General features: G+C 71.7%; 51 protein-coding genes and 2 pseudogenes (2 of these 53 cut by a window edge). 27 read left to right on the top strand and 26 right to left on the bottom strand.

Annotation, left to right across the window (positions count from 1 at the left end; translation table 11 throughout):
- Together ACFYZA_RS28345 and ACFYZA_RS28340 are read left to right on the top strand one after the other, a co-directional pair.
- Positions 1–459, top strand: partial view of a glycosyl hydrolase family 18 protein gene (locus ACFYZA_RS28345; RefSeq protein WP_388493433.1) — the 3' end only. The gene continues 600 nt to the left of window position 1, outside the view; the window shows 459 of its 1,059 coding nt (coding positions 601–1,059); its start codon lies off the left edge, out of view; it ends in the stop codon at positions 457–459.
- 288 nt (positions 460–747) lie between these two features.
- Positions 748–1,461, top strand: a pseudogene (locus ACFYZA_RS28340) (DUF4157 domain-containing protein); the annotation flags it as partial.
- Between the two features lie 669 nt (positions 1,462–2,130).
- Here the strand turns inward: ACFYZA_RS28340 and ACFYZA_RS28335 are convergent.
- The 3 genes from ACFYZA_RS28335 to ACFYZA_RS28325 form a co-directional block, all read right to left on the bottom strand.
- Positions 2,131–2,916: an ArsR/SmtB family transcription factor gene (locus ACFYZA_RS28335; protein ID WP_388493431.1), complete on the bottom strand. Its 786-nt coding sequence runs from the start codon at positions 2,914–2,916 to the stop codon at positions 2,131–2,133.
- A gap of 86 nt (positions 2,917–3,002) precedes the next feature.
- Positions 3,003–5,750 (bottom strand): exo-beta-D-glucosaminidase, encoded by a 2,748-nt coding sequence (locus tag ACFYZA_RS28330; protein ID WP_388493430.1) that lies wholly within the window; start codon positions 5,748–5,750, stop codon positions 3,003–3,005.
- 128 nt (positions 5,751–5,878) lie between these two features.
- Entirely contained in the window at positions 5,879–7,054 is a 1,176-nt protein-coding gene (locus tag ACFYZA_RS28325) for an ROK family protein (protein WP_382586432.1), read from the bottom strand.
- A gap of 158 nt (positions 7,055–7,212) precedes the next feature.
- Here ACFYZA_RS28325 and ACFYZA_RS28320 point away from each other — a divergent pair, with 158 nt between their 5' ends.
- Positions 7,213–8,661, top strand: coding sequence for an APC family permease (locus tag ACFYZA_RS28320; protein ID WP_388493428.1), 1,449 nt, complete (start codon positions 7,213–7,215; stop codon positions 8,659–8,661).
- 63 nt (positions 8,662–8,724) lie between these two features.
- Here ACFYZA_RS28320 and ACFYZA_RS28315 read toward each other — a convergent pair whose 3' ends face one another.
- Entirely contained in the window at positions 8,725–10,218 is a 1,494-nt protein-coding gene (locus ACFYZA_RS28315; protein WP_382586437.1) for a flotillin family protein, read from the bottom strand.
- A 153-nt stretch (positions 10,219–10,371) separates the two neighbouring features.
- A complete protein-coding gene (locus tag ACFYZA_RS28310; RefSeq protein ID WP_382586440.1) occupies positions 10,372–10,587 on the bottom strand; it encodes a hypothetical protein in 216 nt (71 codons plus the stop codon).
- A 59-nt stretch (positions 10,588–10,646) separates the two neighbouring features.
- Between ACFYZA_RS28310 and ACFYZA_RS28305 the strand changes: the two genes are divergently transcribed.
- The 4 genes from ACFYZA_RS28305 to ACFYZA_RS28290 all read left to right on the top strand — a co-directional run bounded on the left by ACFYZA_RS28305 (position 10,647) and on the right by ACFYZA_RS28290 (position 14,094).
- Positions 10,647–11,228 (top strand): helix-turn-helix domain-containing protein, encoded by a 582-nt coding sequence (locus tag ACFYZA_RS28305; protein WP_388493426.1) that lies wholly within the window; start codon positions 10,647–10,649, stop codon positions 11,226–11,228.
- A gap of 123 nt (positions 11,229–11,351) precedes the next feature.
- The gene (locus tag ACFYZA_RS28300) at positions 11,352–12,251 is read left to right on the top strand and encodes a class I SAM-dependent methyltransferase (protein ID WP_388493424.1); all 900 of its coding nucleotides are present in this window, start codon (positions 11,352–11,354) and stop codon (positions 12,249–12,251) included.
- 80 nt (positions 12,252–12,331) lie between these two features.
- On the top strand, positions 12,332–13,324 hold the full coding sequence (locus ACFYZA_RS28295) for a GlxA family transcriptional regulator (protein WP_382586449.1): 993 nt from the start codon (positions 12,332–12,334) through the stop codon (positions 13,322–13,324).
- Between the two features lie 131 nt (positions 13,325–13,455).
- Positions 13,456–14,094, top strand: a complete 639-nt coding sequence (locus tag ACFYZA_RS28290; RefSeq protein WP_388493423.1) for an isochorismatase family protein — start codon at positions 13,456–13,458, stop codon at positions 14,092–14,094.
- Positions 14,095–14,142: 48 nt separating this feature from the next.
- Here the strand turns inward: ACFYZA_RS28290 and ACFYZA_RS28285 are convergent, their stop codons facing one another.
- Together ACFYZA_RS28285 and ACFYZA_RS28280 are read right to left on the bottom strand one after the other, a co-directional pair.
- The gene (locus tag ACFYZA_RS28285) at positions 14,143–14,838 is read right to left on the bottom strand and encodes an alpha/beta fold hydrolase (RefSeq protein WP_388493421.1); all 696 of its coding nucleotides are present in this window, start codon (positions 14,836–14,838) and stop codon (positions 14,143–14,145) included.
- A 158-nt stretch (positions 14,839–14,996) separates the two neighbouring features.
- Entirely contained in the window at positions 14,997–16,244 is a 1,248-nt protein-coding gene (locus tag ACFYZA_RS28280; protein WP_382586457.1) for an MFS transporter, read from the bottom strand.
- A 238-nt stretch (positions 16,245–16,482) separates the two neighbouring features.
- Here ACFYZA_RS28280 and ACFYZA_RS28275 point away from each other — a divergent pair, with 238 nt between their 5' ends.
- From ACFYZA_RS28275 to ACFYZA_RS28255, 5 genes are all read left to right on the top strand, one after another.
- Positions 16,483–17,505, top strand: a complete 1,023-nt coding sequence (locus ACFYZA_RS28275; protein WP_382586460.1) for a LacI family DNA-binding transcriptional regulator — start codon at positions 16,483–16,485, stop codon at positions 17,503–17,505.
- Between the two features lie 54 nt (positions 17,506–17,559).
- Positions 17,560–17,859: a hypothetical protein gene (locus tag ACFYZA_RS28270; protein ID WP_382586463.1), complete on the top strand. Its 300-nt coding sequence runs from the start codon at positions 17,560–17,562 to the stop codon at positions 17,857–17,859.
- A gap of 141 nt (positions 17,860–18,000) precedes the next feature.
- Positions 18,001–19,182, top strand: coding sequence for a thiolase family protein (locus ACFYZA_RS28265; RefSeq protein WP_388493419.1), 1,182 nt, complete (start codon positions 18,001–18,003; stop codon positions 19,180–19,182).
- Between the two features lie 144 nt (positions 19,183–19,326).
- Entirely contained in the window at positions 19,327–20,763 is a 1,437-nt protein-coding gene (locus ACFYZA_RS28260) for a benzaldehyde dehydrogenase (RefSeq protein ID WP_388493417.1), read from the top strand.
- An 82-nt stretch (positions 20,764–20,845) separates the two neighbouring features.
- Positions 20,846–21,769 (top strand): AEC family transporter, encoded by a 924-nt coding sequence (locus tag ACFYZA_RS28255; RefSeq protein WP_388493416.1) that lies wholly within the window; start codon positions 20,846–20,848, stop codon positions 21,767–21,769.
- Between the two features lie 13 nt (positions 21,770–21,782).
- Here the strand turns inward: ACFYZA_RS28255 and ACFYZA_RS28250 are convergent, their stop codons facing one another.
- The 10 genes from ACFYZA_RS28250 to trxA all read right to left on the bottom strand — a co-directional run bounded on the left by ACFYZA_RS28250 (position 21,783) and on the right by trxA (position 33,092).
- The gene (locus tag ACFYZA_RS28250) at positions 21,783–22,733 is read right to left on the bottom strand and encodes an endo alpha-1,4 polygalactosaminidase (RefSeq protein ID WP_388493415.1); all 951 of its coding nucleotides are present in this window, start codon (positions 22,731–22,733) and stop codon (positions 21,783–21,785) included.
- Positions 22,730–23,392: a spherulation-specific family 4 protein gene (locus ACFYZA_RS28245; RefSeq protein WP_382586527.1), complete on the bottom strand. Its 663-nt coding sequence runs from the start codon at positions 23,390–23,392 to the stop codon at positions 22,730–22,732. The genes ACFYZA_RS28250 and ACFYZA_RS28245 overlap by 4 nt, the downstream gene beginning before the upstream one ends.
- Positions 23,389–24,297 (bottom strand): NAD-dependent epimerase/dehydratase family protein, encoded by a 909-nt coding sequence (locus ACFYZA_RS28240; protein WP_388493414.1) that lies wholly within the window; start codon positions 24,295–24,297, stop codon positions 23,389–23,391. The genes ACFYZA_RS28245 and ACFYZA_RS28240 overlap by 4 nt, the downstream gene beginning before the upstream one ends.
- 7 nt (positions 24,298–24,304) lie before the next feature.
- Entirely contained in the window at positions 24,305–25,018 is a 714-nt protein-coding gene (locus ACFYZA_RS28235; protein ID WP_382586481.1) for a sugar phosphate nucleotidyltransferase, read from the bottom strand.
- Positions 25,019–25,049: 31 nt separating this feature from the next.
- Entirely contained in the window at positions 25,050–26,051 is a 1,002-nt protein-coding gene (locus ACFYZA_RS28230) for a GDP-mannose 4,6-dehydratase (RefSeq protein ID WP_382586484.1), read from the bottom strand.
- Positions 26,052–26,155: 104 nt separating this feature from the next.
- Positions 26,156–27,544 (bottom strand): hypothetical protein, encoded by a 1,389-nt coding sequence (locus ACFYZA_RS28225; RefSeq protein WP_388493413.1) that lies wholly within the window; start codon positions 27,542–27,544, stop codon positions 26,156–26,158.
- Positions 27,541–29,091, bottom strand: a complete 1,551-nt coding sequence (gene pelF, locus ACFYZA_RS28220) for a GT4 family glycosyltransferase PelF (protein WP_382586491.1) — start codon at positions 29,089–29,091, stop codon at positions 27,541–27,543. The genes ACFYZA_RS28225 and pelF overlap by 4 nt, the downstream gene beginning before the upstream one ends.
- 101 nt (positions 29,092–29,192) lie before the next feature.
- Positions 29,193–31,304 (bottom strand): hypothetical protein, encoded by a 2,112-nt coding sequence (locus ACFYZA_RS28215; protein ID WP_388493533.1) that lies wholly within the window; start codon positions 31,302–31,304, stop codon positions 29,193–29,195.
- 564 nt (positions 31,305–31,868) lie between these two features.
- A complete protein-coding gene (locus ACFYZA_RS28210) occupies positions 31,869–32,399 on the bottom strand; it encodes a hypothetical protein (protein ID WP_382586494.1) in 531 nt (176 codons plus the stop codon).
- 300 nt (positions 32,400–32,699) lie between these two features.
- Positions 32,700–33,092 carry a thioredoxin gene (gene trxA / locus ACFYZA_RS28205; RefSeq protein ID WP_388493411.1) on the bottom strand — a complete coding sequence of 131 codons (393 nt, stop codon included), beginning with the start codon at positions 33,090–33,092 and terminating at the stop codon, positions 32,700–32,702.
- Between the two features lie 126 nt (positions 33,093–33,218).
- On the opposite strand from trxA, the gene ACFYZA_RS28200 reads away from it, so the two are divergent.
- Entirely contained in the window at positions 33,219–34,658 is a 1,440-nt protein-coding gene (locus ACFYZA_RS28200) for a dihydrolipoyl dehydrogenase family protein (RefSeq protein ID WP_388493409.1), read from the top strand.
- A gap of 9 nt (positions 34,659–34,667) precedes the next feature.
- Here ACFYZA_RS28200 and ACFYZA_RS28195 read toward each other — a convergent pair whose 3' ends face one another.
- Both ACFYZA_RS28195 and ACFYZA_RS28190 read right to left on the bottom strand, forming a co-directional pair.
- Positions 34,668–35,675: an SDR family NAD(P)-dependent oxidoreductase gene (locus ACFYZA_RS28195; protein ID WP_388493407.1), complete on the bottom strand. Its 1,008-nt coding sequence runs from the start codon at positions 35,673–35,675 to the stop codon at positions 34,668–34,670.
- Positions 35,676–35,756: 81 nt separating this feature from the next.
- Positions 35,757–36,497, bottom strand: a complete 741-nt coding sequence (locus tag ACFYZA_RS28190) for a hypothetical protein (protein WP_388493406.1) — start codon at positions 36,495–36,497, stop codon at positions 35,757–35,759.
- 222 nt (positions 36,498–36,719) lie between these two features.
- Here ACFYZA_RS28190 and ACFYZA_RS28185 point away from each other — a divergent pair, with 222 nt between their 5' ends.
- The 3 genes and pseudogenes from ACFYZA_RS28185 to ACFYZA_RS28175 all read left to right on the top strand — a co-directional run.
- On the top strand, positions 36,720–37,199 hold the full coding sequence (locus ACFYZA_RS28185) for a GNAT family N-acetyltransferase (RefSeq protein WP_382596034.1): 480 nt from the start codon (positions 36,720–36,722) through the stop codon (positions 37,197–37,199).
- Positions 37,200–37,351: 152 nt separating this feature from the next.
- Positions 37,352–38,599 (top strand): phosphodiester glycosidase family protein, encoded by a 1,248-nt coding sequence (locus tag ACFYZA_RS28180; RefSeq protein WP_388493405.1) that lies wholly within the window; start codon positions 37,352–37,354, stop codon positions 38,597–38,599.
- A 240-nt stretch (positions 38,600–38,839) separates the two neighbouring features.
- Positions 38,840–39,337, top strand: a pseudogene (locus ACFYZA_RS28175) (MgtC/SapB family protein); the annotation flags it as partial.
- A 22-nt stretch (positions 39,338–39,359) separates the two neighbouring features.
- Here ACFYZA_RS28175 and ACFYZA_RS28170 read toward each other — a convergent pair.
- The 3 genes from ACFYZA_RS28170 to ACFYZA_RS28160 form a co-directional block, all read right to left on the bottom strand.
- On the bottom strand, positions 39,360–40,409 hold the full coding sequence (locus tag ACFYZA_RS28170; RefSeq protein WP_388493403.1) for a M4 family metallopeptidase: 1,050 nt from the start codon (positions 40,407–40,409) through the stop codon (positions 39,360–39,362).
- A gap of 113 nt (positions 40,410–40,522) precedes the next feature.
- A complete protein-coding gene (locus tag ACFYZA_RS28165; RefSeq protein ID WP_388493401.1) occupies positions 40,523–40,912 on the bottom strand; it encodes a tetratricopeptide repeat protein in 390 nt (129 codons plus the stop codon).
- A 142-nt stretch (positions 40,913–41,054) separates the two neighbouring features.
- On the bottom strand, positions 41,055–41,867 hold the full coding sequence (locus ACFYZA_RS28160) for a hypothetical protein (RefSeq protein ID WP_388493399.1): 813 nt from the start codon (positions 41,865–41,867) through the stop codon (positions 41,055–41,057).
- A 320-nt stretch (positions 41,868–42,187) separates the two neighbouring features.
- On the opposite strand from ACFYZA_RS28160, the gene efeU reads away from it, so the two are divergent.
- From efeU to ACFYZA_RS28140, 4 genes are all read left to right on the top strand, one after another.
- Entirely contained in the window at positions 42,188–44,278 is a 2,091-nt protein-coding gene (gene efeU, locus ACFYZA_RS28155; RefSeq protein WP_388493398.1) for an iron uptake transporter permease EfeU, read from the top strand.
- A gap of 94 nt (positions 44,279–44,372) precedes the next feature.
- Positions 44,373–45,644, top strand: a complete 1,272-nt coding sequence (efeB, locus tag ACFYZA_RS28150) for an iron uptake transporter deferrochelatase/peroxidase subunit (RefSeq protein ID WP_388493397.1) — start codon at positions 44,373–44,375, stop codon at positions 45,642–45,644.
- 163 nt (positions 45,645–45,807) lie between these two features.
- Positions 45,808–46,773 (top strand): pirin family protein, encoded by a 966-nt coding sequence (locus ACFYZA_RS28145; RefSeq protein WP_388493395.1) that lies wholly within the window; start codon positions 45,808–45,810, stop codon positions 46,771–46,773.
- 40 nt (positions 46,774–46,813) lie between these two features.
- Positions 46,814–47,974 carry a DUF6236 family protein gene (locus ACFYZA_RS28140; protein WP_388493394.1) on the top strand — a complete coding sequence of 387 codons (1,161 nt, stop codon included), beginning with the start codon at positions 46,814–46,816 and terminating at the stop codon, positions 47,972–47,974.
- Positions 47,975–48,058: 84 nt separating this feature from the next.
- On the opposite strand, the gene ACFYZA_RS28135 is transcribed toward ACFYZA_RS28140, so the two are convergent.
- The 3 genes from ACFYZA_RS28135 to ACFYZA_RS28125 all read right to left on the bottom strand — a co-directional run bounded on the left by ACFYZA_RS28135 (position 48,059) and on the right by ACFYZA_RS28125 (position 50,348).
- A complete protein-coding gene (locus tag ACFYZA_RS28135; protein WP_382596008.1) occupies positions 48,059–48,448 on the bottom strand; it encodes an ATP-binding protein in 390 nt (129 codons plus the stop codon).
- Positions 48,449–48,644: 196 nt separating this feature from the next.
- The gene (locus tag ACFYZA_RS28130; protein WP_382596006.1) at positions 48,645–49,010 is read right to left on the bottom strand and encodes a VOC family protein; all 366 of its coding nucleotides are present in this window, start codon (positions 49,008–49,010) and stop codon (positions 48,645–48,647) included.
- Positions 49,011–49,175: 165 nt separating this feature from the next.
- Positions 49,176–50,348, bottom strand: coding sequence for a PP2C family protein-serine/threonine phosphatase (locus ACFYZA_RS28125; protein WP_382596003.1), 1,173 nt, complete (start codon positions 50,346–50,348; stop codon positions 49,176–49,178).
- Between the two features lie 90 nt (positions 50,349–50,438).
- Here ACFYZA_RS28125 and ACFYZA_RS28120 point away from each other — a divergent pair, with 90 nt between their 5' ends.
- Positions 50,439–50,942 carry a MarR family winged helix-turn-helix transcriptional regulator gene (locus ACFYZA_RS28120; protein ID WP_382596000.1) on the top strand — a complete coding sequence of 168 codons (504 nt, stop codon included), beginning with the start codon at positions 50,439–50,441 and terminating at the stop codon, positions 50,940–50,942.
- A 305-nt stretch (positions 50,943–51,247) separates the two neighbouring features.
- Here the strand turns inward: ACFYZA_RS28120 and ACFYZA_RS28115 are convergent, their stop codons facing one another.
- Positions 51,248–51,454 carry a hypothetical protein gene (locus tag ACFYZA_RS28115; protein ID WP_167155733.1) on the bottom strand — a complete coding sequence of 69 codons (207 nt, stop codon included), beginning with the start codon at positions 51,452–51,454 and terminating at the stop codon, positions 51,248–51,250.
- Between the two features lie 581 nt (positions 51,455–52,035).
- Here ACFYZA_RS28115 and ACFYZA_RS28110 point away from each other — a divergent pair.
- The 6 genes from ACFYZA_RS28110 to ACFYZA_RS28085 all read left to right on the top strand — a co-directional run.
- On the top strand, positions 52,036–52,908 hold the full coding sequence (locus tag ACFYZA_RS28110) for an STAS domain-containing protein (protein WP_388493393.1): 873 nt from the start codon (positions 52,036–52,038) through the stop codon (positions 52,906–52,908).
- On the top strand, positions 52,905–53,303 hold the full coding sequence (locus ACFYZA_RS28105) for an STAS domain-containing protein (protein WP_388493391.1): 399 nt from the start codon (positions 52,905–52,907) through the stop codon (positions 53,301–53,303). Before ACFYZA_RS28110 ends, ACFYZA_RS28105 begins: the two co-directional genes overlap by 4 nt.
- A complete protein-coding gene (locus ACFYZA_RS28100) occupies positions 53,300–53,761 on the top strand; it encodes an ATP-binding protein (RefSeq protein ID WP_382595991.1) in 462 nt (153 codons plus the stop codon). The genes ACFYZA_RS28105 and ACFYZA_RS28100 overlap by 4 nt, the downstream gene beginning before the upstream one ends.
- Positions 53,746–54,768, top strand: coding sequence for a SpoIIE family protein phosphatase (locus ACFYZA_RS28095; protein ID WP_388493390.1), 1,023 nt, complete (start codon positions 53,746–53,748; stop codon positions 54,766–54,768). The genes ACFYZA_RS28100 and ACFYZA_RS28095 overlap by 16 nt, the downstream gene beginning before the upstream one ends.
- Positions 54,765–56,027 (top strand): PP2C family protein-serine/threonine phosphatase, encoded by a 1,263-nt coding sequence (locus tag ACFYZA_RS28090; protein ID WP_388493388.1) that lies wholly within the window; start codon positions 54,765–54,767, stop codon positions 56,025–56,027. Before ACFYZA_RS28095 ends, ACFYZA_RS28090 begins: the two co-directional genes overlap by 4 nt.
- A 195-nt stretch (positions 56,028–56,222) precedes the next feature.
- Positions 56,223–56,312 carry the 5' end (the start) of a PP2C family protein-serine/threonine phosphatase gene (locus tag ACFYZA_RS28085; RefSeq protein ID WP_388493387.1) on the top strand. It continues 1,110 nt past the right edge of the window, so 90 of the gene's 1,200 nt are visible here — the first part of the coding sequence; its start codon is at positions 56,223–56,225; the stop codon falls past the right edge of the window.

Below are 56,312 nucleotides of genomic sequence, written 5' to 3'. Positions count from 1 at the left end.
TGGGACTACGCGGCGCTGGGCCGGGTCGCCGACCGGGTCCGCATCATGGGGTACGACCTGCACTGGCAGGGCGGCGACGCGGGCCCGCTGGCCAGCCCCCAGTGGTACGAGGACATCCTGCGCCGGGCCACCGCGCTGATCCCCGCCGACCGCCTGGAGATGGGCGTGCCCGCGTACGGGTGGGACTGGGTGGAGGGCGGGAAGACCCGTCACGTGACGTGGAAGGAGGCCGAGGCGCTGCGCGCGGCGAAGGGCGCGCCGTACCGCCTCGACCCCGATTCCGGCACGCCCCACTTCACCTACGAGGAGGACGGCGCCGTCCGGGAGGTCTGGTACCAGGACGCGGCGGGCATCACCGCGGACCTGCCGGTGCTGAGCCGCTACGGCATCCACCACACCGCCCTCTGGGCCCTCAACTTCGAGGACCCGGGGGTGTGGCCGGTCCTGGGACGGGTTTGAACATGGCCGGAGTCCTCGGAGCGGGTCCGAGCATGGCCGGAGTCCTAGGGCGGGTCCGCACATGGCGGGAGTTCTTGGGCAGGTCGGAACATGGCCGGATCGCGCCGGAGCCGGAACACCCGGCCTCCAGACGGGGAATGCCCACTTGACCGGGGGCGCGGTGCGCCGCCACGAAGCCGGGCTGCCCGATGGGCCGCTCCCCGCTGCCCTCGCGTACCTGGCTCGTCGGTCAAACCCCCTGTATCGAGGATGAGTTGGAGTTTTCCCCATGGGAAAGAGAGCCCCGCCATGCCCGACCGAGACGACGCCAGAGCGAACGCCGCCAACTCCGCGCACGCCGCCAAGAAAGAAGGATCCGCGACCGCCCGCAAGTCCGGGGCGGGGGCTGGGACGCCGTCCTCCGCCCTCCTCGCCCTGCAGAGCTCCGCCGGAAACGCGGCCGTCGTGCAGATGCTCCGCAACGCCGGCCATCCCTGGGCGCAGGAGCGGCACCAGCATGGCGCGGGCTGCGGTCATCAGCAGGCGGAACAGCCCGAGGTGCAGCGGTCGGCCGTGCACGACGTACTGCGTTCGGGCGGCCGGCCGATGGATGACGCGACGCGTACGGACATGGAGTCGCGGCTCGGTGCGGACTTCTCGGACGTACGGATCCACAACGACAGCGCGGCGAAGGCCTCGGCGGCGGAGGTCGGCGCCCGGGCGTACACCTCGGGCAGTCATGTCGTCATCGGTGACGGCGGCGGCGACCAGCACACCCTGGCCCATGAGTTGACCCATGTCATCCAGCAGCGCCAGGGCCCGGTAGCGGGTACCGACAACGGCTCGGGCCTCAAGGTCTCCGACCCCTCCGACCGCTTCGAACGCGAAGCCGAGGCCAACGCGGCCCGGGCCATGTCCGGCCCGGCGGTGCGGCGCACCCAGGAGCAGTCGCACGAAGCCGCCGCCGCGTCACCGGCCGAGCAGAACGCGGTGCAGCGCGCTCCCGGCACCGAGAGCGCCGCCACGGCGGCGTCGATCGCCGAGGGCCAGGTGGACGAGGTCGGGCCGGGCGGCACGATCACCTACCCCAGCGTGACCAGCTGTCTCACCATCACGGTGTTGCTGCGGGACGGCGGCAAGGTCGGCGGCCACGCCAGCCTGTTCCGGGCGGAGGGCGGAATGTACTCGGACCAGATCCTCGGCGCCATCAAGTCGCGCGTGGGCAAGCGCAGGGTGGAGTCCGTGACGGTCAGGGGAGCGGTGTCCTCCTGGAACCCCCAGTACCTGGTGAAGGCCATCGAGCGCTCGGAAACACCGCCCCCGCAGACCGACGACCCGGCCGGCGTCGGGGACGTCGTGGCAACCGCCCTGGGCCGCCAGCGCAACAAGGTCTCCGTACACGAGGCCCCGGACGGCACGCTGACGGCGTGAGGTCGGGGGAGGGTGCGATCCGCGTCGGCATGTGCGGAGCCGCACGAGGAGATGGGGGTGGCCAGGACTGCCGGCGTGCGAAGAGGACCGCACCTGGAACACGCCCGTCGGGGCCGATCAGCATCTGGGCCTCGACGGTGAACCCCGCATCGCGCAGCCAGGCCGCCACTTGGTCAGGCTGGCGGTGGTGCACGTGGACGTTCATCGGGTGGCCGCCGTGGCCGTGAGTCCTCGGCGACGCCCTGGGGCGGCAGCCCCGCCTCACCCCGCCGGCAGCGGCTCGCCCGTTTCCAGGAGGGTCTTCAGGCTGGACAGGATCGGGGGCCAGCCCTGGCTGCACATGCCGTGCAGGATGCCCTCGGGGTCGAAGTCCTGGGTCACCGTCAGCTTGACCTGGCTGCCCCGGGGTTCCAGGTCGAACGTCACCGTCGAGCGGCGCTCCACCGCGAGCTCGGCCCGCACGTCTTCCGCGACGCCCATCGCCCGCGCCCACTGCTCGGTGAACGTGTGCCAGGTGTAGGCGAGTTGGCGGTACGGGTCGTGGACGAGGACCACCTGCTCGGGGTCGCTCATCGTGGCGCCGCCCTCCTTCCAGACGAGCGGGGAGCCCTTGGTCCAGTCGCTCTCGAAGGTCACGCCCCAGTACCGCTCCGTGAAGGCGGGCTCGGTGAGGGCCTGCCACAGGCGCTCGGGGGTGGTGGCGATGTAGGTCGTGTACACGAACGTCTTGCTGTCCATCGGGGTCTGCTCCAATGCTCTCTTCAGGTCCGCGAGGGCCTCGACCCGGCCGCGGTCGAAGCGGCTGATCCACCGCTCGGTGATGGCGTTGATCGGGACGGCGTTGAGGTAGTGCAGCTTTTCCCGCCCGCGCCGCACCGTGGTGACAAGACCGGCGTCCTCCAGGACGGCGAGGTGTTTGCTCACCGACTGGCGGGCCATGTCGAGCCCCGCGCACAGCTCCCGCAGGGTCTGCCCGTCGTGGTCCCGCAGCCGGTCGAGCAGCCGCCGTCGGCTCGGGTCCGCCAGGGCTCTGAACACCGCGTCCATCTGCCGTTACCCCCAGTCATGCAGCCGTCCGGCTACCTCTCCATGTTTGGCACCCGAACGGCTGCATGTCAAATGGAAGGACCGGTTCAGTTCCCCGGCACCGTCACCGTCGGCGTGTTCCAGCCGGACACCCGCAAGCGGGGCGCCGAGCCGTGCAGATCCGCCGTGCGGTAGGTCGCGGTCAGGGTCGCCGATTCGCCCGGCCACAGGCTCACCTGGTTGTCCGACCAGCGGACCGGCAGGACCGGCGCGCCCTTCGCGTCCACCAGGTGTACGTCGGTGAGGAGCGCGGGGGCCGGCCCGGAGCCCGCGCTCCGCACGGTCACCGTCGTCGTCGACGTGCCGTCCGCGCCGGTCGTGGTCGCGCCCGTCGTGCGTACCTCCGCCCTCGGCATGGAGGCGAGGCCCTTGAGGTCGGCGTACGACGTGGTCGGGGTGTGGAACCAGTCGGTGTGGGCGTAGTCGAGCGTGTCGGGCTTGGTCGAGAGCCAGTACACGTTGCGGCTCACCTCCTGGCCCGAGCCGTCGGTGAGGACGAGCTTCGCCAGATACGTCGTGGACAGGCCGCTCACCGACGCGGGGACGGTCAGCGCCGTGGTGCTCGCACCCCCGCCGCCGACGCTCACACCCGTCACGGTCCGGTCGTACTTCCGCGCGCCGTCCAGGGAGAAGAGCGAGACGCGCGCGGTCAGTCCGGAGGCCGCGGCCGGACGGCCGTTGACCACGGTCACCGCGCGGTTGTCGTAGGAGTACTGGATGTGCAGCGGCTCGTTCGCCTTCTTCGCGCCGAAGTAGGCGCCCCCCTGGTCCAGGTAACGATCCGTCAACTGCCAGTGTAGGGAAGTCCAGCCGCTGTTGAACATCCAGTACACGACCCCCGTCGCGGGATTCGTGGCGTCCTTGGCGTTACGGCCGTACGCCTCGAACTGGGCCCGTACGTTCTCGTACTGCGCGAGCTGCGCCTTGCGTACGTAGTCGTCGAGGCCGGTCGGGGCGCCGTAGCGGCCGGTCAGGGCGTCGTCGTAGAGCTTGAGCGTGGCGAAGGTGGGGGAGGGGGAGCGGTGGTACTGCTTCGCCGACGGGGATTTCCACAGGGTGTCGAGTTCGGCCGGTGACAGCATGCGGCGCAGGGTGTCCAGGGTGGGGATGTCGGGGCCCGCGCTGGTCTCGGAGTTGAAGCCGGTGGCTCCGCCCTCCTGCTTGTTGTACCAGTAGCTGGGCGGCACCCAGTCGTAGGGACCGGTCATCTTCATGCCCGAACTGCCGCTGATCGGCGCCGAGTTGTCGGACGCGGCCGCGACCACCGGCGTCGCCCAGTCGGCCGCGTTCAGCGCGTCCACGTACATCTTCTCGATCGTCCTGTCCGGCGCGAAGTCGCTGCCGATCAGGAACGAGATCACGCTCGGATGGTCGCGCAGGCGGGCGGCCTCGGCGGCCATGGACGCCTTCGCCACCGGGTAGTCGGCGGGCGTCCACGGGTCGCCCGACTCGTCGCCGTTGACCTGGCCCTCCCACTTGTCGCAGCACTCCCAGCCGGGCAGCGTCAGCATGCCGTAGCGGTCGGCCAGTTCGAAGAACTCGTCCGGCTCGATGTGACCTTCCAGGCGGATCGTGTTGAGCCCGAGGTCGAGGGCGTACCGCAGCCGGTCCTCGACGTAGGCGCGGTCCCAGCGCAGATACTCGTCGGGGGACCAACCGCCGCCCTTGACCAGCAGCGGGCGGCCGTTGATCGCGTACTGGCGGGCGCCGGCGGCGTTCAGCGGGGCCTTCACATCGCGGATGCCGAAGGACTCGTGCGCGGTGTCGGAGGTGCGCGCCGAGACCGACGCGGTGAGGGCGAGGTCGTAGAGGGGCTGGGCCCCCATGCCGGCCGGCCACCACACCCGGGGTGCTTTCAGGCGGAGTTGGGTGTGGGTGGCCGGGGTGAAGGTGATCTGCTTCGTCTCGTGCGCGGCGAGCGTCACGTCCTGGCTGAAGGAGACGTCACCGACCGTGCCGGCGACCGTCGCGGTGACCGGGGCCGCCGAGTCGTTGCGGGCCCGCGCCTTCACGGTCAGGTCCGCCGAGGACAGGGACGGGACCGCGAGGGCCGTCACCACATGCGCGTCCCGCAGCGCGACCGGGCCCCCGCGCCTGACCAGCACATCGCGGACGATGCCCATGTTCTCGTCGGGCGGCGGCTGCAACCAGTCGATCCAGCCCATCGTGAGGTTCTTCTTCGGGTCGTTGGGCTGGATGCGGAAGGCGACCGTGTTCGTGCCGGGCTTCACCAACTCCGTTACGTCCAGCTCGTGTTGGGTGTACGCGCCGGTGACCGTGCCCTTGTCGGCGATCTGCTTGCCGTTGACGTAGACGTCGGCCGCCGAGATCACCCCGCTGAAGTCGAGATAGGTGCGGGACGCGGTGTCGGTGAGGCTGAAGTCCGAGCGGTACCACCACGGGACCGCGAAGTCGGCCGCCGGGATCTTCTGCTGGTTGGCCGAGTAGAAGGGGTCGGCGTACTTGCCGGCCGCGAGCAGCGCGGCGAGGACCGTCGAGCGGGGGCCGGCCGGGTACCAGCCCGCCGTCGGATAGCCGGGGCTCGACACGGCGGCCGGCGAGTCGGCGACCTCGGCGGTCGACCGGATGGCGTACCCGGCGAGCGGGGTCGTGCCGCCGGGCGCCGTGTCGACCGAGGTGGCCGGGGCGGAACCAGGACGGGCGCCGGGCGTCGCCGACGAGGTGCCGGCCGTCAGGGCGAGGAGCAGGCCGAGTACCGCGACGGCGGCGGTCCTTGGGCGCATGGACACGGGGCGGTGGAACACGGTGGTCTCCCAGGGGGCTGGTCGGGACATCCGCGCATCGCTTCGAGTGGTGGCTCGGGTGGCAACTGCAAGTAAAGGAACCTTACTAACTTCCTGAGGAAGCTAGAGGCGGTGATAGGGGCATGTCAATCACAGGCCTGAGGAGTGACGGGGTGTCCTCAGTGCGCCGAGCGCCGCTCGAAGGCCACGTCCCGCGCGGTGCCCAGTGCCGTCGCCACCGCGCCGAGCAGTACCGCGTCCTCCCCGAGCGAGCTCGGTGCCACCTTCGGCCGCAGCGGGGTGAGCGCCCGGAGCGTCTCGCGCACGGGGCGCAGGAGGAGGTCCGCGCTGTGGCCGACGCCGCCGCCGAGCACCACGAGATCGGGGTCGAGGACGGCCGCGACCACCGCGACGGTGTGCGCGATCCGCTCGCCCTCCAGCTGAACCGCCCGGACGGCGGCGGCGGTTCCGGCCCGCGCCGCGTCGAAGACGTCCTTGGCGGTGAGCGGGCCCGCCATGCCGAGCGAGCGGGCGGCGGCGACGACCGCGTCGCCGGAGACCGCGTCCTCCAGGGTGTCCGGCTTCTGGCCGCCGGGCCACGGCAGGAAGCCGATCTCGCCGGCGCCGCCGTGCGCCCCGGTGAAGAGCTGGCCCTCACTGACCACGCCCATGCCGAGGCCGGTGCCGATCATGACGTACACGAAGAGCCTGCTGGCCGAGCCGATCCCGAAGGTGTACTCGCCGAGGGCCGCGAGGTTGGCGTCGTTGTGCACGGCCAGCGGTATGCCGAGCCGCTCCCGCATCTGGTCGAACAGGCCCGGCCTGCCCCAGCCCGGCAGGTGCTGGGCATAGCGGACCCGCCGCTTCTCGGCGTCGTACACGCCGGGCGTGCCGACCACCGCCTGGGCGACCTTGTCCGCGTCCACGCCCGAGCCCTCGACGAGCTGGTGGGCGCTGGTGACGACGAGATCGGCCATGGTGGCCGAGGTGCGCGCGTGGTTGCGCACCTCGGAGCGGGCCACCACCGTGCCGTCGAGGTCGGCCAGGGCGATCCGCAGCCAGGCCCGGCCGATGTCGATGCCGAGCGCGTAACCGGCCGTCGGGTCGGGCGCGTAGAGCACGGCGGCCCGGCCCCGTTCGGGGGTCATCGTGCCGGCTTCGCGGACCAGGCCGGCGGTTTCGAGCGAGGCGAGCGCGCTGGACACGGTGGGCTTGGACAGGCCGGTGTCACGGGCGAGCTGGGCCCGGGAGGCCGGGCCTTCGGAGCGCAGCCGGTCGAGCAGCAGACGCTCGTTGGAACTGCGCTGGCGCTGTGGGTTCCAGGGCAGGTCGCCACCCTCGTCGCTGCTGGTCATCGCATCATTCTCACGCATCGGTCCAAGTGGCTCATTGACGACCCCTTGACGGTGAAAGTAAAGGTCCTTAACTTAAGCACGCCCAACGCCGAGGGGAATCCCTGCGCCGCGTGTCGGCAGTAGCTTCCTTATCCAGACATCAGCCCAGGGAGGACCCCGTGTCCGCAACCCCTCCGCCCTCCGGCGGCTTCGTCCGCCGGATCGGACTCTTCCAGGCCACCGCCATCAACATGAGCCAGATGTGCGGCATCGGCCCCTTCGTGACCATCCCCCTGATGGTCGCCGCCTTCGGTGGCCCCCAGGCCGTCATCGGGTTCGTGGCCGGCGCGGTCCTCGCGCTCGCGGACGGTCTGATCTGGGCCGAACTCGGCGCCTCGCTGCCCGGCTCCGGCGGCAGTTACGTCTATCTGCGCCAGGCCTTCCAGTACCGCACGGGCCGCCTCATGCCGTTCCTGTTCGTCTGGACGGCGATGCTCTTCATTCCGCTCGCCATGTCCACCGGTGTCGTCGGGTTCGTGCAGTACCTCGGCTATCTCGCCCCCGGCCTCGGCAAGACCCCCGGCGACCTGATCGGGCTCGGCATCATCGCGCTCGTGGTCCTGCTGCTCTGGCGGGGGATCGAGAACATCGCCCGGATCACCGCCGTGATGTGGGTCGTGATGATCGCCTCGGTGAGTCTGGTCATCATCGCCGCCGCCACCGACTTCAGCCCCCACCTCGCCTTCCACTACCCTTCCGGCGCCTTCCAGTTGACGAGCAGTCACTTCTGGATCGGCTTCGCGGCCGGGCTCACCATCGGCATCTACGACTACCTCGGCTACAACACCACCGCCTACATGGGTGCCGAGATCAAGGACCCGGGGCGCACCCTGCCGCGCTCCATCATCTACTCCATCTTCGGCATCATGGCGATCTATCTGCTGCTCCAGATCGGCACGCTCGGCGTGATCGACTACCACCGGATGCTGGACCCGGACGACATCGCCTCCTCCTCGGTCGCCTCCGCCGTCCTGGAGAAGGCCTGGGGCAAGGGCGCCGCCGACGTGGTGACCGTCCTCATCCTGATCACCGCGTTCGCCTCGGTGTTCGCGGGACTGCTAGGCGGCTCCCGGGTCCCGTACGACGCCGCGCGCGACAAGGTGTTCTTCCGCCCCTACGCCAAGCTGCACCCCCGGCACCGCTTCCCGATGCTGGGCCTCGCCACCATGGGCGTCATCACCGCCATCGGCTTCATGATCGGCCGCCGCACCGATCTGACCACCCTCATCCAGCTGCTCACCACGGTGATGGTCATCGTCCAGGCGCTCGCCCAGATCCTCGCCGTGACGGTGCTGCGCAAGCGCCAGCCCGCACTGCGCCGCCCCTACCGGATGTGGCTCTACCCGCTGCCGAGCCTGGTCGCCCTGGTCGGCTGGCTCACCATCTACGGCTACTCCGACAAGAACTCGCCGGGCCGCCATCCCATCGAGTGGTCGCTCGCCTGGCTGGCGCTCGGCTGCGTCGCCTTCCTCCTGTGGGCACGCTTCGAGAAGGTCTGGCCGTTCGGGCCGCGCGAGATCCACGAGGAGTACCTCGACGAGCAGCGCGGGGAGTCCCTCCCGGTCTGAGCCGACCAGACGGGCGGCCCCCGCCCGGCAGCCGGACGGGGGCCAACTCCTGTGTGGAAAGCGCTAGTTGTGCGACCCGTTGACCTCCTCCGTGATCGGTATGGGCCTGGACCGGGGCGAAGGAGCGGCCGGGGACTGCCCGGTCGGGGCATCCCCGTTCTGGTTCATCGACGCGAGCAGCTGACGTGCGAGGCCAAGCCCGGTGCCGCCCATCGTCAGCGCCTTCGCGAACATCTCCGACATGCCCTCGGCGCCGTTGAGCAGCACCATGTGCTCCACATTGCCGAAGGCGGAGGCGCCCGCCTCCACGATCTGCGGCCAGTTCTCGGCGAGTTGCTGGGCGACCACGGCCTCCTGGTTCTCCGCGAGGGCCGCCGCGCGCGCCTTGATGGCCTCGGCCTCCGCGAGGCCCTGGGCCTTCGCCGACTCGGCCTGCGCGAGGCCCCTGGCCTGCGTCGCCGCCGCCTCGGCCTCGCCCGTCGCCCGGGTCGCCTTCGCGGCCGCGAGCCCGCGCGCCTCGGTGGCCTGGGCCTCGGCGGCCGCGGCCGCCTTCACCCGGGTCGCCTCGGCCGCCGCGGCCAGCTCGGTCTCCTTCGCCTTGGCCTGAGCCGCCGAGATGCGGGCGTCACGCTCGGCCTCGGCCAGCGTCCGCTTCTCGTACGCCTGGGCGTCGGCCGGCTTGCGCACGTCCGCCTGGAGCTGCTGCTCGCGGCGGTGGGCCTCCAGTTCGGCGACCCGGGTCTCCTGGACCACCACCTCCTGGCGGGCGGCGGCGTCCGCGAGCGGGCCCGCCTGCCGCGAGCTGGCCGCTGCCTTGTCCCGCTCGGCCTGATAGCCGGCCTGGAGGATCTCGCTGTCCCGGGTCGCCTCCGACATCCGCGCGAACGCGGCCTGTTCGGCCTCGGTCGCTCGCAGGTTGGCCTCGGCCTGCGCGATGCGCGCGTCCCGCTGCACCGCGGCGGCGTGCGGCATCGCCAGGTTCTTGATGTAGCCGGTCGGGTCCTCGATCTCGTGGATCTGCAACGAGTCCACGATCAGGCCCAGCTTCTCCATCTCCGTACCGCAGGCCGCCCGGGTCTGCCCGGTGAGCTTGTCGCGGTCCCGGATCATGTCCTCGACCGTCAACCCGCCCACGATGGAACGGAGATGACCGGCGAAGACGTTGTGCACCCGGTCCGACATCATCTTCTGCTGGTCGAGGAAGCGGCGGGCCGCGTTCGCGATCGACACGAAGTCGTCGCCCACCTTGAAGATGACCACGCCGCGCACCCGCAGCGGAATGCCCTGCTGGGTCACGCAGTCCACCGAGAGCTCGGTCTCGTTGAGATCGAGCGACAGCTTCCTGACCGCCTGCACACCGGGCAGCACCAGGGTCCCCCGACCGGTGACGATCCGGAACCCCATGCCCTCGCCTAGCCCCTCGGTCCGGTGCTTGGACCCGGAGATGACGAGTGCCTCGTTCGGTTCGGCCACCCGCCACATGAGCTTGAACAGGCCTACCAGAACGATGATGGCGGCGAGAACGAGTCCCGCCGCGACGCCGATGACCATCGGCATACGCCCCCTTCACGCAGTGCCGCTCGGCACTGACGAGGGGAGTTTGCTCCTGGCCGCCGATGGCGGGAAGACGCTGACGTTTCCTTGTCGCAATCTTGATACGCACCGGTGAACGCGCAGGTGAGGAGCGGGTCAACTTGAGCGTGGGAGTGCTCAGTTGTCGTATGCGGCCATCACGTAGACCGTGCGCGGAGGCAGGTATTCGACCACCGTGACCACCGTCCCCGTCTCCAGCCGGCCGGTGCCCGGCGCGGGGTGGGCCAGGAAGTGCTCGGCCCCGCCCCGGATCCTGACGATGACCTCACCCACGAGCCCGGGCCCGACCGTTCCGCTCACCCTGCCCGGCAGCCCCACCATGTCCTCGCCCATCGGGGGAGCGTACTGGACCGGCCGGGCGCCCGTTGCGGGCACCGCATACGGTGTTGCCCATGACGCAAAGCGACGGCGACCTGGACAGCCTGGTACGCAAACGGATCCGCGCCCTGCGCCTGGCCCAGGGCTGGTCCCTCGAAGAGCTGGCCTCGCGGGCCAAACTCAGCCAGTCCACGCTCAGCCGGATCGAGAACGGGCAGCGCCGCCTCGCCCTGGACAGCCTCGTCATCCTGGCCCGCGCCCTGGACACCACGCTGGACCAGCTCGTGGAGACCGCCGCGGAGGACGTCGTCTCCAGCCCGACGATCGACGCCTCCCGGGGGCAGATGCGCTGGCCCGTCAAGGCGGACCCCGGCATGAGCGTCATCCGGCAGCGCATGACCGAGCCGCCGCCCGACAACCCCTCGCGGATGCGCGCCCACCCCGGCCGCGAATGGCTCGTGGTCCTCTCCGGCACCGCGGTGCTGCTGCTCGGCAACCGCCGCATCCGGGTCGAGACGAACCAGGCCGCCGAGTTCCCCACGATGCTGCCGCACGCCATCGGAGCGGAGGGCGGCCCGTGCGAGATCCTCGGCATCTTCGACCGCGACGCCCGCCGGGGCCATCAGCGCGGCGACGGCGGCGAGAGCCCCGCCTGAGAACCACCGGGCCGCCCCCGGGCAGGGGGGTTTCTTGCGCGTTCGGCAGCCGATCGGGGCATCGTCTTGCGCATTCGCGGTCGCGCCGTGCCGCGCCCGTACGACCGGCTTAGCGTGGGCGGCATGAGTCACGCAAGCCCGCACACGGCACCCGACCACCAGGCCGGCCACGGCCACGCCCCGCACGCCTCGCACTCCCAGCCCTTCCGGCACGACGCCGACGGCGAGGCGGAGATCCTCGATCTGGACGCGGCCGTGCTGGCCGAGCACATCGCCTCCATCACCGCTTCCCTCCCGCTCACCGCCGAGCCACGCCACATCGTGGACCTGGGCTGTGGGACCGGCACCGGCACCTTCGCCCTGCTCGCCCGCTTCCCCGAGGCCCAGGTGACCGCCGTCGACACCTCGGCCGACCATCTGCGGCGCCTGCGCGAGAAGGCCGAAGCGAAGGGGGTGGCCGACCGGGTCCGTACCGTACAAGCGGATCTGGACGTCGAGTGGCCCGACCTCGGCGCGCCCGAACTGGTCTGGGCCTCCGCCTCGATGCACCACATGGCCGACCCCGACCGCACCCTGCGCGCGGTGCACGACCTGCTCGCGCCCGGCGGCCTCTTCGCCGTCGTCGAGCTGTCCGGCTTCCCGCGCTTCCTGCCCGAGGACGCCCCGAGCGAGCGCCCCGGCCTCGAAGAGCGCTGCCACGCCGCGAGCGAGCGCCACCACGCCGAGCACGTGCCGCACCGCGGCGCCGACTGGGGGCCCATGCTGACCGGCGCCGGGTTCGCCATCGAGGACCACCGCACGATCACCGTGCACCTCGACCGCTCCCACAGCGACGCCGTCGGCCGCTACGCCCTGCACAGCCTCCGCCGCATGCGCGACACCGTCACCCAGAACCTGTCGGCCGAGGACCTCGACGCCTACGACCAACTCCTGGACACCGAGAGCCCGCGGAGCATCCTGCACCGCGACGACCTCGCCGTGCGCACCGAGCGCACGGTCTGGGCCGCCCGGCGCGGCGACTGAGACCGGGGTCAGGACCGCGTGTCCGGATGTGACAGGGAATCGTCATTGCGGCCACCAGGGCGGGCGCGGAGGATGGGTGCATGCCCACTTCGCACCGGGTCGTCATCGCGGTCTTCCCCGATGTCGACCTCCTCGACGTCACCGGACCGGCCGAGGTCTTCGCCCTGGCCAACCGGGAGACCGGCGGTCACGCCGGGTACGAGGTGCGCCTCGCCGGGCCCGCAGCCGGCGAGGTGCGCACCTCGGCGGGCGTGCGGCTGCTCGCCGACCTGGCGTTCGCCGAGGTCGGCCCGCACGTGGACACCCTGCTCGTGCCCGGGGCGGTCGACCTGACCGACGCGGGACCCGTCGCCCGCCTCGATCCGGACGTCGTGTCCTGGGTGCGGGACACCGCACCGCACGCCCGCCGGGTCGCGTCGGTGTGCGTGGGCGCCCACGTCCTCGCGGCGGCCGGGCTCCTGGACGGCAGGACGGCGACCACCCACTGGTCGACCGCCGCCCAGCTCGCCGCCGACCACCCCGCCGTCACGGTCGACCCGGACCCCATCTTCGTCCGCACCGACCGGGGGCGGCTGTGGACCGGCGCCGGGATCAGCGCCTGCCTGGACCTCGCGCTCGCCCTGGTCGCCGAGGACCAGGGCGAGGAGGTCGCCCTCGCGGTGGCCCGGCAACTGGTGATGTATCTCAGACGGCAGGGCGGCCAGAGCCAGTTCTCCGTGCCGCTGAGCCGGCCCGCCACCTCCCGGCGCGACATCGACGAGCTGCGCCTGTGGATCGCCGACCACCTCGACGAGGACCTGTCGGCCCAGGCTCTGGCGGCGCGCATGTGTCTGAGCGAGCGGCACTTCGCCCGGGTCTTCAAACAGGAGACCGGCGCGAGCCCCGCCGCCTATGTGGAGGCCGCCCGGGTCGAGGCGGCCCGGCGCCTGCTAGAGACCACCGACTGCCCGCTCGACGAGGTGGCGGGGGAGGCCGGGCTCGGCTCGGTGGAAACCCTGCACCGGGCGGTCAGGCGACAGCTCGCGACGACCCCGGCCGCCTACCGCCGCCGCTTCCGCACCCAGCCCGCCTGACCCCTTCGAGCCTCCTGCGAACGCGAGGCGGACGGCTTCCCCGAACGCGAGCCCGACGGCTTCGCCCTGCCCGGAACCACGAGCGGGTCTCCCCTCCAGTTTTCCGTCAACTCCCTTACGAAAGGCTCCCGATGAGCACCGTAGAGAACTCCGCCGGCCGGCCCTCCACGACCCTGCGCGAGGTGGTCGGCCTGGACAGCCGGCCGCCGAAGCTCGGCGACTCCGTCCTGATCCTGGTCGACTACCAGAACACCTACCGCACCGGCGTGATGGCCCTGGAAGGGGCCGAGGAAGCCCTCGCGGCCGGGGCCCGTCTGCTGGCGCGGGCCCGCGCCGAGGGCGCGCCGGTCGTGCACATCGTCAACGACGGCGGCGAGGGCGGCCCGTACGACATCCGCGCCCACATCGGCGCCATCAGCGACGAGGTGGCCCCGCGCGACGGGGAGCCCGTCGTGGTCAAGCAGTTCCCCAACTCCTTCCACCTCACCGGTCTGGAGCAGACCCTGACCGAACTCGGCGCGGCCCCGGGCAGCGGCAAGGACCTGGTCATCGCCGGATTCATGACCCACATGTGCGTCAACTACACGGCGCAGGGCGCCTTCAACCTCGGCTACCGGCCCACGGTCGTCGCCGAGACCACGGCGACCCGCCCGCTCACCGCGCCCGACGGCACGGTCCTGCGCGCGCGGGACCTCCAGGCCGCCGCGCTCACCGCGATCACCGACCTGTTCGGTGTCGTGGTGCCCACGGTCGACGCGCTCCCGGCCTGAGCGAGGACGTCCGGGCGGCCGGAACGGGGGTCCGGCCGCCCGTCGACGTCAGATCCAGCCGTCGAGCGAGGCCATGAACCCGTCGAAGTCGTCGCGGTGGATGGTGTGCCCCGCGCCCGCGACGGTACGGACCTCGAAGCCGCGCGCTTCGAGGCGGGCCGCCTCGGCCGCGTCGTACAGGAAACTCGCCTCGGCGAACTGGACGAGCGAAGGGACGACGGCCTTCGCGGGGGCCAGGTCCGAGCCGAACATCCCGGCGAGGCCGAGCGCGGTGTTCTCGTCCCAGAGCTTCAGGGTCGCCAGCTCGATGTCGACGTCCTCCTCCTCCCAGCGCGGGTTGAGGCCCGCGACCATGTCCCGGGTCGCCGACTTGAACTGGGCGAACAGCTCCGGACTGACGCTCTCCTCAGGGGAGTTGACGTTCCAGGCCGGGTCCGAGTAGACCGCCCGGGCCGGCCGCAGCCGCTCGGCGGCGAGCGAGAGGGAGAGTCCGCCCAGCGAATGTCCGATCGCCAACTCGGCGTCGGTGGGCAGGGTTTCGACGAGGTCGTCGGCGAAGAGCTCGGCGCGGTACTCGCCGCGCCCGCTCGCGCCATGGCCGCGCAGGTCCACCGCGATGACGCGATAGCCCCGCTCGGCGAGCGCCGGGCCCACCTTCCGCCAGGTGCGGTGGTCGGCCATGATCCCGTGGATCAGGAGCGCGACCCGGTCGCCCTCTCCCCAGGTGTGGGTGTTGAGCTGCACGGTATTGCCTTTCGGTACGGGTGGTGCTGTCGAACGGGGGGTGTACGGGCCGGGGCGGGCGGTGCGGTCAGGCGCGGGCCCGCCCCGGAACCGTACGGATACGGACCCGTGGCCCGCGCGACTGTCAGGCGCGCGCGGGCCCCGGGCCCGTACGTCTGTCAGCGCACGGACCTGATCGGACGCACGGCGAGGGCGCCCAGGACCGAGAGCACGGCTCCGGCCAGGAACAGCGCGGTGTAGCCGCCGCTGACCGAGACGATCAGGGAGGCCGCGAACGGGGCGACGATCTGCGGGCCCGCGTTGGCGACGTTGAGGACGCCCATGTCACGGGCGGCGTCCTCGGCCTTGGGCAGGACCAGGGTGACGAGCGCGGTGTCGACCGCCATGTAGCAGCCGAAGCCGAGCCCGTTGACGACCGCGAACGCGATCATCGCGGGCCAGCTCGGCGAGACGGCCGGAATGATCAGGGCCGCGGCGGACAGGGCCGCCGAGGCGCCGACGAACAGCTTGCGCCGGTCGTGCCGGTCGGACAGCCAGCCGCCGAGCACGGTCGAGACCACCATGGCGAGGGCGTTGACCGGCGTCAGGATCGCCACCGCGTGCTCGGGTGCGAGGCCCGAGGGCAGATGGGTGTGGTCCTGGAGGATGTAGAGCTGATATCCGGCCACCGAGAAGTACCCGAGCACGAGCAGCGCCCGGCCGATGAACGCCCAGCGGAAGTCGTGATCGCGCAGCGCGCCGGTGAAGGCGGAGAGCTGCTGGGCGAAGGGCAGCGGGGCCTTGGCGGGCCGTCTCTCCTCGCGCGTCCCGGCCGTGAAGACGACCGCGGCGACGGCGATGAGGGCGCCGAAGACCAGGTAGCCGGTGCGGTAGTGGTCGGAGAAGGCCGCGCCGAGCAGCGCGCCGATGGTGGAGCCGAACGGCAGCCCGAGCCCGACGGCGGCCGACGCCCTGCCCCGGGCGGACAGCGGCACCCGGTCGGGGACGACCGAGGTGAGGGCGGCCTGGTAGACGTTGAGGACGGCCTGGCCGAGACACCACACGATGGTCACGAGGAGCAGCGTGTGGACCGTGCCGAGCAGCAGCATCACGGGCAGCGCGAGCAGGCCGCCGCCGAGTATCCAGGGGTTGCGGCGCCCCGAACGGTCGGAGAGCGCGCCCGCCACCGGGTTGAACACGGTCGCGAAGATCGCCGAGACACCGGAGACGAGACCGAAGTCGGCGACCTTGTGCGCCGCGTCGATGTGCTCGATCTGGAGCGCGAGCAGCACGCCGGGCACGCCGATGTAGAGGGCGTACATGGCGGTGTTGCCGAGCAGCAGCAGCGGAAGGAGCCCGCGTGCGGGCCGGGGAGCCGGGGCGGTGACGGCCAGGGGCATGCCGGTACCGGGGGAGGAAAGGGCCACGCTGCCCTCCGAGGAGTGGGAAGAGGCGGACGAGGGGTGCGAGCGCGTGCGGTGCCGGGTCCGATCGGTACGGAACGCGGGTTCCGGACACGGGAGGACACCTGCTGACACCGGTGACCGACGGGGTGACGGCCTCATGGTGACACGTGTAAATGACTCGCGTAAGCACTGTGTAGCATCGAATTCAGGCCATCCGCTAGACCCCGGCCCGGACGCGTCTGGAAAGATGCCGATCGCGATGAGCCAGACACCCAAGCAGCCTGCCGACCGTCCCGTACCGACCAGTGCCGATGTGGCGCGGCTCGCCGGGGTATCCCGGGCGACCGTGAGTTACGTGCTCAACAACACCTCGGCCGTGCGGATCAGCGAGCCCACCCGGATCAAGGTCCGGGCCGCCGCCGAGGAGCTGGGCTATGTGCCGCACGCCGCCGCCCGCAGCCTGCGCGCCGGACACACCCGGATCGTGCTGCTGCCCACGGCGCACATCCCGGTGGGCCCGCTCTACAGCCGGTTCTTCAACGAGCTCCAGTGGGAGCTGCGCCGGCTCGACTACACCGTCGTGCAGTACGGCAGCCTCGGGCTCGGCGCAGACGAGGCGGCCCGTGCGTGGGCCGAGCTGCGGCCGGTCGCGGTGGTCTCGCTCGGCGAGATCGAACTCACCCCGCAGGGCGTCCAGCTCCTCAAGCGCTCCGGCGCCCGGGCGGTCATAACGCTGGGCCCGCAGCGCGTCGAGGGTGCCCACGCGCTGGTGATGGACCAGCGCGAGATCGGCGAGAGCGCCGTCGCCCACCTCATGGAGCGGGGCCGTCGCCGGATCGGGGTGCTCGTCCCCGAGGAGCCCGGCCTCGAACTCTTCTCCCGGCCGCGCCTGGCCGGCGCCCGCAAGGCCGCGCACGGCACGGACGCCGTCGTCGAACCCGTCACGATGGCGTACACGGAGGAGTCCGCGTCCGAACTCGCCTCCCGCTGGCGCGAGTTGGGCCTGGACGCGGTGTTCGCCTACAACGACGAGTACGCGATGCTCCTGATGCGCGCGCTTCAGGACGCCGACATCGATGTCCCCGGCGAGGCCGCCGTGATCGGCGCCGACGACCTCCTGCTCGGCAGGCTGCTGCGCCCCCGCCTCAGCACGGTCCACGTCGACATGGTGACCGGCCGCCACCTGGCCGAACTGGTCGACCGCGTGGTACGGGACCCGGACGGCGCCCCCGAGCGGCACGACCTGATGGGCGCCCGGGCGCTGCCGCGCGAATCGAGCTGAACGGGGTTCGCCGGACGGCGTGCGGTGCGGGCGCGGGGTGTCTAGCGTCGGAGCATGAGCAACCAACCGCAGCACACGAGCCGCCCCCCGCAGCGCTTCGAGATCCTGCTGGTTCCCGAACACGTCGAGTCCCGGGGCGACGCCTCGGTGGTCGACAGCGCCGTACGGTCCGCCGTCGTCGAGGCGACCGGCGAGGAGGGGGTCTCGGGCTACCCCCGCTACGCCGGGCACGGCATCGAGGCGGAGATCGACTCCGCCGGGCGCGTGGTCGAGGCGCTGCTCGTCGACGGGTCCGAACTCGACATCGGCCTGACCGCAGTGGTCAGGGAGGTGCCGCCCCGCCCCGGTGCCTGATCGGGTTCCGGCCGGGGCCCGTTGACAGCGGACGGCGCGGGGCAGAGACTCGGGCGCAGCCATTCATGAACATCACTTCACTGGGCGAACAGACTGCCGTGGCGGCCGCTAAGCGGTGAAGAGATCTGTGGGAGAGACCCGATGAGCATCCGCGACGTGTACATCGTCGACGCCGTCCGCACCCCGATCGGAAAGTTCGGGGGCGCCCTCGCCTCGGTGCGGCCCGACGACCTCGCCGCGCACGTGGTCAGGTCACTGGTGGACCGCAGCCCGGAGCTCGACCCCGCCCGCATCGACGACGTGTACTTCGGGGACGCCAACGGCGCGGGGGAGGACAACCGCGATGTGGCCCGGATGGCCGTGCTGCTCGCGGGGCTGCCCGTCTCGGTGCCCGGCGTCACCGTCAACCGCCTGTGCGGCTCGGGCCTGGAAGCCGTCATCCAGGCCGCCCGCGCGATCGCGGTCGGCGACGCCTCGATCGCCGTCGCGGGCGGCGTCGAGTCGATGTCCCGCGCCCCCTGGGTCGTCCAGAAGCCCGAACGGGCCTTCCCCGCAGGGCATCAGCAGATGTTCTCCACCACCCTCGGCTGGCGCATGACCAACCCGAGGATGCCGGCCGAGTGGACGGTCTCGCTCGGCGAGGGCGCCGAACTCGTCGCCGACCGGCACGGCATCACGCGTGAGCAGCAGGACGCCTTCGCCCTGGAGAGCCACCGCAAGGCCGCCGAGGCCTGGGCCAAGGGCCTCTACGACGGCGAGGTCGTCCCGTACGAGGGTGTCGAGCTCGCCCGCGACGAGTGCATCCGGGAGTCCTCCCTCGAAGCGCTCGCCCGTCTCAAGCCCGCCTTCCGCGCGGACGGTTCGGTCACCGCGGGCAACGCCTCGCCGCTCAACGACGGCGCCGCCGCGCTGCTCCTCGTCGACGAGGACGGACTGCGCGCCACCGGCCGCGAGCCGCTCGCCCGCATCCGTAGCTCCGCCGTCACCGGCATCGAGCCCCAGCTCTTCGGGCTCGGCCCCGTCGAGGCGGTCCGCCGGGCGCTGGCCAAGGCGGGCCGGGACTTCGGCGACCTCACCACCTGCGAGCTGAACGAGGCGTTCGCCGCCCAGTCGCTCGGCTGTCTCGCCGAATGGCCCGGCCTCGACCCCGCCGTGGTCAACCCGCGCGGCGGCGCCATCGCGATCGGCCATCCGCTGGGTGCCTCCGGCGCCCGCCTCGCCGGGGCCGTCGCGCACCAGCTGGCCGCGGCCGGCTCGGGCACGGGCCTTGCGGCCCTGTGCATCGGCGTGGGCCAGGGCCTCGCCCTCGTACTGGAACGCTGACCGGCCCGGACCCGTACGGCACCTCGGCAAGGGTGCCGTCACGCGCGCACGGCGCCCTGTCATGGATGCCGTCAACTGGCGTGTCCGGTAAAGGACTTAGCCTCATTACCTCCCCTCCGACGCGGAAGTGACTGGAGAGCCTCCATGGCCCTGCTCGATCCCAAGACGTGGCAGCCCGCACCGCTCGCCGGGGGTGAGTACGAGGTCGTCGAGCCCGCCACCGGCGAGTCGCTCGGTGCCGTCACCCTCGCCGGCGGCGAGGACGTGGAGGCGGCCGCCACCTCCGCCGTCGCGGCGCAGTCCGCCTGGGCGCGCACCCCGCACCTGGTGCGCGCGGCCGTGCTGCGCAAGGCGGGAGACCTGTTCAGCCACCACGCCGACGAACTGCGGGAATGGATCGTACGAGAGTCCGGATCGGTGCCCGGCAAGGCCGACTTCGAGCTTCACGTCGCCGCCCAGGAGTGCTACGAGGCGGCCGCCCTCGCCTCCCGGCCGCTCGGCGAGATACTCCCGAGCGAGCAGCCCCGGCTCTCCTACACCCGGCGGGTCCCGGTCGGGGTGACCGGGGTGATCGCCCCGTTCAACGCCCCGCTCATCCTGTCCATCCGCTCGGTGGCGCCCGCGCTCGCGCTGGGCAACGCCGTGCTGCTCAAGCCCGATCCGCGCACCTCGGTCTGCGGCGGGCTCGCGCTCGGGGCCGTGTTCGCCGAGGCCGGGCTGCCCGAAGGGCTGCTGCACATCCTGCCCGGCGGCGCCGAGACCGGACAGGCGCTGGTCGCCGACCCCCGGATCCCGGTCATCTCCTTCACCGGCTCGACCGCCGCCGGCCGCCGGGTCGGCGAGGCGGCCGGCCGTCAACTCAAGCGCGCGCACCTGGAGTTGGGCGGAAACTCCGCGCTCGTCGTGCTCGCCGACGCGGACATCGAGGGCGCGATCGCCCAGGCCACCTGGGGGTCCTTCTTTCACCAGGGTCAGATCTGCATGACCACGGGCCGCCACCTCGTGCACGACTCCTTGTACGACGAGTACGTCGAGCGGCTCGCCGCCAAGGCCGAGGCGCTGACCGTGGGCGACCCCTACCGCGAGCGGGTCCACCTCGGGCCCGTCATCGACCGGCGCCAACTCGCCAAGATCCAGGGCCTGGTGGAGTCCAGCACCGCGCGCGGCGCCCGGCTCGCCGCCGGCGGCAGCCACCGCGGCCTCTTCCACCGCCCGACCGTCCTCGCCGACGTCGACGACCACACCCCCGCCTACGCCGAGGAGGTCTTCGGGCCGGTCGCCCCGGTGCGCTCGTTCGCCACCCTGGACGAGGCCGCGGCCTTGGCCGCGAGCGGCCCCTACGGGCTCTCGCTCGGCATCGTCACCCGGGACACCGCGCTCGGCCTGGAGCTCGTGGACCGGATCCCGACCGGGATCGCCCACATCAACGACCAGACGGTCAACGACGAGGCCGTCGCGCCCTTCGGCGGGATCGCGGCCTCCGGCACCGGCGCCCGCTTCGGCGGCTCGGCCAACCTGGACGCCTTCACCGAACTGCGCTGGACCACCGTGCGCCGAGAACCGGCCGGCCACCCCTTCTAGCCGCACCGGTCACCGGTCACCGGTGTTCGGACAGCGCGACCCCGGTCATGAGGACCGGACACCGCTCGTGCATCCTTGCCCGGTGCACTCGGTCTTCTCCGGATTCCTGCCCATCTGGATCATCACCGCGTTCGGCTGGGCCGCCGGGCGGTTCGGCCTGCTCGGCGACCAGGCCCAACAGGTGCTCGGCCGCTTCGCGTTCACCTTCGCCATGCCCTCCCTGCTCTTTCTGACGATGGCGAAGTCACGGCCCGGCGACCTGGCACAGCCCGGCGTCGCGGTCTTCGCCCTCAGCCTGCTCGCCGTGTTCGCGGCGGGCCTGGTGGCCGGCGGGCGGCTCTTCGGGCGCAAGAGGGCCGAGCAGGCGATCGGCGCGATGGCCGCCTCCTATGTGAACTCGGCGAACCTCGGCATCCCGGTCGCCGTACACGTCCTGCACGACACCTCGTTCATCGTGGCCGCGGCCCTCTTCCAGATGCTGTTCATCACGCCCCTGATCCTGGTGCTCATCGAACTGGACGTACGCCGAGACGCGCCCCGACGGTGGCTGCGCATGCTCCAACTGCCCATACGCAACCCGGTCGTTGGCGCATCGGCGGCCGGGGTGGCGGTCGCCGCGCTCGGCCTCCGCCTGCCCGACGAGGTGACCTCGCCGCTCACCATCCTCGGCGGCGGCGCCGTCCCCGCCGCCCTGTTCGCGCTCGGCATGTCGCTCACCGAGCGGACCTCGGCCGCCCGGGGGGAGCGGGCCGAACGCGCCCTGCTCGTCACCCTGAAGACGGCCGTCCAGCCGCTCCTGGCCCATGCGCTGGGGAGGTGGGCCTTCGGGCTCGGCGGGCACGAGCTGTTCGCGGTGGTGCTCTGCGCCGGGCTGCCGACCGCCCAGAACGCCTTCATCTTCGCCTCCGAATACCGCCTCGACACCGCGCTGCCCCGGGACACCGTGCTGCTCTCGACCCTCCTGTCGATGGCGTCCCTGTCCCTGATCGCGGTCCTGCTCGGCTGAGACCGGGGCCTCCTCAGCAGGGCTGGCGCCAGACGTCCAGCTTGAGGTTCTTGCGCATCGAGGAGAGCCCGAGCTTGTCGGACTCGGCACAGAAGTCCTTGGTGGGCAGCTCGTACTCGACGTGGAAGACCGCCTTGTCCGCCTTCACGAACGGCGTGAGCTGCGCACACTCGTCGTACTGCGCGCACTGCTCGTTCACCGCGAACTCGAAGTCGCCCACCAGCTCAGGGATCTGCTGGAGATCGTTCTTGAGACCCACCGCGAGGCCCCGCGCGTGGGCGATCGAGGAGAGCATGCGGTTGTACGCCAGCTGGTCCGCGGCCTTGAGCGGAAAGCCCGTCTTGTTGATGTAGCCGTCCATGAGGTCCGGCTCCACCGCGTCGAAGCCCTTCTCCTTGCACATGTCGAAGCGCCGCTCCATCAGGGGCCGCAGCACGTCGATCCGCCGGATGTCGAGCCAGCGCTCGCCCTCCCAGCCGTTGTTCTCACCCTGCACCGCGCTCGGGAAGTCACCCTTGTCCGGCCGGAAGTTCTCCCAGGCGCCCGCGTTGATGTAGCAGATCGCCTTGCGGCCCCGGCTGTGGAGCTTGGCCACGTCGGCCGCGGTGTTCTCGAAGCCGTCGATGTCGTACACCGGAACGTCCGGGCCGTCCTGCACCCGCCCGTTGAGCTGCCACTGCCAGGAGGTGCCGGGCCTCGGCTGCCAGATCTTGGCCTTCGCCGGGCCGCTCGGTGAAGGCGAAGCGGGCGAGGAGGAGGGGGCGGTCCCGCCGGGCGACGGCCGGCCCGGCTTGCCGGGCGCGGGGGAGTGCGAGGGCGCGGGTGCGCTCGACGTCGGGGTGGGTTCGTCCGGACCGTCCGCGTCGTCGTCCGGGGATCCCGACGAGCAGGCGGTCGCGAGGAGCAGCAGAGCGACGGTGGTGCACAGCAGCGCCGTCGAACGGCGGGGCGGGGTGCGGTTCATGGTGTCTTTCCGGGAAGCACGGGCGGCAGTGCCGCCCACGGATTGGGCAGCTCGCGCTCGACCACGCAGCACACACCCGCGCCGCGGTCCCCCGTCGTGCGCAGAGCGAGCGCGAGGAGCGCGCCGGGCACGCCGTACACCAAGTGGCAGAGCCGCTCGGGCGGTTGGCGGTCGGCCCAGCCGGGCCGGGTGAACGTGGACACATAGGTCGTCCAGTGTCCCTCGAAGGTGACCACCAGATCGGCCAGACGCAGATAGCCGGGCGCGGGATGCACGCCCGGGTTGAGCACCAGGGTGGTGGCGCCCGCCCGCCGCGCGGCCCGGGCCACCTGCCGCACGAACGGCAGGCCGGTCCGGTCGGCCGGCGCCCGGTCGAAGAAGCACCCGTCGGTCCCGTACCAGGCGCGGTGGCGCTCGACGTCCCGCACCACGGCGTCCAGGGGCCGGGCGCCGTAGTCCAGGTCGACATAGCCGAGCACCCGGACGCCGGCCGAGCGCAGCGCCTCGACCGGCCCGGTGAACGCCGGATCCGGGGCGGTGCCCGGCCCGTCGGCCGCGTTCAGCACCACCCCGTACACCTCGTCCGCCGCCTCGGCGAGCCGCCGCCAGGCGAGCGGATCCTCGGCGGGATGGACATAGAGCGGAACCAGCAGCATCAGTGCACCGGTTCCCGGTCCGGTTCGGCGTGCACGGCCGCCCACAGCGCGGTCACCGAATCGGCGAGGTCGTGCCGGGGCGACCAGCCGAGGGTGGTGCGGGCCGCGGCCGGGTCGGAGCACTGCCAGGGCACGTCCGCCGAGCGCGCCGAGCCCTCGGCGCTCTCCTCGATGTGTCCCTCGAACCCGGCCGCGCGGGCCAGCTCGTGCACCAACTCCCTTACGGGCACGGCCTGTCCACGGGAGATGTTGAGGACCGGGGGCAGCGGGCCGCCGGTGGTCGCCGCGAGGACCGCGGCATGGGCGACGTCCCGCGCGTCCACGAAGTCGCGGTGCGCGGAGAGGTCGCCGAGCCGCACCGAGGACCGGGGCCCGAGGTCGCGCAGCTGACGGGCGAGCCGGCCCGGCAGCCCGGCGGCGGGCGCGCCGGGACCGACCGGGTTGGTGATCCGCAGCACCACGGCGTCCAGGCCCGAGGAGGTGACGGCCAGGGCGCCGGCCAGTTTGGTGGCGCCGTACAGCGTGGTGGGCCGGGCCGCGGTCTGCTCGGTGACGCGCTCCCCGATTTCGCTCGGCCCGTACTCGGCGGCCGAGCCGAAGTGGACGAGCCGGGCGGCCGGGGCCGCCTCGCGCAGGGCCGCGCACAGCACGGCGGGGCCCCGCACATTGATCTCGGCGAGCGGCACGGCCTGCGGGCCGACCGCGCCCGCGCAGTTGATGACCGCGTCGGGCGCGAACGAGAAGAGCAGTTCGGCGAGTTGGGCCGGGGCGACGGTGGCGAGGTCCACGGCGAGGTCCGACGCGGGGCCCCGGCCCGCGCCGAAGAACCGCACGCCGGGCAGGGCACGCAGCTCCTGGGCGACATGGCCGCCCAGGTAGCCGCTGTGCCCCAGTACGAGAATGCGCATGGGGCGGTCAGGCCCCCTTCAGTAGGAGCGAACGGTGCGTGGTGAACTCGGCGTTGGCCCGGTCGTAGTCGTCCGGGCGTCCGATGTCCAGCCAGTAACCGTCGAACGCGTAGGCGTGCGGCGGGGTTTCGGCCTTGAGCAGGTCCAGGACCAGCTCGTCGAAGCCCAGCGGCAGGCCGGGGGTGTAGTTGGCGAGCGTGCTGAGGGACAGGCCGTACACCCCCATCGACACGCGGTAGTCCATGCTCGGCTTCTCGGTGAAGCCCACCACCTTGGTGTCGTCGGTGGTCAGCACCCCGAAGTCGATGTGGACCTTGCGGGCGTAGGTGGAGATGGTCAGCGGCGCGCCGCTGGCCCGGTGCTGGGTGAGCACGTCCGCGTAGTCGAGGTCGGTGAGGATGTCCCCGTTCATGACGAGGAAGGATTCCGGCAGCCGGTCCCGCATGGTCAGGAGCGGGCCGATGGTGCCGAGCGGGCTCTCCTCGGTGCTGTAGTCGATGTCCAGGCCCCAGCGTTCGCCGTCGCCCACATAGGCCCGGATGATCTGGCCCAGGTGACCGATGGCGATGGTGCAGCTGGTGAACCCGGAGGCCGCGAGCTGGCGCAGCACGATCTCCAGGATCGCGTGCTGGTCGCCGATCGGAACCAGCGGCTTGGGCAGCGCCGTGGTGTACGGCCGCAGCCGGACGCCCTTGCCTCCGGCGAGTATCACTGCGTGCATGGGAGCCTCCCTGAGAGTGGGGACTGCAGAGTCAGATGTTGTAGATGCCGGTCTTGTAGCGCGCGAGGTTGCCCGGGTCGCGGAAGAACTCCGCGGTCCGCTCAAGGCCCGACTCCAGGCCGAACCCCGGCTGCCAGCCGGTGGCTTCGGTGAGCCGGCTCGCGTCCGCCACCAGACGCATCACTTCGGAGTTGGCGGGTCTGATGCGCTGCTCGTCCTCGCGGACGTCCAGCTCGGCGCCCATCACCTTGCCGATGAGCCGCACCAGGTCGCCGACCGAGATCTCGGTGCCGGTACCGGCGTTGAACGTGCGCCCCACGACGCGCTCGGCGGGGGCGGTGCCGACCGCGAGGAAGGCCCGCGCGGTGTCGGCGGCGAACGTGAAGTCCCGGGTGGGGCGCAGATCGCCGAGCGTGATGGTGCGCTCGCCCGCCGCGACCTGTCCGATGACGGTCGGGATCACGGCCCGCATCGACTGGCGCGGCCCGTAGGTGTTGAACGGCCGCAGCGTCACGACCGGAGTCGCGAAGCTCGCGAAGTAGCTGTCCGCGAGCCGGTCCCCGCCGGCCTTCGAAGCGGCGTACGGGGACTGGGTGTTGATGGGGTGGTCCTCGGTGATCGGCACGGTCTGCGCGGTGCCGTACGTCTCGCTGGTCGAGGTGTGCACCAGGCGCGGCGTGCCGAGGGCGCGGACCGCCTCCAGGACGTTGAGGGTGCCCGTGATGTTGGTGTCCACGTAGCTGTGCGGGGCCTGGTAGGAGTACGGGATCGCGATCAGGGCGGCCAGGTGGTAGACCGCTTCGGCCCCTTCGACCAGACCGCGCACCGAGCCGGGGTCGCGGACGTCGCCGAGGACGATGTCGACCTGGTCCAGGACGTCGGGGGAGAGGGTCTCCAGCCAGCCGTAGGACGAGAACGAGTTGTACTGGGCCATCGCGCGGACCCGGTGCCCCGAGGCGACGAGCGCCTCGGTGAGGTGGGAGCCGATGAAGCCTTCGGCTCCGGTGACGGCGACAAGCGGTGCGGAGGTCAACTGCCGCTCCTCTCAAGGTGGTTCGGTACGTTTGGTGATCGTTCGGGTGCGGTGTGTGAGGCCCGTGGTCCGGCTGGGGCGCCGGGTGGGGCCGTGGTGCGGGATCAGGCGTGTGCGGTGGGCCGCCCGAGCAGGTGCAGGGTGGTGCCCGTCAGGGCCAGGGCGGCGGCCGTACAACAGAGGAGCTCGGCGAGCGGCCCCGGCGGCGGCGCGGTCAGGGCCGCCGAGGCGACGCCGGTCGCGGCGGCGAGGCTCACGGCGGCGGGCACCCAGGCGATGCCGAACGCCTGGAGCAGCAGCGCCGTCCACAGCAGCGCGGCGAGCGCGAGCAGCGGCGCGGGCTCCGCGCCGGTGAGCAGCGCCGCGGGAACCAGCGGGATCAGGTAGACGAGGAGGCAGCCGCCGAGCACGGCGGCCGAGCGCCACCGGAAGGCGGCCGGGGTGGCCGTCGCCCGCAGCGCCGCGACCGACAGGCCCCGGTAGCGGTAGAGCAGCCATTCGGCGGGGCCCATGCTGAGCGTCAGGGCGATCACCGCGAGCGGATGCTGCTGCCCGGCGAAGGCCACGAGCACACCTGCGGCGAGCCCGAACAGGCCGTACGGGAGCGACGCCACGAGCCGCGGGCTCACCGGGGCGGCCGCGGCGGGAAGCTTCAGCGTCTCGCGCAGGCAGTACGCGGCGGCCGCGACCACCAGGACGAGCGTGAACACGCTGATCCCGATCCTCAGGGGGGCGCCCGGCTCCCGGAAGGGCAGGGCCGCCGCCCCCATCATCAGCGGGGTGAGCGCGCTGAGCAGGATCCGCTCGCGGGCGAGGACGAGCAGGATCCCGGCCGCCGCGAGATAGCAGGACTGGCCCGCCACGAAGAAGGCGGCGGAGCTCGGCCCCACGATCGCCAGACCCGTCACGAAGGCGAGGAGCGCGCCGAGCGGCGCCCCCGCCATCAGCGTGCGGGCCGCCTCCGGCCGGCCGGAGGCCATCCGCAGATAGGCCCGGTGGCCGAGCCCCTGCCCCCAGGCCCACGAGATCAGACCCGCCACGACCAGGGCGAGGACCGCCCGGTCGCTCTGCCACAGCCGGGCCGTGAGCGGATAGGCGAGCCCGGGCAGGGCGAACAGGGCGCCGCGCAGCCCGCAGCGCACCGGATCCGGCTTCCAGGGATCGGCGGCCGCGGGCGGCTCCGGGAAGCTGCGCGGCACCCGCCGGTACAGGTCCTCGGCCAGCGCGAACAGATTGCGGTGGCCGTACTCGTCCGCGATCTGCTGGGCCGTCAGGCCCTCGGACTCCAGGACCGCCGCGACCTCGTAGGCGTGGACGGCGGGCCCTATCTGTTCGGCGAGTTCGGCGGCCAGGCGGTCCACCGCCGCGTCCTTGCCCCACCGCGCGGGCCGCCGGCCCGGCAGGCGCAGCGTCATCGTGGACTCGGTGGCGAGCCGCAGGGTCAGGGTGTCGTCGCGGCCGTCGGGCGGCTCCAGACGGATGGGCCCGCTCATCCCGCCACCCGGCTCAGCTCATCGGCCGGGACTCCGGCCCGTACCAGGCGCAGCGCCATGGTGGCGTCCTCGCTGTCGTCCCGCCGTCGCGCCGGGACGAGCGCGCCGCGTGCGGAGAGTTCGAGATAGATGGCCCGGAAGGTGTCGACGGTCTGGCGCAGCGTGAACTGCTCGACGACGCGCAGCCGCGCCGCTTCCCCCATCGCCGCCCGGCGTGCCGGATCGCCCAGGAGTTCCAGGGCGGCCGCCGCCATCGCGGCCGGATCGCGCGGCGGTACCACGAGCCCGGTCTCGCCGACCGCCTCGCGCACCCCGCCCACGTCCGTGGAGACGGTGGCCCGGCCGCAGCTCATCGCCTCGATGAGGGTGAAGGGGAAGCCTTCGCTGATGCTGGACAGCATGACCACGTTGCCCGCCGCGTAGGCGTCCCTGATGTCCTCGACGCGGCCCTCGAAGGTGACCGCCCCGCCCTGGTCGAGGGAGGCGGCGAGCGCCTCGCAGCGCTCCCGGTACGCCTCGCCGCCCCGGGGCGTGCCGCCGAACAGGCGCAGGGTGGCCTCGGGGAGCTCGGCCCGCACCTTGGCGAACGCGCGGATGAGTGTCTCCAGGTCCTTGATGGGGTCGACTCGCCCCGCCCAGCTCAGAGTCGGGGCGGCCGGCTCGGGTCCGGCGGGCGGGAACGCGGCCGGGTCGACGCCGTTGTAGACCGTGCGTATGAGCTGGGGATCGGCCCCGCCCTGCTCCTCCCACAGCCGGTTGTACTGGTTGCCCGGGGTGATCAGCGCGGCCCGGCGGTACGTTTCCTCGGCCAGCAGCCGGAAGAAGCCGAGCAGCACGGCCTTGACCGGCCAGCGGTAGGGGGCGGTGCGGTAGCCCAGGTAGCGCTCGCGCAGATAGACCCCGTGCTCGGTCAACAGCAGCGGTACGCCGTGGAGTTCGGCGCCCACCAGACCCGGCAGGACGGCCACGCCGCCGCTCACCGCGTGCGAGACGCCCTGGGTCGGCGGCGCCGCGGCGAGCGGCCGCAGCGCGTGTTCCAGGAGCGCGGTCGCGGTGACCGCGTCGTGCAGCGTCGGCCGGGCCTCGCGGACCGCGAGCCCCGGGCGGTTCCACACCTCGGTCAGGACCCGTATCGCCCCGTCCCCGCGCAGTGCGGGGCTGAGCTGTCCGTCGCGGGCGGACCGGGCCATCTCGTAGAGGGCCGGCCCGAAACCGTCCTCGGCCGAGGGGTCGAGCAGTGCGGTCAGGAAGCGTTCGTACGCTGCCATCAGGCGCCGTTCCTGTCGGCCGCGCGGGGCCGAACCGCCGGGCGCAGGGCCCCACATGGGGACCGAGACGGCCTCGGAGGCGTGCGGCGGGAGATCCCAGACGGTGGCCTCGCGTCCGGTACCGGTCACCGCGATGATGTCGAAGTCGATGTCGGGCATTCCGGTGACGAGCTGGTCGCACCAGACGCTCACCCCGCCGTGGCTGTGCGGATAGGTGCCCTCGGTGAGCAGGGTGACCCGCGCCGCGCCGGAGCGCGGCGCGCGGTGTGGTACGTGCATGCATGCGCTCCGCGGCTGAAAGAGAGCGGTGGGTGGTGAATGGGGTCCGGCGGCCCGCCGCCGCGGCGGCGGCGGGCCATCGGATCCGAAGCGGACCGCGGTCAGCGCCGCTCGGCGCTGTACGGAACCGGCTTGCCGACACCGGCGGGGACCGGCGTGCGCGGTGCGCTCCCCGGTGTCACGCGCTCGGCGGACGACGCGGGGCGGGAGTGCGGGGCCAGGGCTCTGGCGGGAGCCGGGGCCAGGGACAGGGCGACGGCGCTCTGCCCGGACTGCGGCGACACCCAGCCGGAGACGCTCCCGGCGTAGGCCTGGCCGAACGCGGTGGTGCCACCGCCCAGGACCTGGCTCGTGCCGTTCGGCATGGTCGCGGTGACGGTCACGCCCGAGGGGGCCTGCACGGTCACGCTGTCGCCGATCCGGTACGCGGTGACCTGGCCGGCCTTCACCGCGGTGTTCCAGGCACCCCGGTTGCGCAGCTCGGCGCCGATGTCCTTCATCCGCAGGTTCACCAGCGGCGCACTGGGCGCGTACAGCGCCTTGTACTGGTCGAGCACCCCGTCGAGCACGGGGTAGCCGATCCGGTCCTCGGCGAGGTTGGACTGGTGGATGAAGTGCGGCCTGGGGTCGTTGCCGAGCACATGGCCGAGGGCGACCTGGGTCTCCAGGGGCACGATGTGGCCGGCGTAACCGGTGGCCGGGTCGAGCGGCGCCGGCAGACAGGTGGTGTTCGGCAGGTCGTCGCACAGGCCGCTGCCGCCCTGGGTGCGGCTGGTGTAGATCCAGTTGTACTCGTCGACCTGCTCGGCGACATGACCCGCGTTGTAGAAGATGTTGATCGGGTAGCGGGCGACGGTGAGCGCCGGGCCGACCTGGCGCTGCTCGGGGTCGCGCGACATGTCGGCGCCCAGCCAGCCGATCTTGTTGGCGGTGAGGGCGGGGGCCAAGTAGGGATTGTCCTGCGGCTGTTGGGGCAGGAGCTTCATGCCGGAGTGTTCTCCGGTGACCAACTCGTCGGACTGGACCGGCAGTCCGACGCCCTGCGCCCACTGCTGGTTGTCGGATATCTCCTTGGATATCGCCGACTGGCTCACGTACTTGGTGGAGCCGTCCGGGTTGGTCGCGCACTTCCACGGCACGACCGTGACGTTCTGCTCGCAGCCCAGGAAGGCGTGGTCGTAGGTGTGGTTGACCCAGCGGAAGTCGCCCTTGGACGCGACGAGTTCGTCGGCCAGCTCATCGACGCCGTCGTGGTTCTCGCGGTACTCGACGCTGCCGCCGCCGTTGTAGGCGAGGTCGAGCGTGAAGTTGCGGGACTTCTCCCAGGCGACGGCGTTCTTCACATCCGCCGGGCTCATCCGGATCGAGTCCTCGACGCCCTGCCCGGGCGGGCAGTCGACGTCGCCCGGCGTGCAGTTGAGTGTGGAGTCCCACCGGTCGTCACCGGCGAAGACGTCGTCCACGTGGACCGCGAAGTAGTTCCGGGAGGCGCCGAGCCGCACGTTCTGCGTCATCCAGTCGACGATGCCCCGGGCGAGCAGCTTGAACTGCTGCTGGTACTGGTTGTACGCGAAGGTGACGACCAGCTCCCGGCGTCCGCCGTGGCGGTACTCGCCGACGAGGCTGCCGTTGCCCGTCTTGCCGGGGATCGGCGCCTCGACGTAGCTCGTGAAGTCGGCGCCGGCCGCCGGCTGCGCCAGGAAGGCGTAACTCTCGCTAACCGAGGGCGAGTTGTCCTCGAACGGCACGCTCCCGTTGAGGTAGCCGAACGGCCCGGCGCCGCGGCCCGCGGCGGTCACCTGGGCCTTGAGGCCGTCCACCGAGCCGCTGTAGCCGCTGGTGGCGGCCGGCTGGAGACCCACCTGCGGACGCGCGTAGGTGTAGGCGTCGACCTGGGGTATCGCGTACGTCGTCTCGTACGCGGCGAGCGCGGCCATCTCGGCGGAGCCGGCCGGGAAGGGGTTGTCGTTGGGCAGCACCACGGCCTGGAACTTGGCCCGGGGCGCGCCGTTCACGGTGTCGGCGAGGAACGCCTGGTCGATCACGGGGCGGCCGGACTTCGTCAGGTCGACCTCGGTGTACGGAGTGCCCTCGCCGTCGAGTTCGGCGGTGATGGCGTCGGTGGCCGGCCCGCCGTCCGTCACGACCAGGACCTTGAGGTCGACGCGCGGCGCGGGCGTCGCCGAGTACGCCGGCGCCGCCGGTAAGCCCATGGCGAGCAGAACCGTGCCTGCGGCCAGGCCGGTGATGTGTCTGCTTCGGTGTGTGTTCCGCTTCACGCGGTGAAGTCCCCTCCCCTGGAGGTCCGTTCGGCTCCCCTGCCTGTCCGGACCCCGCCCCCGCGCAACGGTCGCGCCCCGATGAGGAGGACTTGCCGTTCCGCTCTGTCGCGTCACATAGTGCGGGTCTTCGAGGAGTTTTCGAGTGGCTACTGTGAAACATGACGAAAAAATGTGGGCTACGTGATGGGGCGCAGGCCGGTGCATGAACCGGTGTGAGCGGTTCCGGTCGTTCGCGCCGGGCCGCGCCGGGCCCGGAAAATCGGAGCAGTCCGGCGGGGCAAACGCTTTCGGTACAGGGGGCGCACGCGGGCGCAAACCATCAATGGTCCAGACAACCAGGCGTTCCGGGACGTATACGGTTTTCGGCCACACGAGCGAAACATTCGCTCGAATCCCGGCCGCGCACGTTCAATTCCGGACACACGAAACCGGCCGACCCGGGGGGATGGGCCGACCGGCGAACGTGGGCCGCCGATGCGGGCGGCCGGTCTCGTGCTAGCGGGCTGCCACCGGGGCGGGAGTGGCGCAGTTGACCCGCAGCGTCGGGGAGTTGAAGGTGCCGTCCTTGTGGCTCTGGCTGTCGTTGTACTCGTAGTAGACGTACGAGTAGAACGCTATGTTGCCGTTGCAGCCGGAGTCCGCGGCCACCTGGACCGGGATGGTGACCGTACGGCTGGTGCCCGGCGCGACCGGCACGGAGTAGTTGACCCCGATCGTGGTGGTGCCGGTCCCGGTGCAGGTCACGCCGGTCCCGGAACACGAGGCGAGCGAGTACTTGAGGTCGGGGCGCTGGGTGGTCGCCCAGGTCGGCTGGACCGACTGGTAGACGAACCACACGTCGGTGGTCTGGTTGTTCGTGAAGGTCATGCTCAGGTTGACCGTGCTGCCGGGCGTCGCCGCCGTCTGGTCGGCGCTGAAGCTCACATCCGGGGTGACGGCGCTGGCGGACTGGCTCATGCCGAACAGGGCGAGGGAAGAGGCGAGGGCCGCTGCGAGGCTGAAACGCCTCAGGTGTGTGATTCGCATGAGGACGGAGAGTAGGAGGAAGAACACGCAACGTCCGCCGGATCGCCACAATGTGGAGACCCGCTGGCTCGATCCCGGCGGGCATGAACTGGCCGTGGCATGAAGCCGGTTGACCCTCGCCGGAACGTCGACCGCAGCCCGGAGGGGCGCGCCCGACGGTCCCGGGCGAACGTCTGACCGATAACCGACGGTCCCCGGCGCGTCCAGCAATGGCGCATTCCGCCCCCGGACACGGCACGGCCCCCTGCCCCGGAAGGGGAGGGGGCCGTGCCGTGTCCGGGGGACCCTGCGGCCGCCGGGTCAGTCCTGCGGCGGGGCTTCCTGCCGCGCCTGCTGCTGGGCCGCCTCGACCGACTTGCGGACCTCGTCCATGTCCAGGCCGCGGGCCTGGCCGATGACGTCCTCAAGGGCCGCCTCGGGCAGCGCGCCCGGCTGGGCGAAGACCGCCACGTTGTCGCGGACGATCATGAGGGTCGGGATCGACCGGATGTCGAAGGCCTGAGCCAGTTCCTGCTGGGCCTCGGTGTCGACCTTCGCGAAGACCAGGTCGTCATGGCGCTCGGACGCGGCCTCGTACACCGGGGCGAACTGGCGGCACGGGCCGCACCACGACGCCCAGAAGTCGATCAGCACGAACCCGTTGTCGGACACGACCGAGTCGAAGTTCTCTTTGGTCAGCTCGACAGTGGCCATCACTCACACCTCTTCCCGGCCCCAGGGGATGGGACCGCCTCGCACAACCGCGTGCGCCGCCGCGGTATTCCGTCCTTGGCGGGTGCCCCTGTGGCCACCGAGTACACCGGGCACCAGACTGTGCGTATGACGGAAGCCGAGGAATACGACGTGGTGGTGCTGGGTGCGGGGCCGGTCGGCGAGAACGTCGCCGACCGGGTGCGCGCGGCCGGCCTGAGCTGTGCGGTGGTGGAGAGCGAACTGGTCGGGGGCGAGTGCTCGTACTGGGCCTGCATGCCCAGCAAGGCCCTGCTGCGCCCGGTCGTCGCGCGGGCCGAGGCCCGCAGGGTGCCGGGGCTGCGCCAGTCGGTACAGGGGCCGCTGGACGTCCAGGCCGTGCTGGAACACCGCGACGACTACACCTCCCACTGGAAGGACGACGGCCAGGTCGAATGGCTCGACGGCATCGGCGTCCACCTCTACCGCGGCCACGGGCGCCTGTACGGCACCCGCAAGGTCAGCGTCACCAGCCCCGAGGGCGAGCACCACGTCCTCACCGCCCGGCACGCCGTCGCCGTGTGCACCGGCAGCCGCGCCCAGCTCCCCGACCTTCCGGGCCTGGCCGACGTGAACCCCTGGACCAGCCGCGAGGCCACCAGCGCGCAGCAGGCGCCGGGCCGGCTCGTGGTGGTCGGCGGGGGAGTGGTGGCCGTCGAGATGGCCACCGCCTGGCAGGCGCTCGGCTCCCGGGTCACCGTCCTGGTGCGCGGCGAGGGGCTGCTCCCGAAGATGGAGCCGTTCGCCGGGGAACTGGTCGCCGACGCGCTGCGCGAGGCGGGCGCCGAGCTCCGCACCCACACGTCGGTCACGGACGTCGTACGCAACGTCTCGACCGGCGCGGTGACGGTCTCGGTGCGCGGCCCCGAGGGCGACGAGCGCATCGAGGCCGACGAGATCCTCTTCGCCACGGGCCGGGCGCCCCGCACCGACGACATCGGCCTGGAGACCATCGGCCTCGACCCCGGCTCCTGGCTGCCCGTCGACGACTCCTGCCGCGTGGAGGGCAGCGACTGGCTGTACGCGGTCGGCGATGTGAACCACCGGGCGCTCCTCACCCACCAGGGCAAGTACCAGGCCAGGATCTCCGGCGCGGCCATCGCGGCCCGGGCCGCCGGGACCCCGGTCCTGGAGAGCGACCCCTGGGGCGCCCACGCGGCGACCGCCGACCACGCGGCCGTGCCCCAGGTCGTCTTCACCGACCCGGAGGCCGCATCCGCCGGGCTGACCCTCGCCGAGGCACGGGACGCGGGCCACCGGGTGCGGGCGGTCGACTACGACATGAGCGGCGTCGCGGGCGCCGGGCTCTACGCCGACGGCTACACGGGCAAGGCGCGCATGGTCGTCGACGAGGACCGGGGCGTCGTGCTCGGCGTCACCTTCGTCGGGCCCGGCGTCGGCGAGCTGATCCACTCGGCGACGGTCGCCATCGCCGGCGAGGTCCCGCTGGAGCGCCTGTGGCACGCCGTTCCCTCGTACCCGACGATCAGCGAGGTGTGGCTGCGCCTCCTGGAGACCTACCGGGGCTGAGCCGGGCGGCTACGCCGCGAACGCGTCGACGCCGGTCAGTCCGGCCGAGAGCGCCCAGAGGCGGGCGGCCTGCTCGGGGTCGGTGGCGTGCGCGCGCACACCGGCGGTGAGCGCCGCGGCGTCGAGCTCGCCGTCGGTGACCCCGTTCGCCCCGGCCGGCACGAGTTCCGCGACGTCGCAGTCCTCGCAGTAGACACCGCCGAGGCCCGCGAGCCGCGGGGAGGTCGCCGCCCACACCTGGGTGGCGGCTCCCTGCTCGGGGGTCTTGAAGTCGAGCGACCAGTTGCCGTCGGCGTCGACCCAGCCCGCCGCGATCCGCTCCTCGTCGGAGACGTGCCGCACCAGCGGGGTGTTGATCTCGCCGGGGTGCACCGCGAACGCGCGCACGCCCGCGTCCCGGCCCAGCCGGTCGAGGTGCACGGCGAACAGCACGTTGGCGGTCTTGGCCTGCCCGTACGCCTGCCACTTCTCGTAGCCGAGGCGGAAGTGCGGGTCGTCCCAGCGGACGGCGGAGAGCTGGTGGCCCCGGGAGGAGACGGCCACGACCCGGGCACCGCCCTCGGCGAGCGCCGGCCACAGCCGGTTCACCAGGGCGTAGTGCCCGAGGTGGTTGGTGGCGAACTGGGCCTCCCAGCCCGGGCCCACCCGGGTCTCGGGGCAGGCCATCACTCCGGCGCTGTTGACCAGGATGTCGATGGTGCGGCCGGAGGAGAGGAAGCGGTCGGCGAAGGCGCGCACGCTGTCGAGGTCGGCGAGGTCGAGCGTGTCGACCTCCGCGCCCGCGATGTCCGCGACCGCCGCTTCGGCGACGTCGGGGCGGCGGGAGGGAACGACGACGCGGGCGCCCGCCCCGGCGAGCGCGCGGGTCGTCGCCAGGCCGATCCCGGAGTAGCCGCCGGTGACGACCGCGAGCCTCCCGGTGAGGTCGGTCCCGGCGAGTACGTCGGCCGTGGTGCTGCGGGCCCCGAAGCCCGACCCGGTGCTGTGCTGAGGGGTGTGCTGCTCGGAAGTGGTCATGTCGACGAAGCTAGGAGTTGGAGTGCACTCTCAGTCAACTCCCGTTTCCCGTAGGCAGGTTGACCGTCACCAGGCCGACCGTCACCGCCCCTCCAGATCGCCCTCCGGTCCCGGGGCGGCCTCGCCCTCGGACCCGCGTCCGGGGGAGCGGGGCTGGACCGCTTCCGGGTCCGCCGCCACCGGCTGCCACACCCGGGGCCAGCGGCGCTGGATCAGGGCCGCGACCAGGCCCGCTGCGATGCCGGTGATCATGGGCTCGCCGTGGCCGTCGCCGAGCAGCAGCAGGACGACGCCGTCCACGACGATCGCGGTGGCGAGCAGATAGTGGCGCCGACCGGGACGGATGAGCAGGGCGAGTCCGGCGATGCTGGTGGCGAGCCGGAAGGTGAGCCCCGAGTTCCCGCCCCCGGGAGGCCCGTGGACCAGGAACGTGTCCACGCTGAACACGAGCATCAGGGCCGGGACGAACGCCAGCATCATCCGGCCGCCCCACACCCGCTCGGCGGCGTATCCGATGAGGGCCAGGACGAAGAGGTTGAACGCGGTTCCGCCGACTCCGCCGTCCTGCACCATGAAGGAGGTGTACGCCCGCCACCACTGGCCGTGGTCGATGATCTTGTCCGAGTCCCGGTGCAGGACGTCGTAGATCCCCGGGAACGCGAACTGGAGCAGCGAGGGAATCGCGACGATCAGCCACAGACCGATCGCCACCTTCGGCGGCTCGCGAAGGCTGAACGTCCGCTGGGGCAGACCGTCCATGACCTTCATGACCGCGACGATCATCAAGACGTACAGGACGGGCGACAGAAAATGGTCGGTCATGACCTTTGTCTACCCCGAGCCCCTCCCGGCCTGTCCCCACCACGCGGTATCGGCCACGCGCGCCGGGCGCCCCGAACACCCGCTGCAGTGGGCCGCGTACGCCTTCAACTGTCCCCCGGAGTGCGGGAATTCGGCTTGATCCCATCGGCGGGCGCGAGTGCCTGGCGGGGCTGAAGGGCAGCCCGGGGCGGAAGAGCGCCGCCCGTGCGTAATACTCCCTGTATGACTTCACGCATTACGGCGCCTCGGGTGGGAGGCGGGGTGGACATCCGGCGCGCGACCGCCCGGGACGCCAAGCGGCTGACCCGTCTGGTGCGTGCCTCCCGCGCCTACGAGGGCCCGTACGCGCCGATGGTCGACGGGTACCGGGTGGGGCCGGACTACATCGAGACCCATGAGGTGCACGTGGCGGTCGACCGCGACGGCCGGGTGCTCGGCTTCTACGCGCTGGTCCTGACGCCGCCCGAGCTGGATCTGCTGTTCGTCGCGGACGATGCCCAGGGACTCGGTGTCGGCCGTCTCCTGGTCGCCCATCTGCGGGAGAAGGCGCGCGCCGCGGGCCTCGACCGGGTGCGCATCGTCTCGCACCCGCCCGCCGAGGGCTTCTACCTCGGGGTGGGGGCCCGCCGGATCGGCGTCGTGCCGGCCAACCCGCCCGCCGTGATGTGGGACCGGCCGGAGCTCGAACTCCCCATGGATTGAGGGGGTCATCCGGTTGCCCCCGGCCGATATGCCGGACAAGCCCAATTGCGTTATGAATCGGCATGGCAGGCCATCCGCGACTGCCACCGTGGCGGAGCAGGCCCTCCGTGCGATGCGGCCGCGGGGCTCCGACACGGCCGAGAGAGGGCGACATGGCGGACAGGGCGGGAATGCCGGGAGACGACGGCGTGCGGAGCGGACCGGGCGCGGCGGCTCCCAGCGGAGCGACGGCGGTCGGCCGGCGGCGCCGGATGCCGTGGAAACCCCGAAGTGATCTGACGGCGCATCAACTCAAACGGCGCAGGCTCGCCACGCGTGGCGCACTCGCGGTGTGCCTTCTGTGCGTCGGCGCGGTCGGCTACTCGGTGGGCGAGGCGCTGACCTACCCCGGCGACGACGGCACGGCGGCCCGTCTGGCCGGCTGGGCCCGCGAGCACGAGCTGGGCCCGGTCGTCGACAAGCTGGAGAACCTGCAGTACGAACTCGACCCCCCGCAGGTCGGCGGCTCCCTGCCGAGCGCGGCCCTGGCCCGGATGCGGGCGACGGCACCGCCCGTCCCGGTCCACCACCAGAACGTGCCGCTGCGCACCCCGATGCGGCCGCTGGTCAGCCCGGGCCTGCCGGGTGAAGGGGTGTGGCGGGTGCTCAGCGCCGCGCACGGCGACCCCGTCGTCCAGGGCACCTATGTGCGGCCCGACGCCGACCACACCTCCTACCAGGCGGCCGTCGCCTGGATCAGCGGCAAGAAGGCGCGCTTCGAACTGCACCCCGGGGTGCGTGAACCCGGCGGCACCTTCTCCGTGCCGCCGAACGTCCCGAAGGGCAAGCGCACCGGCCTCCTCGCGACCTGGAACGGGGGCTTCAAAATCACCGACGGCGGCTCGCGCGGCGGCTTCTACCTCGACGGCGAGACGGCGGGGGAGCTGCGCGGCGGCGCGGCGTCGGAGGTCTTCTACAAGGACGGGTCGATCGGAATCGGCCAGTGGGGACGCGACCTGCGCATGACCCGCGACGTGGTCGGCGTGCGCCAGTGCCTGGAGCTCATGGTCGACAACGGCAAGGTCGTGCCGGACATCGACGTCGACGCCAAGTGGGGCGCCACCGACCAGAGCCGCATGTTCGTCGAGCGCTCCGGCGTCGGGGTCACCGCGCAGGGGGACGTCATCATGGTCGTCGGCCAGGCCCTCACCGCCCGCACCCTCGCCGAACTCATGCAGCAGGCGGGCGCCGTGCGCGCGATGCCGCTCGACATGAACCGGGCCTGGCCCTCCTTCATGAGCTACGACCCCACGAAGAACCCGGCCGACCCCGAGCCCACCAACATCCTCGACTTCGACAACCCGCCGGAGCGCTACTACAACCAGGCGACCAGGGACTTCGTGGCGGTGTACGCGAAGTGACCGGAGCGGCCCGGCCTCTACTTGCGTGGATGTGCAAATAGAGGTTACGGTCGACAGGTCAGGACGGAGAGACCGGAGCCCGGCGAGGGGGTGAGGACATGGAGCGAAGTCACAGCGGCGCGGACCGGCATCGGACGCGCGACCCCCTGTCCCCACACCCCCGCGGTCTCCGGTAGCGCCCCTCGGCGTGCCGCGAGGCCGGCACGTCCGGCCGCTCGCGGCCGGGTGAGAGGAGCTCCCGTGTCCACCCTCACCACCTTCGACTTCGCCCTGCGGCTCGCCGTCGGCGTCGGCTGCGGCGCCCTGATCGGCGTCGAGCGCCAGTGGCGGGCCCGCACCGCGGGGCTGCGCACCAACGCCCTGGTCGCCGCCGGGGCCACCCTGTTCGTGCTCTACAGCGAGGCGGTCGGCGACGAGACCAGCCCCACCCGGGTCGCCTCCTACGTCGTCTCCGGCATCGGATTCCTCGGCGGCGGCGTCATCCTGCGCGACGGCGCCTCCGTGCACGGCCTCAACACCGCGGCCACGCTGTGGTGTTCGGCCGCGCTCGGGGTCCTCGCCGCCTCCGGCCGGCTCGACCTCGCGCTCATCGGCACCGCCACCGTCCTCGCCGTACATCTGCTGCTGCGCCCCGCCGGCCGGCTGCTCGACCGGGCGCCCGCGCCCCGGTGCGGCCCCGAGACCTCCGAGGCCGAGGACGTACGGGACGAGGCGCGGGTGCCGGTCGGGTGCGAGCGGCCGGTCGTGGACCGGCCGTCCGTCAGGTTGCCGGCACGCCGACCTGGGACCAGGCCTTGAGCACCGCCTGGATCTCGTCGCCCTCGCCGTAGAGGCTGCGCGCGGTCGCCGCGGTGAGCCGCGCGAAGTCGGCGAACTGGGCGTCCTTGCCGAGCTCGCCGCCGGTGAGGGTGGCGTACCAGATCTTCCCGGCCCGCTCCCAGGCGTTGCCGCCGAGCGCGGTGGCCAGCAGGTAGAAGGCGTGGTTGGGGATGCCCGAGTTGATGTGCACCCCGCCGTTGTCGCGGCTCGTGCGCACGTAGTCCTTCATGGCGCCCGGCTGCGGATCCTTGCCGAGCCGGGGGTCGTCGTACGCTGTGCCGGGTGCCTTCATCGAGCGCAGCGCGTCACCGTGGACGCCGGGTCCGAGCAGACCCGCGCCGATGAGCCAGTCGGCCCGGTCGGCGCTCTGGCCGAGGGCGTACTGCTTGATGAGCGAGCCGAACACGTCGGAGACCGACTCGTTGAGCGCGCCCGACTGCCCGAAGTAGTCGAGGTTCGCCGTGTACTGCGTGACGCCGTGGGTCAGCTCGTGCCCGATGACGTCGACCGGCAGCGTGAAGTCGAGGAACAGCTCGCCGTCCCCGTCGCCGAACACCATCTGCTCGCCGTTCCAGAAGGCGTTGTCGTACTGCTCGCCGTAGTGCACGCTCGCGGTCAGCGGCAGCCCGGAGTCGTCGATGGAATGGCGCCCGTACGCCTTCAGATACAACTCGAACGTGGCACCGAGCCCGGCGTGCGCGCGGTTGACGGTGGCGTCCGTCGAGGGCGTGTCGCTCTCGGCGTGCACCTTGCTGCCGGGCAGCGTCTCCTGGTGCCCGGCGTCGTAGATGGTGCGGTCCGGCTTGTCCGACGGGGCGGTGGTGGGGGCGGCGGCGCCCCGGACCGTGGTGATCCGGCGCTGGGTGCGCAGCTGGGCGTCGTGCTCCAGGGTGCGGCGCGCGGGCCCGTACACGGCGGGGTCCTCGTGCTGGGCCAGCCGGTCGAGGACGTGGGGAGGTACGACTGTGCAGAAAACGGCGGGATTGTTCATGCGCAGCAATGTGGCACAGCGTGACCCAACTGTCACCGCCCGCAGTCGAGTTGGCTGGAATGTGACGTCCGGCGAGCGCCCCTGGTCGATGAGGGGCGCCCGTGCTAGCGGCCTCAGGCGAACGCGGGCCCGGACCCCGGCTCGGGGAACTCGCCCGCCATGGCCGCGGCCATCCGCAGATGCGGCGCCGCCTCGGCCGGGCGGCCCTGGCGCTCCAGGGTGCGGCCCAGCATGAGCGTCGCGTACTGCTCGACGGGGTCGCGCGCGAGCACGGCCCGCAGCTCCGCCTCGGCCTTCTTCAGCTGGGCCGAGTGGTAGTAGGCGCGGGCGAGGAGGAGCCGGGGTGCCACCTGCTCGGGCACCTCGGCGACCAGGCCGGTCAGGATGCCGGCGGCCGTCACGTACTCCTTGGCCTCGAAGAACATCAGGGCCCGGCTCCAGCGGTCGGCCGGGGTGCCGAACTCGTAGTAGCGGTCGGTGACTTCATCGCGTGCGGTGGTCATGGGTGCGTCCTGTTCCGGGCCCCGGGGCCGGGGCCTTTCACCCCGCTCAACACCAAGGTGTTGTTGAACATTCCACTACCTACAGGTGCGCGACCGGACGGCCCCGCTCACCGCGCGCCGCCTACCTCGCGCCGCACGTCGCTCAGCGCCCGGCGCCCTTGTGCCGCTTCGCCAGCACGGCGACCAGGGCCGCGATCGGAACGATCAGGGCGAGCGTGACCGGGCCCGTGCCCCAGCCCAGGCCGGCCCTGGTGACGGGGACGCCCATCCAGTCGGCGAAGGACGCGCCGAGCGGCCTGGTGAGGACGTACGCCCACCAGAACGCGGCCACCGCGTTGAGCCCGAGGTGGCGGCCGGCCAGGGCCGGCACGGCGATCAGCGCGGCGAAGAGCACGCCGGACGCGAGGTAGCCGAGGTGCAGCGTGCCGGCCGTGAGATCGCCGACCGCCGTGCCCAGCGCGAAGGTGGCGAGCACGGCGGCCCAGTAGAAGGACTCCCGGCGGCGGGTGCGGATGCTGTGGATCGACAGCGTCCGCTCGCTCAGGTACCAGGCGGCGAACACCGCCGCCAGCGCCACGGTGAAGGCCGCCGTGGAGACCGCGTACGGGACGCCCGCGATCACATGGACGACATCGGCGGCCATGGTGCCGAACACGCTGACCATGACGATCGCCGACCAGTACGTCCAGGGCCGGTACCGGTCGCCGCGGAACTGCACCACGAGCGCGACCACCAGGCCCGTGAGGCCGAGGGCTCCGGCGGGGACCGGGCCGAGGGTGCGGCCGAGGTAGTCCGAGGCCGTCTCGCCCATGCCGGTGGTGAGCACCTTGACGACCCAGAACAGGGCCGTGACCTCGGGCACCTTGCTCAGGGCGGAGCCGCTCGGGCGTGCGGCCCGGCGGGGGCGCCCCTCCGTCAGCGGCCTCGCCAACGCCTCACTGCTGGGCTGCCCCATGGTCGTTCCCACCCTCCCGGCGCACCGCGCCCCGGCCTCAACTGCCTTGATTCCAGGCATGGTTGGGCCCTGTGTCCGGCCGGGCGACGATCACGGCCCGACGAATGTCTACGTGACTGTAGACGATGGAGCTGTGGGGGTGAGCGCCGGGTGCGGTGGTCGTGCCACGCGGCGCACGGTCGGCGCGTAAGGATCCGGGCCGCGATGGCTCCCGCATGGGAGTTCCTTGACTACACCCGTGTAGACGCCAGTGCGAATCCATGACTAAGGTATGCCTTCGCTAACTGAGCGAAGCGCCTTCGTGGGCTGGGGAGAACGGCATGTGGGACGACGCGTTTCCAAGCTTCTTGATCGGATTGAGGGAGGGGCTCGAAGGCGGACTGATCGTCTCGATCCTGATCGCGACGCTCGTCCGTGCCGAGGCCAAGTCACGCCTGCCGCAGGTGTGGACGGGCGTACTCGCGGCGGTCGCCCTCGCGATGAGCTTCGGTGCGGTGCTCACCTTCTCGGCCGCCAACATGTCCGCGACGGCCCAGGAGGCGTTCGGCGGCACCCTCAGCGTCATAGCGGTCGTGTTCGTCACGGCGATGGTGTTCTGGATGCGCCGCTCGGCCCGCAGCCTCGCCGGCGAGATCAAGGAGAAGGTCACCGGGGCGCTCGCCATGGGCGCGGGCATGCTCGTCGTGACCTCGTTCCTCGCGGTCGGACGTGAGGGCCTGGAGACCGCGCTGTTCCTATGGACCACGGCCCGGGCGGCCGGCGAGTCGGCGGGCCCGATGATCGGCGCCGGGATCGGCATCGTCCTGGCCACGGGGCTCTGCTGGGGCCTGTACCGGCGGGTCCTGAAGATCAACCTCACGAAGTTCTTCACCGCCACGGGCGCCGTCCTCATCGTCATCGCTGCGGGGGTCCTCGGGTACGGCCTGCGGGACCTCCAGGAGGGCGGGGTGCTGCCCGGCAAGTCCGCGTACGCCTTCGACCTGAGCCGGAGCATCGACCCGTCCGCCTGGTACAGCACCCTGGTGCAGGGCGTCTTCAACCTGACCCCGGCGATGACGTGGCTTCAGGCCGTGGGCTATGTCGGGTACCTGGGCGTGGTGATGACGCTGTTCGTGCGGGGCGTGCGGGACGTGCGGGGCGCGGCGGCGAAGCCCGCCGGGCCCGTCGAGGCGGCCGCGGCGGTAGCCGGTGCCGGTGGCGAGCCTGGCGCTGCCGCTGCCCGGGGAGCCGAGCCGTCCGGGGCGCGTGCTCGGCGGCGCCCCGTCTGGCTGGTGCCCGTCGCCGTGGTCGCCGCACCGGCCGTCGTCGCGGGAGTCGTGGTGGCCCTGAGCGGGTCCAAGCCGGCCGGCGCCCAGACCGTCGCCGTGTCCGAGCGGGACTGCGGCAAGGGGTTCACCGCGCCGAAGCCCGGACGCCGGACCTTCCAGATGCACAACACCGGGGACAAGGCCTCCGAGGTCTATCTCATCGACCCGGCGAGCAACGCGGTGTACGGCGAGATCGAGGGCCTGGCACCCGGTACCACCCGCGACCTGGTCGCCACCGTCTCGGGCGGCTCCTACGCCTGGCGCTGCGTGCCCACCGGCGGCAAGGCCGTCACCTCCGCGGCCGTACGCGTCAGCGGCGGCGGCGCTGCCAAGGCGGTCGTCCCGGTCGCGGAGGCCGATCTGGTCGCGCCGCTCACCGCGTACAAGCAGTACGTGAACCAGGGTCTGGCTGCCCTCGTCGCGCAGACGAAGAAGCTGGGCGACGACATGGCCGGCGGCGACTTGGACGCCGCCCGGACGGACTGGCTCACCGCACACCGTACGTATGCCTCGCTGGGCGCCGCCTACGGCACCTTCCAGGACTTCGACAAGAAGATCAACGGCCGGACCGCAGGGCTCCCCGACGGAGTGCACGACAAGGACTTCACGGGATTCCACCGCGTCGAGTACGGCCTGTGGCACGGCCAGTCGGCGAGCGATCTGAAAGCGCCGACGGACCAGCTGGTCACGGATGTGACGAGCCTTCAGAAAGCTTTTCCCACGCAGGAGTTCGACCCCGCCGACCTGCCCCTTCGGACCCACGAGATTCTGGAGAACACGCTCCAGTTCGAGCTGACCGGCGAAGCCGACCAGGGCAGCGGAACCACCCTCGCCACCGCCGACGCCAACCTGGCCGGGACGCGTGAACTCCTGGGCGTGCTGCGCCCGTTGCTGGTCGCGCGCGACGCACCGCTGCTCTCCACGGTCGACAGCGACATCGCCCGCGTGCAGAGGCTGCTCGACTCCGCCCACCGGCAGGGCAGTTGGACGCCGGTCGGCCAGCTGGACCCGATCGCGCGAGGCCGGCTGAACGGTGCGACCGGGCAGCTCCTGGAGGACCTGGCCCCGGTGCCGGACCTCCTGGAGATCCGCAAGTCCGCCTGATGCCGAACCTCGACCGCCCTTTCGCGAGCCCCGGGCGAAGCGATGCCCGCCACGTACCGACCCGACCCCCGTACATCCCGAAGGGAACCCCGTCATGCCCGCCGAATACTCCGCCCCTCAAGGCAGTTGCCCCGCCGGACGGCGTTCCTTCGTCAAGACGGCCCTGGGTGCGGGCGCGGCCGGCGCGGTCCTGGCCGGAGGAGGGGTCGCGCTCAGTCAGACCGGCGCCGGGCCGGCTCGCGCGGCCGCTGCCGGCGACTCGGGCGCGGTTCCCTTCCACGGTGCCCACCAGGCGGGCATCCTCACCTCGCAGCCCCCGGCGGCGACCTTCGCCGCGCTCGACGTCATCGCCGACAGCCGGGAGGGCGTCGCTGAGCTGCTGCGGACCATCACCGAACGGGCCCGCTTCCTGACCACGGGCGGCGCACCGGCCGACCTCGGCGTCGGCGCCCCGCCGTCCGACAACGGCATCCTCGGGCCCGTGGTCCCGGCCGACGAGCTGACCGTCACGGTCGGCGTGGGCGCCTCGCTGTTCGACGACCGGTACGGTCTCGCCAAGGCCAAGCCGGTACGCCTCACACCCATGCGAACCTTCCCCAACGACAACCTCGACCCGGCCGAATGCCACGGCGACCTCTCGCTCCAGATCTGCGGAGCCCGTCAGGACGTGGTGCTGCACGCACTGCGCGACATCGCCCGGCACACCCGGGGCGCGATGCAGATCAAGTGGCGCGTCGACGGCTTCCAGAACGCCCCGCGTCCCACCGGCGCCCAGCGCAACCTGCTCGGCTTCAAGGACGGCATCGTCAACCCGGACGTGAGGTCCGCGCGCGAGACCGACCGGCTGATCTGGGTCGGCGACGCGCTGGGCGAGCCGTCCTGGGCGGTCGGCGGCAGCTACCAGGTGATCAGGGTCATCCGCATGCTGGTCGAGTTCTGGGACCGGGTCTCGCTCACCGAGCAGGAGAAGATGTTCGGCCGCCGCAAGGACACGGGTGCGCCGCTGGACGGCGCGGCCGAGACCGATGCCCCCCAGTACTCCAAGGACCCGCAGGGCAACGCGATCCCGCTGGACGCCCACATCCGCCTGGCGAACCCCAGGACCGCCGCGACCGACAACTCCCGCATTCTGCGCCGGGGTTACAACTACGACCGGGGGATCGACAACGTCGGCAACCTCGACATGGGGCTGGTCTTCTGCTGTTACCAGCAGGACGTGAAGCGGCAGTTCGAAGCGACCCAGGAACGCCTGGTCGACGAGCCGCTCGTCGACTACATATCCCCGACGGGCGGGGGCTATTTCTTCGCCCTGCCCGGCGCGAAGGACTCCTCCGACTGGCTGGGGCGGGGTCTGCTGGGAATGTGAGGAGGAGGGGAGGGACCGGACGGCGGGGGAGGCGGAGCGTACGCCGCGCTCGCGGTGCGGCGCGGTCCGCCCGGTGGATCGGGCGCCTGCGGCGGTACCCGATGCCGCGGCCCGCTCCCGCCGAACGCGGCGCGGTGGCCCCGCGAGGGAATAGGTTGGCCGCATGAGCAATCTCGATCGCCAGCCCGCGCTCTCCGTCTGCGGCGGACGCGGCTTCGTCGTGGCCGAGCCGGTGCGCGAGCTCCTCTCGCCCCGGACCGTGAAGCTCGGCGAGTCCACCGAAGTGCGCCGGCTGCTGCCGAACCTGGGCCGCCGGATGGTCGGCGCCTGGGCCTTCGTCGACCACTACGGCCCCGACGACATCGCCGACGAGCCCGGCATGCAGGTGGCCCCGCACCCGCACATGGGCCTGCAGACGGTGAGTTGGCTGCACGAGGGCGAGGTCCTGCACCGCGACAGCCTGGGCAGCCTCCAGACCGTACGCCCCCGGGAGCTGGGCCTGATGACCTCCGGCCGGGCCATCAGCCACTCGGAGGAAACCCCCAAGTCGCACAGCCGGTTCCTGCACGGAGCCCAGCTGTGGGTCGCCCTGCCCGACGCCCACCGCCACGTCGAGCCGCACTTCCAGCACCACGCCGAGCTTCCGCACGTCACCGCGCCGGGCTTCGACGCGACGGTGATCCTCGGCGAACTCGACGGCGCCGTGTCACCGGGCAGCACGTACACCCCCATCGTCGGGGCCGACGTGACCCTGACGGCGGGCGCCGAGCCGAGGCTCCCGCTGAACCCCGACTTCGAATACGCGGTCCTCTCCATGTCGGGCGAGGCCCACGTGGACGAAGTGCCGCTGCTCCCCGGCTCGATGCTCTACCTGGGCTGCGGCCGCACCGAACTCCCCCTCCGCGCCACCTCCGACGCCTCCGTCATGCTGCTCGGCGGTGAACCGTTCGAGGAGGAGATCCTGATGTGGTGGAATTTCGTGGGCCGCTCCAACGAGGAGATCCAGCAGGCCCGTTCGGACTGGATGACGGGTTCGAGGTTCGGCGAGGTGAAGGGCTACGACGGCGCCCCCATCCCCGCCCCGGAACTCCCGCCGGTGCCGTTGAAGCCGCGAGGGCGAGTGCGCTGAACCGGGCCGGGGGAAGGCGCGTCGAGCAGCTGGAGGGGACATGGCATCGATCGCTCTGTACTACCCGTGGATGCATTTCCAGGACACCGACTGGCTCAAGCTCGCGCTGCTGTCGTGGGAGAGGATCGTCAGGCTCCGTCCTCGCACGGTCGATGACCGCGACAGCGAGGTGGTCCGCGCGATCCGAGGGGAGAGCGATCTGCTGCACGAGGTCACTCCGGGCAGGCACGATCTGGAGACAGTGGCCGACGCCTTCTTCGAACTCCTCGGGTACGAGGACCTGGCCTGGGAACTGAACACCCTGCGTCTACGAACGGCGGATCCCGCGCTCGGTGTCGCTGAGCACCTGTTCCCGCCGCCCAGCCAACGGATCACGGAGCCGGAGCACCATCCGGCCCTGCTGTGGATCTACTGCGGCGGAACCGGCACCAAGATGTCGTCCACGCTGCGGCACCAATTGCTCGACGCCGGGCTGGCCGTCCAAGTCGACGGGCGTGATCCATGGGTCGGGCTCCACCCCCGCCTGGGCGCCGTCTACCTCACCGCTCTGGCCGACACCGTCGCCCGTCACAACGCACTGTCGCCCGTGACCGACGACCCCCGGATGCACCACGCGGTGGGCGCCCTCGACCGCCTCGCCGATCTGCTCGACCTGTCCGTGACCCCAGCCCTCCGGGACACCCGGGCCGCCTATGTCCACCTCTCGCTCCGCGCGGTGATCCGGCCCGAGAGAATTGCCGCCGTGCCCGTGTCCCGGCTGGTGGCCTTCCGGCAGAGATACGCACCCGAACTCGCGGCCTTCCACGCGCACATCGACTCCCTCGCGACCGAACTCGCACAGATCGCCGCCGTCGAGAACCCCGAGATGGCCCGGGCCCACCTGCAGGCGCTCTACGAGCGGTCCACCAAACCGCAACTGGACGCACTGCGCCGTGCGTTGCGCGCATTCGGTGTGGAGTCGACGGTGGGCACGCTGGGACTGAAGGTGGACCTCGGGGCCGTCTCCGGCACGGCGCTCGGCGCCCTTGCCGTTTCCGGAGGCCGCCCGGCTCTGGGAGCCGGGGCGGTCGCACTCACGGTCGTTCCGTACATCGCGGGGCGCCTGAAGGCCCGCCGGCAGCAGAGAACGGACTCTCCCGTCGCCTATCTGCTCGCCGCCGAACAGATGTCGAAGCGGACGCGGCTGGGCTTTCCCAGCTGACGGCCACCCCCAACTCGCCACTCCCCGGCTCCTGATGGCGGCACGCCGGGCCGTTCCGGCCCGCTGGTGGGCGCGTCGAAGGTGCTAGCGGGGCAGGAGGGCGCTGACGGTCTTGCCGCCCGCGCTGCTGTGGGTCACGTAGGTGGCGTGGGCGAGGCGGTTCACCATCGGCCAGCCGAACCCGCCGGCGTCACCGTCCAGGTCGGGGACGCGCATCTGGGGAGCCTGCGTGCTGCGGTCGTGCACGGCCACTTCGATGCTGTCCGGGTGCGCGGTCAGGTCCAGGGTGCAGGTGCCGCCGCCGTGGCGCAGGGAGTTGGTGACGAGCTCCGAAACGACCAGGACCACCGTGTCGGCCGCATCGGCAGCGACGGGGCGGGTGAGCCCATCGAGGAAGTCCCACGTGCTGTCGCGTGCGTCGGCGACGGGGGCTGGGGAGCGGACCGCTGTGGTGCTGAGGCTCATCGTGTCCATCGGTTCACCTGGTCTCTGGATCGTCCGTACCCGGGTTCCTGCTTGGCAGGCCATATGCCCGCGTCTTGGCCCGTTAACCCCGACCGCGTCCGGTTTGCCCTCTGTCGCGTTGTTCTTCGACGTCGATTACCTCTCTGTCGAACACGCGGAAGTCTATCTTGGCGGCGATAGATATTGGGTGGACACCGCCACCGCGTCACCGGGCCGGGGTCGGCTGCGTCAGGTTCACCGGGTTGCCGTCGGGGTCCTGGATGTGGGCCACGCGCTGACCCCACGGCATGTCGTTCGGCCCGCCGCGCACCGAGCCGCCCAGCGCTTCCACCCGGCCGAGCGTCTCGTCGACGTCGTCCACGCCGATGCTGAGCAGGATCCGCGAGGGCGCCTTGGTGCCCGGGTCCTCGGCCACGAGCCCGAGGTCGGTGTCGCCGATGCGCAGGCCGAGGTAGAAGACGGGGCCTTCCTCCGGTACCCGGAATGTCTCCTCGGCGCCGAACAGCCTCGTATAGAAGCCGAGCAGAACGTCCAGGTCGGGGGTCACGATCACGGGCTGGATGGTGGACATGGCACTCCTGTCGAGAACGGTCGTATCAGTGGGTAGACCGTGCGAGGAGGGTGAACTCATCGGCGCGGTCACCACACCGCCACACCGGACGATCCGCACCACTGACCGCCGCCTACCACCGGCACGATCGCCGCGCGTCAAGGGCCGAACAGGTGAGCGGTGCGGTCAGCCCTTCTGGCGGCCGTGCCAGTCGAGGCAGACGACCATGGCGTCGTCGTCGGCGTCGATGGGGCCGCGGTGGCCCGCCAGTTCTTGCAGTACCGCGCGAGGGACCTGGGGCGCGGGCAGGAGGCGGGTGTTGGTGAGGGCCCGCATCAGGGCCTTCTCGCTGTATCGCTCGCCCTCGGGCGAGGCGACGTTGTAGACGCCGTCGCTGACGAAGACGAGGCGGTCTCCGGGGAGCACTTCGAAGTGCTCGGTCGTATAGGGGGTGTCCTCGAACATGCCGAGCGGCATCTGGGCCTCGGGGTGGATCTGTTCGGCCTTCCCGTGCCGCAGGCGCCACATCCGAGGGGAGCCGGCATCGACGATCTGGGTCCGGCCGGTGTCGAGGTCGAAGCGGAGCAGCAGGGTGGAGAGGTAGGCGTCGCCGCGGTAGTGGCCGTAGACGGCCTGGTCGGCGAGGCAGGCCTGGTCCGACAGGGACAGCCCGGCGCGACGTGCGTTGCGCAGTGCGTTGACGGCCAGGTTGGTGAGGAGGGCGGCTTCGATGCCCTCGCCCATGCCGTTGGTGACGACGAGCGTGAGGTGGTCGGCGGAGGTGGACCAGTCGAAGTTGTCACCGTAGATGGCGTAGGCGGGTTCCAGTTGGGCGCCGATTTCGTATTCCGGTCGGGAACAGGACCGGCCGGGCAGCAGTTGCCATTGCATTTCGGCGGCCAGGGTCAGACGGTTGGCGCGTCTCGCCTGGAGGTAGACGTCGGTGTCGCGCTCGGCGACGACGATGCTGTGTCCGAGCACCTCGGCGATGTCCCGCAGCTCCTGTTCCGCGAGGGCGTCGTAGGTTTCCTGGGCCAGGACCACGGACAGGACACCGATACGGTCGCCGCGGACGCTGACGGGCAGATGCACGGTCAGTCGGCCGGTGCGGTCGTCCGCCACCACGTGCGGCTGCTGCGCGCCGAACGCCCGCCCGGGGGAGCTGCCGTGGACAGCGATGGGTTCGGCGGTGTAGGGAAGCTTGCTGACCGGTTGCAGTATGGTCATCGCGTAGTCCGCCATGAGCAGGTCCACGGAGGAGGCTCCGTAGTGCGCGGCCAGAGCCTCCTGCACCGCTTGCAACAGAGCGTGCGGCGCCGCTTGGCGCAACGCGCGTTCCGTAGCCGTGAATCTGTGCACTGTTCGGATACCGCCTGTTCGGGAAGTTGAAAGCAGAGGAGCGGGAGGGTCTTTGTTGTGCCTCAGCGACAGCCGAGACGGTTGAAGACCGTGACTGTTGGAAGTGCGGACTCCGACGCCGCCCAGCGAGCGGCTGCGTACGCGGCCCGTGAGGCCATCGAGGTGCTCGAGGTGCTGTGGGGCCAGAGCAGGGAGCTGGCGCCGACCGCCCCCGTCTCGATCTCTCAGCTGCGGGTTCTCTACATCCTTGCTGACAATGACGGCATCAACCTGCGCGCGCTGGGCGAGGAGCTGGGTTCGACCCCGCCGTCGGTGAGCCGCATGTGCGACCGCCTGCACGCTCTCGATTACATCGAGAGGGCGCCCAGTTCGGCCAGTCGGCGAGAAGTCGAACTGCGTCTGTCGAGCAAGGGGGTGCGCTACCTCAGTGAGCTGAGGGCGCGCCGCGAAGAGTCACTGGCCGACGTGGTAGCCGCCATGACGCCTGCCGAACAGGACACCTTCGCGCGGGGGCTGGCGTGCTTCCGGTCGGCGGTGCTGCGCGAGAAGGGCGCCGTCGGCTCCGTACGCGGGGAGGCAGCGGGTACGGCTTGACCCCGTCTCGCGGGCGGTGCGCCAACAGGTTCACCGTCGTCAGTCCTCCAGTGGAAATGCTCTGTGCGCACGCTGCCCGTGAGCCGGGTCCAGAGTGCGACCACAGGGCATAGTTGTCAAACGGCAAGTGTTTCTCTCCGAAGTCGTACCGTGTCCAAGTCCTGCCAGCCGTTTACCCCCGTCTCGCTGGTGGATGCCCCTCTCCGGAGTGGCGCGGGAGATGCCCTCCCGCCCACGCGTGACGCGTCGCCCGGGCCTCCGCGCCACGGCCGCGAAGCCGGGGGAGCGGCCCCGTTCGCCGGGGATCAGCCCGCCGGGATGTCGCCCGTCAGCTTCTCCAGGCGCAGCAGGTCGTGGGGGTTGAGGCCGGACAGGGCGCAGATGGCCTCCACGTCGCCTCCCCGGCGGAGCGCCGCGACCGCTTCGAGTTCGGCATCGGCGCGCGCGGCGTCCAGTGCCGCCTCGGCGTCGCGCAGGCGGTGGACGGCCAGATCCAGCGAAACCAGTTCCATGCGCGGATGATGCCATGTCCGGCCCGAACTCTTGGGTACTGCCGGAGCCGGGCCCCTGCCCGGCGGGTTGGAGAACCCCGGGTCCGCGCAGGCCGGGGTAGTACTTCTCACAAGTACGCTGCGGCGGTTGCCCGTTGGGCCTCCTCGGGGACCGCTCATCCGGCTGCCTCTTGGCGTGCGTTGTTGACGTACGGCGGGCCTTGGCCTCGTAGAGTCGCCGCGGCCATGTGATCGGCCGCATAGCGTTGCCCCGGCCATGTGATCCTCGCGACTGCGCGCTCGCCGCTGCCGGTGCCATGGTGTGGGGTGCGCCCCTCGTCGGCCTGGCGGTGCGGGTCGTCGACCGTCAGGATGCCGCGCCTCGGGCCCTCGCTGGGCGGGGGCGTGCTCGGCCCGCCTCCCCTCCCGTCGGCGTCCATCTGTTCTACGGGTCGCGCTTCGGTGGGTCGTGGACGGGTGGAGCTTTCGTGTGCACTTCACCCACGAATATATTTGCCACGCGACAACAGTTACGGTGGGGGCAGCATGTGCGGTGCACCAGTCCCAGACAGCCCGCGCGGAGGCCGATGAAAGGGATCCAGGTGAGTGTCAGCGAGGCCACAGCGCGCCGGCGTGTAGTCAAGGCGTTGCGGGGGAGCGCTGGAACGGTAGCCGATCGCTGGGTGGAGCTGCAGCTGGCGCAGGAGGAGCTGCGAGCGGACATCAGCGAGCACGAGCTGCGTCAGGAGGCGGACGCGCTCATCACCGCGCTCGCCGAGGGCCTGGACACGGCACTGCCGGTGTCCCAGGTGGTGAACTCCTACGCGGAGCTGCACCAGGCCGTGGTCGATCTCTCGCTGCGCCGGGTTCGCGGCGGCGCCACCCCGACCGCGACATCGCTGGCCGTCCTGGCCCTCAAGGAGGCCGTGCTGGAGGCGGTGCAGAGCTTCACCGACGACACGGCCGAGCTCTTCGCGGCTGCTCTGCTGGTCAACCGGCTCCTGGACGCCGCGGGCGCCCTGTCGTTCGACACCTATGTCGCGGGCCGGGAAGAGATCATCGCCAGACAGAGCCGGCAGCTGCTGGAACTGTCGACACCGGTGGTGCGACTGTGGCGGCACGTGCTGGCCGTGCCGCTGATCGGCACCCTCGACACCGCGCGCACCCAGGTGGTCCTGGAGAGCCTGCTGCGGACCATCCAGGAAGACCGGGCCCAAGTCGCGATCATCGACATCACGGGTGTTCCGACCGTGGATACGGCGGTGGCCCAGCACCTGATGCAGACGGTCAACGCGGTGCGCCTCATGGGCGCGGAATGCGTCATCAGCGGTATCCGGCCGTCGATCGCGCGGACCATCGCGCAACTGGGCATCGACCTGTCCAGGATCCGTACGCGGGCGAGCCTGGCCGACGCGCTGTCCGAGGCGCTCGAGCTGACCGGCGAGTCGGCACAGCGGGCGGCGGTGAGCCGGTGAGGGAGCAGGCATGGGGCGGAGTGCCGATCCTGCGGCTGGGCGAGGTCCTGATCACAGGACTGCTCAACGAGCTCGGCGACGAGTCCGCCGAGGCCTTCACCGACGAACTGATCCGGCGAATATCCGAGGACGGGGCTCGCGGTGTTCTGATCGACATCTCACGGCTCCAGATGGTCGACTCGTTCGTGGCGCGCATGCTCATGGAAATGACGTCCATGGCCCGCCTGCTGGGAGCCCGGGTCATCGTGGCCGGACTGCAGCCGGCCGTAGCCATCACGCTGGTCGAGCTGGGCCTTGAGCTCGACGGCGTCGAAACCGCCCTGAACGCGGAGATGGGCATGGCGGCTCTCGGGTGGCAGCAGAACCCGAGGCCCCCTGGAAGGGGCACAACATGACCCGACTCGCTGACCGCGCCACCTCCGACACCGCCACCGGGACAAGGGAGCTGCGCGAAGCGTCCGAGCGGCATGCTCTGAGCACGGACGAGGATTTGCTGGCGGTCCGGCACGCCGTACGCACGGCCAGTGTGCGAGCGGGCTTCGGCATCGTCGACCAGACCCGCATCGTGACCGCTGCCAGTGAACTGGCGCGCAACGCCTACATCCACGGCGGGGGAGGGCACCTCACCATCGAGCACCTCAGCCGGCGCGGCGGAACGGGGGTCAGGCTGACCGTCAGCGACGACGGTCCCGGCATCCCCGACACCGATGCGGCACTCGCCGACGGCTTCACCACCGGCGCCGGACTGGGACACGGCCTGGGCGGCGCACGTCGGCTCATGCACGACTTCACCGTCCGCAGCGAGCCCGGGAAGGGCACAACCGTCACCGTCACCCGGTGGACCGACCAGTGACCCATCCCCTCGCGCCGACGGCCCATGTCCGCATAGACCACCACAGTGCCGTGCACCTGGCCGCCTCCACCGCCCGTTCGCTGAGTGAGCAGTACGGCCTGACCGGGACGCTGCCGGACCAGGCAGCGGTGCTGGCCTCCGAACTGGCCGGCAACATCCACAAGCACGCGAGAGGCGGCGCCCTGTACATCCACCCGCTTCCCCTGGGCGGCGGAGTGGAGATCCTGGCTGCCGACCGGGGCCCCGGAATGCCCGAACTCGAACGCTGCCTGGCCGACGGCTACAGCACCACCGGAACGCTGGGCGCCGGTCTCGGGGCGATCAGGCGTACAGCGACCCATTTCGCCATCCGCACCGAACCCGGAGTGGGCACCCTCGTCTGCGCCCGCCTGACCCGACCCGACCAGGCCGAGACGGCATGCCAAAGTGCCGCACTCATCTGTCTGCCCGCCGACCGCGAAGAACACTGCGGTGACGCCGGCGCGGTCGTCGACACCGTCACCGATCGCACCGCCGTCGTCATCGACGGCCTCGGCCACGGCCCGCAGGCCGCCGAAGCCGCCCACGCGGCCCTGCACGCCTTCCACGCGCACGCCGGGCGGCCCCTGCCGGAGATCGTCACCGGGATGGACCGCGCGCTGCGCCACACCCGGGGGGCGGCGGTCGGCATCCTGCGGCTCGACGCCGCACAGGCCCTCTACTGCGGGATCGGCAACATCCGCGCGGTGGTCCTGTCACCCGGAGGCATCCACCACCAGCTGACCGGCCGGCCCGGCATCGTGGGATGGCGCATGCCCACCCCGCAAACCCACACCGTCGCTCTCCCGGCGGGGGCCACAGCCGTCCTGCACTCCGACGGTATCGACGCCCGCTGGGCCCACACCCCATCCCTGTCCGTGCTGCGCCTGCCCCCGCAGCTGCTCGCAGCATCAGTGACGCACCATTACCGCAGTACCCGCGACGACGCGACGCTTCTTGCGCTCAGACCCCAGCAAAGGCACTCATGAACGGCACCTTCTACGCCCTGCCCGCCCTGCGCGGCGCAGTACGCCGCGTCGCCCAGCACCACGGACTGCCCGCCGAGGCCCGCTCCCGCCTCGTCCTGTCCGTCTGCGACCTGGCCGCCGCGGAGTTCACCGCCCGCAGGCCGGTCACCTTCACCGCCGAAGTCCAGACGGCCCCGGACACCGGCGAGTCCACCATGTCCGCCACCCTGACCGCACCGCAGGCCGTCGGACCGCTGCGCACCACCGGCCTGCCCCTGCCCGCCGCCCCCACGACGTCGGCGACCTCGGCGACCTGGTGCATCCCTCTCACCGAGAACGGTGCCGCAGCCAACACCAGCAGCCGGTTCCGCACGGGCAGCCGCCTCCCGAGCGAAGCGGACGCCATGGAGGAGGAGCTTCGCGCCGCCCTCGCGCGCGCGGACGCCCTGACGGCCGAGCACCGGCTCCTCGAACACGAACTGGCCGAAACCAACGGCGGCGTCCTCGCCCTGTACGTCCAACTAGAGGAACGTGACGAGCAGTTGCGCAAGGCGCACGGTGCCATGCTCCAGGAACTCGAAGACGCGCTGCGCCCCGCCCCGCTGCACGTCGACGGCCTGGAACTCGCCGTGCACTACGAGCCGGCCGACCCGCTCGCTCCTACCGGGGGCGACCTCTACGACTGGTTCCTGCTGCCGGACGGAACCCTTCACATCACCATCGTCGACGCGCTGGGCCACGGGGTGCGCAGCACGCGAAGCGCCCTCGATGTGACCCACGCCGTACGCACCCTCGCCCTGGAGGGACACCCGCTGCAGTCCATCGTGGCCCGCGCGCACGAACTGCTCATGCCCCTCGCCCCAGGTCTGATGGCCACCGCGCTGCTCGCCCGGATAAACCCCGCGACCGGCGAAGTGCAGATCGCCAACGGAAGCCACCCACCCGCCATGCTGCTCCAGGCCAATGGCGAGGCCGGCTACCTGGAAGTCCCCGGAAGGGGCATCGGCTTCCCCCTGCCCGGCAGCGAGCGGCTGCTGCGTACCCACATCGGCCCCGGGGACCTGATCGTCCTGTACACCGACGGCCTGACCGAGAGCCGCAGAGACCCGATCGAAGGCGAAGTACGGCTCATCGAGTCGGCCCGTCGGCACGCGGCGAAACCGCTGAACGGCATCCCGGGTGCGATCGCCGCCGACATGCGCACCCAGGTCCTCCACCCCGACGACACCCTGGCCCTGGCCGTCCGCATCCCCGACCCGGCATCCGAAACGTCCCCATGAGACGTCCGAGAGCCGTGGCAACAATGCGGATGAAGGCGACCAAGCCGCAGATATGGGTGTCTGGCGGATTTATCCCAGAATTCCCGGGGCGGTGCATTCCCGGTGAGACTGGGGAAGAATGGGCGCGGCCAATCACACGCGGCACCGCTCCGATCCATGGGAGCGTGCTCGTCCAGATGATGAGGGAAGAAGGCCGTGGACAGTCGATCGACAGGCTGGCTGGGTGTCGCGGAAAGCACTCTGCGACTGACACCTCCAACAGCGCTGCTGTCCACCGCACGCTCA

This window comes from Streptomyces sp. NPDC001828 (assembly GCF_042892175.1).
Lineage (GTDB): Bacteria > Actinomycetota > Actinomycetes > Streptomycetales > Streptomycetaceae > Streptomyces.
Note: the sequence above shows the minus strand (reverse complement) of the source record. Positions and strands in the feature narration are given on the sequence as shown.

Bases quoted from the DNA above. Each gene is read 5' to 3' on its own strand.
- ACFYZA_RS28335 (WP_388493431.1), bottom strand. From the start codon at position 2,916: ATGGACGCGGTGTTCAGAGCCCTGGCGGACCCGAGCCGACGGCGGCTG.
- ACFYZA_RS28330 (WP_388493430.1), bottom strand. From the start codon at position 5,750: ATGTCCCGACCAGCCCCCTGGGAGACCACCGTGTTCCACCGCCCCGTG.
- ACFYZA_RS28325 (WP_382586432.1), bottom strand. From the start codon at position 7,054: ATGACCAGCAGCGACGAGGGTGGCGACCTGCCCTGGAACCCACAGCGC.
- ACFYZA_RS28315 (WP_382586437.1), bottom strand. From the start codon at position 10,218: ATGCCGATGGTCATCGGCGTCGCGGCGGGACTCGTTCTCGCCGCCATC.
- ACFYZA_RS28310 (WP_382586440.1), bottom strand. From the start codon at position 10,587: ATGGGCGAGGACATGGTGGGGCTGCCGGGCAGGGTGAGCGGAACGGTC.
- ACFYZA_RS28305 (WP_388493426.1), top strand. From the start codon at position 10,647: ATGACGCAAAGCGACGGCGACCTGGACAGCCTGGTACGCAAACGGATC.
- ACFYZA_RS28300 (WP_388493424.1), top strand. From the start codon at position 11,352: ATGAGTCACGCAAGCCCGCACACGGCACCCGACCACCAGGCCGGCCAC.
- ACFYZA_RS28295 (WP_382586449.1), top strand. From the start codon at position 12,332: ATGCCCACTTCGCACCGGGTCGTCATCGCGGTCTTCCCCGATGTCGAC.
- ACFYZA_RS28290 (WP_388493423.1), top strand. From the start codon at position 13,456: ATGAGCACCGTAGAGAACTCCGCCGGCCGGCCCTCCACGACCCTGCGC.
- ACFYZA_RS28275 (WP_382586460.1), top strand. From the start codon at position 16,483: ATGAGCCAGACACCCAAGCAGCCTGCCGACCGTCCCGTACCGACCAGT.
- ACFYZA_RS28270 (WP_382586463.1), top strand. From the start codon at position 17,560: ATGAGCAACCAACCGCAGCACACGAGCCGCCCCCCGCAGCGCTTCGAG.
- ACFYZA_RS28265 (WP_388493419.1), top strand. From the start codon at position 18,001: ATGAGCATCCGCGACGTGTACATCGTCGACGCCGTCCGCACCCCGATC.
- ACFYZA_RS28260 (WP_388493417.1), top strand. From the start codon at position 19,327: ATGGCCCTGCTCGATCCCAAGACGTGGCAGCCCGCACCGCTCGCCGGG.
- ACFYZA_RS28250 (WP_388493415.1), bottom strand. From the start codon at position 22,733: ATGAACCGCACCCCGCCCCGCCGTTCGACGGCGCTGCTGTGCACCACC.
- ACFYZA_RS28240 (WP_388493414.1), bottom strand. From the start codon at position 24,297: ATGCGCATTCTCGTACTGGGGCACAGCGGCTACCTGGGCGGCCATGTC.
- ACFYZA_RS28235 (WP_382586481.1), bottom strand. From the start codon at position 25,018: ATGCACGCAGTGATACTCGCCGGAGGCAAGGGCGTCCGGCTGCGGCCG.
- ACFYZA_RS28225 (WP_388493413.1), bottom strand. From the start codon at position 27,544: ATGAGCGGGCCCATCCGTCTGGAGCCGCCCGACGGCCGCGACGACACC.
- pelF (WP_382586491.1), bottom strand. From the start codon at position 29,091: ATGCACGTACCACACCGCGCGCCGCGCTCCGGCGCGGCGCGGGTCACC.
- ACFYZA_RS28215 (WP_388493533.1), bottom strand. From the start codon at position 31,304: ATGGGCTTACCGGCGGCGCCGGCGTACTCGGCGACGCCCGCGCCGCGC.
- ACFYZA_RS28210 (WP_382586494.1), bottom strand. From the start codon at position 32,399: ATGCGAATCACACACCTGAGGCGTTTCAGCCTCGCAGCGGCCCTCGCC.
- trxA (WP_388493411.1), bottom strand. From the start codon at position 33,092: ATGGCCACTGTCGAGCTGACCAAAGAGAACTTCGACTCGGTCGTGTCC.
- ACFYZA_RS28200 (WP_388493409.1), top strand. From the start codon at position 33,219: ATGACGGAAGCCGAGGAATACGACGTGGTGGTGCTGGGTGCGGGGCCG.
- ACFYZA_RS28195 (WP_388493407.1), bottom strand. From the start codon at position 35,675: ATGACCACTTCCGAGCAGCACACCCCTCAGCACAGCACCGGGTCGGGC.
- ACFYZA_RS28190 (WP_388493406.1), bottom strand. From the start codon at position 36,497: ATGACCGACCATTTTCTGTCGCCCGTCCTGTACGTCTTGATGATCGTC.
- ACFYZA_RS28185 (WP_382596034.1), top strand. From the start codon at position 36,720: ATGACTTCACGCATTACGGCGCCTCGGGTGGGAGGCGGGGTGGACATC.
- ACFYZA_RS28180 (WP_388493405.1), top strand. From the start codon at position 37,352: ATGGCGGACAGGGCGGGAATGCCGGGAGACGACGGCGTGCGGAGCGGA.
- ACFYZA_RS28170 (WP_388493403.1), bottom strand. From the start codon at position 40,409: ATGAACAATCCCGCCGTTTTCTGCACAGTCGTACCTCCCCACGTCCTC.
- ACFYZA_RS28165 (WP_388493401.1), bottom strand. From the start codon at position 40,912: ATGACCACCGCACGCGATGAAGTCACCGACCGCTACTACGAGTTCGGC.
- ACFYZA_RS28160 (WP_388493399.1), bottom strand. From the start codon at position 41,867: ATGGGGCAGCCCAGCAGTGAGGCGTTGGCGAGGCCGCTGACGGAGGGG.
- efeU (WP_388493398.1), top strand. From the start codon at position 42,188: ATGTGGGACGACGCGTTTCCAAGCTTCTTGATCGGATTGAGGGAGGGG.
- efeB (WP_388493397.1), top strand. From the start codon at position 44,373: ATGCCCGCCGAATACTCCGCCCCTCAAGGCAGTTGCCCCGCCGGACGG.
- ACFYZA_RS28145 (WP_388493395.1), top strand. From the start codon at position 45,808: ATGAGCAATCTCGATCGCCAGCCCGCGCTCTCCGTCTGCGGCGGACGC.
- ACFYZA_RS28140 (WP_388493394.1), top strand. From the start codon at position 46,814: ATGGCATCGATCGCTCTGTACTACCCGTGGATGCATTTCCAGGACACC.
- ACFYZA_RS28135 (WP_382596008.1), bottom strand. From the start codon at position 48,448: ATGGACACGATGAGCCTCAGCACCACAGCGGTCCGCTCCCCAGCCCCC.
- ACFYZA_RS28130 (WP_382596006.1), bottom strand. From the start codon at position 49,010: ATGTCCACCATCCAGCCCGTGATCGTGACCCCCGACCTGGACGTTCTG.
- ACFYZA_RS28115 (WP_167155733.1), bottom strand. From the start codon at position 51,454: ATGGAACTGGTTTCGCTGGATCTGGCCGTCCACCGCCTGCGCGACGCC.
- ACFYZA_RS28100 (WP_382595991.1), top strand. From the start codon at position 53,300: ATGACCCGACTCGCTGACCGCGCCACCTCCGACACCGCCACCGGGACA.
- ACFYZA_RS28090 (WP_388493388.1), top strand. From the start codon at position 54,765: ATGAACGGCACCTTCTACGCCCTGCCCGCCCTGCGCGGCGCAGTACGC.